Below are 48815 nucleotides of genomic sequence, written 5' to 3'. Positions count from 1 at the left end.
CCTGTGACAAACGACATGGGGCGGAAAAGTTCATCCATCACTCTTGACCACGGTCATAAGAGGGTCTGCGCGCGTCGTTTCGCGCCTTGCTCCGCCCTAGAATGACGAAGGATAGATCGCAGCTTCACGCGCAAGAACCCTCTCTATCGCCTTTGACGACATCCCAGGGGCTGGCACCGCCATATGCGATGCCGTACTCGAGCGTCTCGGGCGCCGGCGCCAGGCTGTCCTGCACCAAATCTGCAAATCTGTGCGGAAAACCTCCTCCAATCCGCCGCGCGTTCACCGTGCCCGTCGGCGACAAAGCCGGCATGCGAACACCTCACACACCAGGCTGGTCCCTACCGCGCCGGCTCCGCGACGAAGGCTGGTGGCTCATCGAGCCGCAAAGGCGGCGCGTCACGGCGACGGTGCTTCCGTTCAGATCGCGGCCGGCATGCGGCGGCGCCAACACAGCCAGGAAGGCCCAGCGATGACGACGATGACCATGACGGCGCCGCCGAGCAAGACATCGCCTGTCCCGAGCTACTGCCGCCGTGTCGGCGCCGCCGCGCTGCTGGTGGCGCTGGCCGATTTTCTTTTCTACGGCCAGCCGGTCGGGATCACCGTCTTCATCTTCGCGACCGTGCTTGCCGCCACGGTCGTCGCCATGCATCCGGCGGCGCTCAGCGACGGCCGGGTTTGGCTGAAGCCGGCCGCGCTGTTCGCCGCGCTGCTGCCTCTCGTCGAAAATGTCAGTCCGCTTTCGCTGCTGGTCGCTGTCGCGGCACTTGCGGTCTTCGCGCTGTCGTTGGCCGGGCGGCTGCGCAGCGAACCTGCCCGAATAGCCCGCCAGCTCAGCCTGTTCCTGATCGCAGCACCCTTCCGCTTCGCCCGCGACTTCTTCCGCTGGCGCAAGGCAGCGCGGGAACTCGGTCAGCGGCGGCTTCAGCTTACGGCGATTGTCGTCTGGATCATGCCCTTGACGCTTGGCGTCGTCTTCCTGGCGCTGTTCGGCGCCGCCAATCCGATCATCGAACACTGGCTGTCGCTGATCGACCTCTACGCGCTCCTCGAAGAAATCGAGTTCGCGCGGCTGATCTTCTGGCTGGTCGTGCTGGCCGGCGTCTGGGCGGTCCTGCGGCCGCGCCTGCCGCGCTTCGCTTTCCGTGTCAGGCGCGTTTTGCCTGCCACGCCCGCAGCGAGACCGGCGAAGGCCGAGGATATCCTCTTCGGCAAAGCGGCCATCCTGCGCGCGCTGATTGTCTTCAATGGCTTGTTCGCGGTGCAGAGCGCGCTCGACGCCACCTATCTCTGGGGCGGGGTCGCCCTGCCCGACGGGATGACCTATGCCGCCTATGCGCATCGCGGCGCCTATCCGCTGGTCGCCACCGCGCTGCTCGCCGCCGGCTTCGTGCTGGCGGCGCTGCGCTCGGGCAGCGAGACGTCCCGGGATCCGCTGATCCGCGGGCTGGTCTATCTCTGGGTGGCGCAGAACATCGCGCTGGTGATCTCCTCGATGCTGCGGCTCGATCTCTATATCGACGTCTATGCGCTCACCTATCTGCGCATCGCCGCCTTCATCTGGATGGGACTGGTGGCGGCGGGGCTGGCCCTCATCGTCGCCCGCATCGCGCTTCAAAAATCTGGCGAATGGCTGCTCTCCGCCAATCTTGTGACACTATCGGCGACGCTTTATGCCTGCTGCTTCGTCAACTTCGCAGCAACGATCGCCAACTTCAATGTCGACCATTCCCTGGAAATGACCGGATCCGGCACTCCGCTCGACACGCCGTATCTGCACTCGCTCGGCGCTGTCGCCATGCCGGCGCTGGACCGCTACCACACACACAAGATCGGAATGCCGACCACTTATCTGGCCGACCAGGTGATGATCGACGATTATCTTGCCGAACAAAAGAAGTGGCGCGCCTGGAGCTTTCGCGACTGGCGGCTGGTACGGGTTCTCGACAACAGAGGCCCGCTCGTGCTTCCTCCATCTGCGCAACCGTCCGCACCGGGCCGCTGATTTCATGCCTCACAATATCCTCGTCGCCGACGACGACCCGCATATCCGCGAGATCATCTGCTTCGCGCTGGAAAAGGCCGGCATGAAGACGGCCGCCGTCGCCGATGGCGCCGCAGCACTCCAGGCGGTCGAGCGCCGCGCGCCCGACCTCATCGTGCTCGACATCGGCATGCCGGAGATGGACGGGCTCGAGGTCTGCCGCAGGCTCAGGCAAAAATCCGACGTGCCGGTGCTGTTCCTGTCCGCGCGGGATGAAGAGATCGACCGCATCCTCGGCCTCGAGATGGGTGGCGACGACTATGTGACCAAGCCGTTCAGCCCGCGCGAGCTGGTCGCCCGCGTCAACGTCATCCTGCGGCGCGCGCGGCCGGCTGCCGTGGAGGAAGAGACGGACGACCGTGAATTCTCGCATGGCAAGCTCATGCTTGTCCCGGCAAGCCATGCGGCGAGCTTCGACGGCAAGCCGCTCACCTTGACGGCGATCGAGTTCGCGATCCTGAAAGGCTTCCTCACCCGGCCGCAGCACGTGCTTGGCCGCGACGCGGTGATGGCCAATGCCTATGCCTCCAACATCCATGTCTCGGAGCGCACGGTCGACAGCCACATCCGCAACGTGCGGGCCAAGCTGGCCGCGGTCGGCTGTATCGATGCGATCGCGACGGTGCATGGCGTCGGCTTCCGGCTCGGCCGATGCGGTGGTTGAGCAAGGAAAGGTGGCGGCCCAGGCTTGCCACCGTCGTCGTCGTCATCCTGATCCTGGTCATGGCGCTGCCGCTGGTCGGGCTGTTCTTCTTCCGGCTCTACGAGAACCAGCTGATCCGCCAGACCGAGGGCGAGCTGATCGCGCAAGGGGCGGTCGTCGCCGCCGTCTATGCCAGCGAGGTGCGCGCGGCCGGCATTGCCCCGGAAAGACTGGGGGCGCCGGTCTCGGCCGATCCGGCAAGGGACAACAACTATCCCTATGATCCGATCGAGCCGCGCCTCGACCTTGCCTCGGACGATGTCATGCCATCGAGGCCGGCGGCGCTTCCCGCCACGCCCGATCCCGCCTTCGCGGCAATAGGCGCGCGGCTCGACGGCATTCTCGACGAGACGCAGAAAACGACGCTTGCCGGCTTCCGGCTGCTCGATCCGCGCGGCGTGGTGATCGCCGGCGGCGACGAGCTCGGCCAGTCGCTCCGCGAGATCGAGGAGGTGCGGTCCGCGCTTTCCGGCGCCTATGCCAGCGAGCTCAGGCTGCGCATCCCCGACCAGCCGACCCCGCCGCTCTACTCGGTCAGCCGCGGCACCAAGGTGCGCGTCTTCGTCGCCATGCCGGTCGAGCTCGATGGCCGGGTAGCCGGCGTCGTGTACCTGTCGCGAACGCCGAACAACATCGTCAAGCACCTCTATGGCGAGCGCGGCAAGGTGACGTTGGCGGCCATCGCCATCCTGGGCGGCACGCTGTTGATCGCGCTGGTGTTCATCCGCACCGTCAGCCGGCCGATCTACGCGCTGATCGACCGCACGAAGCGCATCGCCGCCGGCGATCGCGACGCGATCAGGCCGCTCGACCATCACGGCACGCGCGAGATGGCGGCGCTGTCGACCGCCTTCCTCGACATGGCGCAAAAGCTGCAGGCGCGTTCCGACAGCATCCAGACCTTCGCCACCCATGTCTCGCATGAATTGAAATCGCCGCTGACGGCGATCCAGGGCGCGGCTGAGCTGCTCAGGGATTCCGGCGGCGCGATGGACGAGGCCGAGCGCAGGCGCTTCTCCAACAACATCGTCACCGACGCCGGGCGGCTCAATCTCCTGGTGCGCCGGCTGCTCGACCTGGCGCGCGCCGAGAACCTGGAACCGAGCGGCGACAGCACGACGCTTCATGCGGCCCTGGCATCGTTGCCGGTCGACACCAGGCTGGAAGCGCGGCTTGAAGGCGGCGGCGACATCAGGCTCGGCATCTCGGCCGAGAATCTCGGCATCGTGCTCGCCAACCTCATCGACAATTCTGCAAGGCACGGCGCCCGACAGGCGGCGATCCATGCCTCAGCCGATGGCGAGCGCGCGTCGGTCCAGATCGGCGACGACGGCGACGGCATCTCGGCCGCCAACCGCGCCAGGATCTTCGAGCCGTTCTTCACCACGCGGCGCGAGTCCGGCGGCACCGGCATGGGGCTGGGCATCGTGCTGGCCCTCCTGAAAGCGCATGATGGCACGATCAGGCTGGTTGACTCCGAGCGCGGCACGCGCTTCGAGATCGACTTGCCGGTTGCGTGAAGACGCGACCGTCCAGAGGATTGTTCCACGCAATTCCGGACGGGCCGCCACGACGAAGTCGTCGAGCGTGACCGCTACACACTTTTCCTGGAATTGCGCCAGGCCGGAGAAAAAATGCGCTACGACATCGTCATCATCGGCGGAGCCATCGTCGGGTCCTCGGTCGCCTACTACCTGCGCGAGGAGGGCTTTACCGGCTCGATCGCGCTGATCGAGCGCGATCCGCAATTCTCCCATGCGGCGACAACCTTGTCGCTCGCCTCGATCCGCCAGCAATTCTCGATACCCGAAAATATCCGCCTGTCGCAGTTCACCCTGAAACTGTTCCGGCGGCTGAAAGAGGTTTTTGGCGCCGACGCCGATATCGGCTTTCGCGAGGGCGGCTACCTCATCCTCGCCGGCGAGGCCGGCCTGCCGATCCTCAAGGCCAATCACGAGACGCAGATCGCCGAGGGCTCCGATATCCTGCTCGAGGACGCCGGGCAGCTGGCGCGCCGCTTCCCGTGGCTGTCGGTCGAAGGCATCACCGCCGGCGCCTTTGGCTGCAGCGGCGAGGGCTGGTTCGACGCGCATGCGCTGCTGACGCTGTTCCGCAAGGCGCTGCGCGACAAGAAGATCGATTTCATCGCGGCCTCCGCCACCGGCATTGCGCGCGAGGGCAATCGCGTCACCGGCGTCAGCCTCGACAATGGCGAGACGCTTGCAGCCGGCATTGTCGTCAACGCCGCCGGACCGAACGCCGGCAAGGTGGCGGGTTTTGCCGGGCTCGCGCTGCCGGTCGAGCCGCGCAAGCGCAACGTCTTCGTCTTCGAGGCGCGCGAGAAATATGCCGACATGCCGCTCTTGGTCGATCCGTCGGGCATCTATGTGCGGCCGGAAGGCTCGGTCTACCTCACCGGCGGCGCCGAGCCGGAGGAGGGCGATGTCGCGCCCGATCCGAAGGACTTCGACGTCAACTGGCCGCTGTTCGAAGAGGTGATCTGGCCGACCTTAGCCGCCCGCATCCCGGCTTTCGAGGCGATCAAGCCGACGCGCGCCTGGGTCGGGCATTACGACTACAACACGCTCGACCAGAACGCGGTGATCGGGCCGCATCCGGAGGTCGAAAACTTCCTCTTCGTCAACGGCTTCTCCGGCCACGGCCTGCAGCAGGCGCCGGCCGTGGGGAAGTCGCTCGCCGAGTTGATCGTGCATGGCGGGTACAGGACGGTGGACTGCAGGGCGTTCGGATATGAAAGGGTGGCGGAGGGAAGGGCGTTCAGGGAATTGAATGTGATCTGAGGGCTCCCCCTTCTCCCACAAGGGTGTTTGGACCGGGGACATCGCGAACAGGTGTGCGAGGACATCGCGAACAGTTTTGCGCGTTTTGCGCGAGGGGGTTCGGGATGCCATTCGAGGCCAGAAGCGTGATGAGCCAGAAAGAAGAGTTCGTGAGATTGGCGCTGGCGCCTGGCGCCAATGTGAGCGCGTTGTGCCGGCGCTTCGGCATTGGCCGGACCTGTGGCCACAAGTTGCTTTCGCGCTATCGACTGGAAGGGACGGCGGGCCTTGCGGAGCAGTCTCGGCGACCACTGTCGAGCCCGGCACGCAGTGCGCCGGAGGTGGAAGCAGCAGCCGTTTCGGTGCGTGTGGCGCATCCAGCCTGGGGTGGACGCAAGATCGCGCGGGTGCTTGCCCGCGAAGGCATCGGCACGCCGGCGGCCTCGACGGTCACCGGGATCCTGCGCCGCAACGGTATCGAGCTGGGGGCTTTGGGCGGCGGAGCCCAGCCTTTCATTCGCTTCGAGCATGCCGCCCCCAACCACCTGTGGCAGATGGACTTCAAGGGCCACGTTGCCTTGCGCGCCGGCCGGCTGCATCCGCTTACCGTGCTCGACGATCATTCGCGCTTCTCGATCGTGCTGTCGGCTTGCGCTGATCAGACCACCGAAACCGTAAAAGCCCGGCTGATCGCCGCCTTCCGCCGCTATGGACTGCCGTGGCGCATCGCCACCGACAATGGTCCGCCTTGGGGCGATGGCGGCCGCAACGACTTCACCTTGCTCACCGTCTGGCTGATCGAGACTGGCATCGCCGTCAGCCACTCCAGGCCTTGCCATCCGCAGACGCTCGGCAAGGACGAGCGCTTCCATCGTTCGCTCAAGGCCGAGGCATTGCAGGGGCCGCCCTTCGCCAATCTCGTCGAGGCTCAGGACGCATTCGACCAGTGGCGCCACGTCTACAACGCCCAGCGTCCCCACGACGCGCTGGACGGCGGCGTGCCGCTCGATCGCTACCAGGCCTCGCCACGCCAGTATCGCGAAACTGTCGAGCCGTTCGAATATGCCAAGGACGATCTCGTCCGCCGCGTTCAGCAGCACGGCTTCGTCTCAATCCTTGGCCGCTCAATGCGCTTGTGCCGGGCCTTCGCGGGAAGGTCAGTCGCTTTCCGCCCCACCGCCACCGACGGCGTCTTCGACGCCTGGTTCAGACATCAGAAAATAGAAACCATCGACCTCAATGCCCTTGCTCGATAGCATGCAAAACTGTTCGCGATGTCCTCGCACACCTGTTCGCGATGTCCCCGGTCCAAACAAAGGGGAGAAGGGGGAGGCCGCGCGGCCAAAATATCCCTGCAGCCGCCCAAGCACCCGCGCCCAGCCTTCGGCATGTTCCGCCGCCGCGTCCGGGAAACCCGCGAAGCCGCCATGGCCTTCCCCCACTCCGTCGCTGCTTCGCAGCGCCACCTCTCCCCCTCCGGAGGAGAGGAAGGGAGCTAGGGTCGGCGAACTCGCACGGTTCCTCTCGCCCGTCGATCGGGGGAGAGGTGTCGAGCGAAGCTCGACGGAGTGGGGGTCGATCCGGCTCGCCGGTTCCAAGGCAGGAGTCGGCTCCGATATCGGTGGCGGTTCAGGTCAGCGCTTGCGGGAGAACCAGAAAGCGTCGGTCATGCGCGTCATGCCGATGCGTTCGTAGAAGCCGACGGCGTTGGGTATCGAGACCAGGCCTATGGCGACCGATGGCCCGAGCTGGCGGCGGGCCTCGTCCATCAAGCCCTTGCCGACGCCGAGACCCTGTGCCGAGGCGGATACGGCGAGCTCGGAGATGTAGCAGACCCAGGAAAAATCGGTGATGCCGCGCGCGACGCCGATCAGCGGTTTGCCCTCGATGTCGAGCCGCGCTGTCAGCACCAGATTGGCATTGCCGAGCATTGTCTTCAGGCGCGCTTCGTCGTCGACGGGCCGTGTTTCACCGAGGCCGGATTCGACCAGCACACGGCGGAATTCGGCGACGTCGAGCGTGGACTCGCTGGCATAAAGGATTTCGGTGGGCTCAACCATCCTCGCCAAATTGCCTCAGCCACCCGCGTTTTGAAAGCCATTGGTCCCGATCTTGTGTTCAATGGCCCGAACCCAACTGCCAATACCTGACTTTCATTTGCCCAGCGCTTTGTGTAAACCGTGCCCCTGCCACCAAGGAAAGACGGGCAAGCACCATGGACAAGTTCACCAAGCTCACCGGCGTCGCCGCGCCCATGCCGATCGTCAATGTCGACACCGACATGATCATTCCGAAGGATTATCTGAAGACGATCAAGCGCACCGGGCTCGGCACCGGCCTGTTCGCCGAGATGCGCTACAATGAGGACGGTTCGGAGAACCCGGATTTCGTGCTCAACAAGCCGGCCTACCGCAAGGCGCAGATCCTGGTCGCCGGCGACAATTTCGGCTGCGGCTCGAGCCGCGAGCATGCGCCATGGGCGCTTCTCGATTTCGGCATCCGCTGCGTGATCTCGACCTCTTTCGCCGACATCTTCTACAACAACTGCTTCAAGAACGGCATCCTGCCGATCACCGTCAGCCCGGAAGACCTCGACAAGCTGATGGACGACGCCTCGCGCGGCTCCAACGCGACGCTGTCGATCGACCTCGAGGCCAAGGAGATCCGCGGGCCGGACGGCGGCGTGGTCACGTTCGACCTCGACGACTTCAAGCGCCATTGCCTCTTGAACGGCCTCGACGACATCGGGCTGACCATGGAGAAGGCCGGCGCCATCGCGTCCTTCGAGAAGAAGAATGCCGAGCAGCGTCCCTGGGCCTGAGCGTCCTGAAGCACAGGGATAGATAGACCCGGCCGCAAGCGATCGGGTTCGTGGCGGCTGAATGGAGGGACAGTCATGACACGCTTGTTTTTAGCCGGTGCCTACGCGTCGGCGGCAATCCTTCTCGCCACAATCGGCGCCAATGCGCAGACCGCCGCGCCGGCCACGCAGCCGGCGCCCGCCGCGTCCGAGCAGCCGGCGACCGATCAAGGCACGGCCGACCAGGGATCGGGCAACGACCAGGCCGCGTCGGATGACGACAAGCAGGCGCCGATCCCGTTCGAGGGCGGCCAGCTCACCATCACGCAGCCGGAGCAGGATGGCGAGAAGGTGCTGTCTTATGACGGCAAGCAACTGGCCAGCAATTACGACGTCTTCTTCGACAAGATCGTCAAGATCGGCGATGTCAACGTGGCGCTGGTCGATGTCGGCGACGGCGGCAACCAGTGCGGGCCGGCCAAGGTCATCGTCTGGAAGCCGAAGGACGGCGAGATCCAGACCACCACGGTCGAGCAGGACGAATGCGGTGCGCCGCCGGCGGCAGTCTCCGACAGCGCCATCTATTTCGTGCCCTATCTGCTGCCCGGCGATTCCAAGCCGGCGCTGCAATGGTCGCCCACGGAAGGGCTGACGACCTCCGGCAACCTGACCTACACGCCCGAACCCGGCACCGACTGGAAGGACGTCGACCCGTCGAAATACGACAACATCATCGACGCCTTCCACAACGAGGCCGTCTACAAAGCCGGACAGGCGCTGCTGGGCAACGACATGCCCGACATGGCGACCAGCCTTTTGGTCGGCGGCGGCACCGAAAAGACGGCGTCGGGCGCCTTCTACGCCACCGGCTGCGTGCCGCATGACTGCGGCGGCAATGACGGCTTCATGGCGGTCGACCCGGCCAAGCAGAAAGTCTATTTCGCCCGCCGCGGCGACAATGGCGAGGCGCAGGCCTGGCCGCCGGTCAAGGACTGGCCGGAGGACATCAAGAAGGCCTATGACGACGCGCAGGGAAATTAGGGCGTATTGCGACGACTTTCCTTGCCTTCGTCATTCTAGGGCGGAGCGAGGCGAAGCGGAGCGTAGACCCTAGAATCCATGCCGTGACCGTTGTCGTGGGGCGCAAGCGGTGCAGAATTCTGAAACGCTGCGGCGCCTCGACGTCTCGGCATGAATTCCAGGGTCTGCGCGCGTCGCTTCGCTCCTTGCTCCGCCCTGGAATGACGATGGGAGGGACGGCTGCCGCTAATCTCCGGGGCTCGCCTTCGTGACAATGCTCAGCATTGCTTGGCCCACGACCTGGCCGCCCCCTCCTGCTATATGCAGGCCTACCAGATGCGACGAGGCCCCCATGCGCAAGCTCATCTCCACAGGCTCCCCCTTCGAGAAAACCGCCGGCTATTCGCGCGCGGTGGTGCAGGACGACTGGTGCTTCGTCTCCGGCACGACCGGCTACGACTATGCCACCATGACCATGCCGGACACGGTCGAGGCGCAGACGCGCAATTGCCTCGCCACCATCGCCAAGGCGCTGGCCGAGGGCGGCTTCGACATGGCCGACGTGGTGCGGGCGCATTACTACATCACCGACCAGGCCTATGTTGACGTGGTCTTCCCGATCCTCGGCGAGGCGTTCGGCGACATCCGCCCGGCGGCGACGATGATCGTGTGCCAGCTCAACAAGCCGGAGATGAAGATCGAGGTCGAGGTGACAGCGCTCAGGCGCACGGCATAGGAGCCGGAGCGATGACTGTCCGACGCATCGTAGCCAACATCGCCACAAGGGACATCGCGGCGGCGAAGCGCTTTTATCATGACGTGCTTGGCCTCGACATCCTCATGGATCAAGGCTGGATCGCCACCTACGGGTCCGAGGAACGGATGCAGGCGCAGGTGAGCTTCATGGCGCAAGGCGGATCCGGCACGCCGGTGCCGGACCTGTCGATCGAGGTCGATGACGTGGATGCGGCGCTTACGGGTATGAAGAAGGCCGGCTTTGCTATCGAATACGGCCCGGCCGACGAGCCCTGGGGCGTGCGGCGCTTCTATGTCCGCGACCCGTCCGGCAGGTTGGTGAATATTCTGTCGCATCGGTGAGGGTTGAGTACGGATTTCACTGATATGTCGGCGGGACAGCACCCCCCTCTGCCCTGCCGGGCATCTCCCCCACAAGGGGGGAGATCGGCAGCTTTGGCGGCCCGCCCTTCTTTCAACGTCGGAGATTGGCGAAGGCCGGCGTCACATCCAATCTCCCCCCTTGTGGGGGAGATGTCCGGCAGGACAGAGGGGGGCGCGAAGGATCACCGGGCAATGGGCTTGTTCTTACCATCGCTGTTCCGGCTTGCGCCGCAACCACTTGGCGTTTAGCAAGGCCGCGGTTCAAAAACTTTCCCGGGACGGTTCTCCATGGCTTCGAAAAATCTCTTCCTGCTCGCCGGCGACGGCATCGGCCCCGAGGCCATGGCCGAGGTGAAGAAGCTGATCAAGGCCATGAACGACAAGCATGGCAGCGGCTTTGCCACCGACGAGGGGCTGGTCGGCGGCTGCGCTTACGACGCGCATGGGGCGGCGATCTCTGAAGCCGACATGGCAAAGGCTGTTGCCGCGGATGCCGTGCTGTTCGGCGCCGTCGGCGGCCCGAAATGGGATGCTGTGCCTTACGAGGTGCGCCCCGAAGCAGGGCTCTTGCGCCTGCGCAAGGACATGGAGCTGTTCGCCAATCTCAGGCCCGCGATCTGCTACCCGGCTTTGGCCGCGTCCTCCTCGCTCAAGCAGGAGGTGGTCGAGGGCCTCGACATATTGATCGTGCGCGAACTCACCGGCGGCGTCTATTTCGGCGAGCCGAAGCAGATCATCGATCTCGGCAACGGCCAGAAGCGCGGCATCGACACCCAGGTCTACGATACGTTCGAGATCGAGCGCATCTCCGGCGTCGCCTTCGAGCTGGCGCGGACGCGCAAGAACCACGTCACCTCGATGGAAAAGCGCAACGTCATGAAGTCGGGCGTGTTGTGGAACGAGGTGGTCAGCCAGACGCACAAGGCCAGATACAGCGACGTCAAGCTCGACAATATGCTGGCCGATGCCGGCGGCATGCAGTTGGTGCGCTGGCCCAAGCAGTTCGACGTCATCGTCACCGACAATCTGTTCGGCGACATGCTCTCCGACATCGCCGCCATGCTGACCGGCTCGATCGGCATGCTGCCGTCGGCCTCGCTCGGCGCGCCGGATGTAAAGACCAAGAAGCGCAAGGCGCTCTACGAGCCGGTGCACGGCTCGGCGCCCGACATCGCCGGCAAGGGCATCGCCAACCCGATCGCCATGATCGCCTCCTTCGCCATGTGCCTGCGCTATTCCTTCGGCATGGTGGCGGAAGCCGACAAGCTCGAGGCGGCGATCGCCGCCGTGCTCGACGACGGCCTGCGCACCAAGGACATATTCTCGGCCGGCATGAGGGAAGTCGGCACCGCCGAAATGGGCGACGCCATCATCGCCAAGTTCCTGGGGTGAAACCAGCCGGTCAGCCCGACGTGCGCAAGCCGGCAGCCACCACGCCTTCGTCATTCTATGGCGGAGCAAGGAGCGAAGCGACGCAGCGCAGACCATAGAATCCATTCCGTGACCTGTGAGCGTCGCAGCGGTGCAGAAGAAGCCTTCGCTCCGCACCGTCGCAACTCTTCGCGCGAGGTAACGGAATGGATCCTCGGGTCTACGCGTCCGCTTCGCTCCCGCTCCGCCCGTGGATGACGAAGATCGGACGCTTCGGCGGCTCGCCGCGGGTCGGCTTCCAACTTCCGTCGCGATCCTACGCTGGCCGCTTCTTCGGCTTCTTGCGCTTTGCCGGCTGGTCGGATTTCGGCCCGTCGAACTTTGGCTTGTCGAACTTCGCCTTTGCCGGCTTCTTCGCCCAGGGTTTCGCCTCGCCACCAGGCTGTCGCTCGCCCGGCTCCCGCTTCTCGAATCTGGAGCTCTTCTGGTCGAAAGCACCCTTGCCGCGATGCGGCTTTTTCTCCGGCCTCTGTGGCTGGTAGCCTGCGCGCGACAGGTCCGGCGTGCCGTCGATCCGCCTGACCGCGATGTTGCCCTGCAGCTTGCGGTCGGGGCCGATCGCGGCGAGGAACCGGTCGGCCCAGTCGGCGGCGATCTGCACGAAGGTTTCTTCCGGCTGCATCTTGATGGCGCCGATCTCGCGCTTGGACATGCCGGCGGTGCGGCACAGCATCGGGATCAGCCAGCGCGGCTCGGCATTCTGCCGCCGGCCGACCGAAAGCGAGAACCAGACGCTGTCGCCGAAATCGTCGCGGCGGCTGGGTGTCTCCTCCCGGCGCGCGAATTTCTCGCCCGCCAATCTTTCATGCGACGGCGTGAACGGCGCGACGTCGAGCAGGTCCTCAGGTGCCGAGCGGCTGCTGCGGCAAAGCCGCACGAAGGCCGCCGCCACTTGTTCGGCGCCGTGCTGGTTGAGCAGTGTCCCGATGAAGGAGCGCTCCTCCTCGTTGATCGGCTCGGCAAGCGCGGGATCGGCCAGAATGCGCTCGTCGTCGCGGCGCAGCACATCGTCGGCCGAGGGCGGGCTCGCCCATGTCGCCTTGATGCCGGCATTGGCGAGCAGCCGCTCGGTGCGCCTGCGGGCACTTCCGGGAACGATCAGGGCGCTGACGCCCTTGCGCCCGGCGCGGCCCGTGCGGCCACTGCGATGCAGCAGCGTCTCGGGGTTGGTCGGCAGATCGGCATGCACCACCAGCTCGAGATTGGGCAGGTCGATGCCGCGCGCGGCGACATCCGTCGCGATGCAGACTTTTGCGCGGCCGTCGCGCATCGCCTGCAGCGCGTGGCTGCGCTCGTTCTGGCTGAGCTCGCCCGACAGCGCCACGACGGAGAAATTGCGGTTGTTGAAGCGCGCCGTCAGGTGGTTGACCGCCGCGCGCGTGTTGCAGAACACCAGCGCGTTTTGCGCCTCGTAGTAGCGCAGCACGTTGATGATGGCATTTTCCCGGTCAGCCTGGGCAACGCTGAGCGCTCGGTATTCGATGTCGAGATGCTGCTTTTCCTCGCCCGCGGCCGAGATCCGCACCGCGTCGCGCTGGTAGCCCTGGGCGAGCGTGGCGATGGAGCGCGGCACGGTGGCGGAAAACATCAGCGTGCGGCGCTCGGCGGGCGCCGCGTCGAGGATGAATTCGAGATCCTCGCGGAAGCCGAGATCGAGCATCTCGTCGGCCTCGTCGAGCACCACGGCCTTCAGCGCGGACATGTCGAGCGCGCCGCGCGTGATGTGGTCGCGCAGCCGCCCCGGCGTGCCGACGACGATATGCGCGCCGCGCTCCAGCGCGCGCCGCTCGGTGCGCATATCCATGCCGCCGACGCAGGAGGCGATCTCAGCGCCCGTCAGCTCGTAAAGCCATTCGAGCTCGCGCCGCACCTGCAGCGCCAGCTCGCGCGTCGGCGCCACGACCAGCCCCAGCGGCGCGCCGGCGCCGGCGAAACGCTGAGCGCCGCCAAGCAGGGTCGGCGCGACGGCAAGGCCGAAGGCGACGGTCTTGCCGGAGCCGGTCTGCGCCGAAACCAGCGCGTCGGCCTCGCCGAGTTCAGGCCCCAGCACCGCCTTCTGCACCGGCGTCAGCGCTGAATAACCGCGCTTTTCCAGCGCCTGCGCCAGCGCAGGAACGATCGTTTCGAAACTGGACATTTTCTTCTTTCGGAATTCGGGGTTCTGTGCCTGTCGTGGAGCACAAGGGGCCGGCACTGCGCCAGCCAACGGTATTTGCGGCGTTCGTACTTCTTGCGGCCGCCATTGTACAGGGCGGGCGGCGCTGCCTCTCCCTTCTCCCGCAAGGGGAGAAGGAGAGCGTTGCGCCAATTGACTCTTCTACCAAACCGCGTAAAAGCCCGCGTCGAACGGGATCGTTTTTCGATGCGCGGCCTTTTGATGGCTCTTCTTGCATTCGACTCCCCCAGCCACAATGTAACGCATTGGGCTGGGCGCTTCGGCGCGTCCGTCCGTTCCAGCAAAACTATGGCCAAAACCACCACCAAAACGGTGTGATTCCCTTGGCCTAACCACCCTCTCCCGGGTCCGGCCCGGGGGCGGAACCCGCACGAGGCCGGCGGGTTTCTCCAACAACCAAGCGGAGAGGGACAGGAGATATCAGATGAGTTTCAAGGTTGCGGTAGTCGGCGCCACGGGCAATGTGGGCCGCGAAATGCTCAACATTCTGGACGAGCGCGGCTTCCCGGTGAGCGAAGTGGTGGCGTTGGCGTCGCGGCGCAGCCAGGGCACCGAAGTGTCCTTCGGCGACCGCACGCTGAAGGTCAAGGCGCTCGACCAGCACGATTTTTCCGACACCGACATCTGCGTCATGTCGGCGGGCGGCAATGTGTCGAAGGAATGGTCGCCGAAGATCGGCAAGCAGGGCTGCGTCGTCATCGATAATTCGTCGGCCTTCCGCTACGATCCGGACGTGCCGCTGATCGTGCCGGAGGTTAACCCGGACGCGATCTCGCTGTTCACGCGCAAGAACATCATCGCCAACCCGAACTGCTCGACCGCGCAGCTCGTCGTGGCGCTGAAGCCGCTGCATGACGTCGCCACCATCAAGCGCGTCGTCGTCGCCACCTACCAGTCGGTCTCCGGCGCGGGCAAGGAAGGCATGGACGAGCTGTTCACCCAGACCCGCGCGGTGTTTGTTGCCGACCAGGTCGACGTCAAGAAGTTCACCAAGCGCATCGCCTTCAACGTCATCCCGCATATCGACGTCTTCCTCGACGACGGCTTCACCAAGGAAGAGTGGAAGATGGTCGCCGAGACCAAGAAGATGCTCGACCCCAAGATCAAGCTGACGGCTACCTGCGTGCGCGTGCCGGTGTTCATCGGCCATTCGGAAGCCGTCAACATCGAGTTCGAGAAGCCGATCACGGCGGATGAAGCGCGCGAGATCCTGCGCGAGGCGCCCGGCTGCCAGGTGCTCGATAAGCGCGAGGACGGCGGCTACATCACGCCGCTCGAATCGGCCGGCGAGGACGCCACCTTCATCTCGCGCATCCGCGAGGATTCGACCATCGACAACGGCCTGTCGATGTGGGTGGTCTCCGACAATCTGCGCAAGGGCGCGGCGCTGAACGCCGTGCAGATCGCTGAGCTGCTGGTCGAGCGCGGCCTGATCCAGCCGAAGAAGAAGGCGGCCTGATCTCGCTCACGGGCCGCACCGCCGCTGCCGCGGCTGGCCCTGCGCGGGCGCGCCGGACGACCGGCGGCCCGCAGTCGCGGGCTCGGCCTTCGGCCGTTTGGTTTTTCGCTCACGGGCCGCACCGCCGCTGCCGCGGCTGGCCCTGCGCGGGCGCGCCGGACGACCGGCGGCCCGCGGTCGCGGGCTCGGCCTTCGGCCGTTTGGTTTTTCGCTCACGGGCCGTATCGCCGCTGCCGCGGCTGGCCCTCCGCGAGGGCGCCGGACGACCGGCGGCCCGCGGTCGCGGGCTCGGCCTTCGGCCGTTTGGTTTTTCGCTCACGGACGGCGCGGCTATGCCGACGCTAGCGGAAGCGAGTGACTTCGGTGAAGGCTTTGCGTCTGACGATGAACTCCCGCAGCAGCGGCAGGAAGAAGGCCTTGCTGAAGCGTCCGATCGGCAGCTCGGGTTCGAGATAGAAGGACTTGCCGACGAGATCGGAGTTGAACTCGTCGAGGATGACCCACAGCCGCCGGTCGGCATCGAGCTCTGCGCGGCGCTTCTCGATGGCGGGGATCTCCGCCGCGAACCGCGCCTTCTCCGGCTCCTTGCTGGTGATCGGGAAGAACAGGACAAGATCGCCATCCGCTCGTACAATCCGCACGCCGACGGCGACTGGCCGTTCCTTCCGGCCCTCCGTCTCGCCGGCGCGGGCTTCGCGTGCCCAGAGGTAAGGGTAACGGATGACCGTTGCCGTACGGATGTCGTCGTAGCTCATGGCCGCCCCGTTTCATCCTCCTGCGCATAGGCTTCGACGGCGCTCTCGAAATCGGCGAACAGGCTGTCGGACATGGTCTCGATTGTATCGGCAGAGCGACCATCCGACTGGCGCATCAGCCGCTTGTAATCCTCGATGTTGAGAAGCACGAGACGCGGTTTGTTGCGCTGGGTGATCGTCACCGGGCGGCGCAGCGCCTCGGCGATAATGTCGCCGGACTTCCGGGAAAGCTCGCTCGTCGAATAGGAACCACCTGGGCGGGGCATAGCGATCTCCTGTAATTGCTGGCAATGTTGTAATATACAGCAATAACAGCATTTGCGCAAAGGCAATGAAAGACGCGCCGACTCTTCGATCTTCTCGCGGCTCAGGCGCCACTCTCCATTGCCAGTTGCCGCAATATCGCCATCGCTTCCTCCGCCCGCTCCGCCGGCACGAACAGATGGTCGTGATAAAAGGCCGAGACCGGATTGACGCCCATGCCGGCCGCCGCGAGCCGTCTCGTGATGGCGGCGAGGAAGCCGACGGCTTCCAGCGAGGAGTGGATGTCGAGCGTGATCATCCGGCAGCGGAACGTTCCGGCAAGGCCGGCGGCCTTCGCCTCGTCTTCGGTTGTGATCAGGGTCACGCCTTCCCGCTCGCGAAATTGCATGACGGGATCGAGCCCCGCGGGGACCGGCGTGTCCGGCGCCAGCGTCGTGAAGACATAGACGTCGGCAAGCAGTCGCGGCGTCATCGACGCGAGCAGTTCTTGCAGGTCGGTCTCACCAGTCATCTTGCCTCCTCCGTTCCCTTCACTGAACAACCCTTTTGAAAAAAAGCACCCGACCCGTAGGATCGCCGCGTGGTTCTCCGTCCTTGGTTCGAAGCTGGCAGAAAGCCGGCCCTTGAATCAACAGGAGGAAACATCCATGAGCATTTCCGAAGCCGCGCCTGCTTCAAAAGGCGCTTTGTGGGCCGGGCGGGCGCTCAGCGCCGTCGTCGTCCTGTTCATGATCTTCGACGGCGTCATCAAGCTGCCGCCGCTGGATGTGGTCACCCAGACGATGGCGCAACTGGGTTGGCCGGACGATGTCGGCACGGCGCGGCTGCTCGGCATCATCGGGCTGATCTCGACCGCGCTCTATGCGCTGCCGCGCAGCTCGGTGCTCGGCGCCATCCTGCTCACCGCCTATATGGGCGGCGCGATTTCGACGCATGTGCGGATTGGCAATCCGCTTTTCTCGCACACGCTGTTCGGCGTCTATCTCGGCATCATCCTGTGGGGCGGGCTTTATCTGCGCGACGCCAGGGTGCGCGCGCTGATCCCGTTCTCGCGATAGGGGGAGAAAAATGCTCACCACCATCCTCATCATCCTGGTCGTCGTCATCGCCGCCGTGCTGGTCTATGCCGCGACCCGGCCGAACGATTTCGTCGTCACCCGCTCGGCCAGCATCAAGGCGCCTGCCGAGGCGATCTTCCCGCTGATCGACGATTTTCGGCGCTGGCCCGAATGGTCGCCCTTCGAAAAACTCGACCCGAACATGAAACGCACGCTTTCCGGCGCCGAAAGCGGCAAGGGCGCGGCCTATGCCTGGGAAGGCAATTCCAAGGCCGGCAAGGGCCGCATGGAGATCGTAAATTCGGTGCCGTCGTCGCAGGTCGCGCTGAAGCTCGATTTCGAAAAGCCGTTCAGGGCCAACAACACTGTCGATTTCTCGCTTTCGCCGGCCGGCGAGGGCACGACCGTCACCTGGGCGATGCGCGGCGCGAGGCCCTTCATCGCCAAGCTGATGGGCCTGTTCATGAATTTCGACACGCTGATCGGCAAGGATTTCGAGGCCGGCCTCGGCAATCTGAAGCGCCTCGCGGAGCGGTGAAAACCACGAAGTTTCAATGCGTTGACGCTCGGCGCCACAAATCCGGCCGGCGCGTAGCCGGCCAATCTTCATCATCTGCGGGATCAATTCAGCCGTTCGTGAGTTTAGGGCATGGCGGCGAGGACGGCGCTTGAGAGAGGAACAGCAATGAAGAAAGCAATTACCATCCTGGTGCTGACGGTGGCCCTCGGCGCCTGCTCGCAAACGGAAAAGGGTGCTGCGATCGGCGGCCTGGGCGGTGCGGCGGTCGGTGCCGCGGTGGCGGGCGATCCGGTGCAAGGCGCGGTGGTCGGCGGCGCCGTCGGCGCAGTAGCAGGCGCGCTGATCGGCCATGCCAGCGAGGCCGGCCAGTGCCGCTATCGCGACCGTTACGGGCGTGTCTATGTGGCGCGCTGCCCGTCCGGCTATTGAGGCATCGGACCGGACAAATCGAACATAGAAAAAACGGCGGGCATGGGCCCGCCGTTTTCGTAAACGAAAAAAGCCGTGATTACTCGGCGGTGGCGGCTTCAGCCTCGGCCGGCGCGGCGGTCGCCGCGGCGGCGGCAGCGGCCGCGTCTTCCTGGGCCTTCTTCAACAGGGCGGAACGTTCCTGCGCCTTCTTGCCGGGCAGGGCCTTGTTCGGGTTCGAGCGGGTTTCGCGCTTGGCAAGGCCGGCCTCGTCGAGGAAGCGCAGCACGCGGTCGGTCGGCTGGGCGCCATGCGAGAGCCAATGCTTGACGCGATCGGCGTCGACCTTGACGCGCTCGCCGTCCTTCGGCAGCAGCGGGTTCCACGAGCCGAGCGACTCGATGAACCGGCCGTCGCGCGGCGAACGGGCGTCGGCGACGACGACGTGGTAGTAGGGACGCTTCTTCGAGCCCGCACGGGCCAGTCTGATCTTCAGTGCCATTGTTTTCTCCTAAAAGCTCTGATTCGTTGGATAGATCGGGGTTTCTTCAACCCGTTTTCGTCACACCGTTGGAAGCGGCGATCTGTTCGTGATGCCGGATGACCTCGCGGACGACGAAGTTCAGGAACTTCTCCGCGAAATCCGGGTCGAGGTTCGCATCCTTCGCCAGCTGGCGAAGGCGGGCGATCTGCTGCTGCTCGCGCGCGGGGTCGGCGGGCGGCAGGCCATGCTCGGCCTTCAGGACGCCGACCGCCTTGGTGCAGCGGAAGCGTTCGGCCAGCATATGGATGAGGGCGGCGTCGATGTTGTCGATCGAAGCGCGGTAGCCAGCCAGGATGGCGCGTGCGTCGGCCATGTCTTTCTCCTCGTTCATCGCCCCCTCACTTCTTTTTTCCAAGGCCGGGCAGCCCGCCGCCGCCGAGGCCCGGAAGACCCGGAAGCTTCATGCCGCCGGGCAGGCCCGGCAGTCCGCCGCCACCGGGAAGTCCGCCCGGCATGCCTTTGCCGAGACCGGCGGCCTGCGCCTGCTTCTGCAGGGCCTCGAGCTGCTTGGGATCCATCTTGGAGAGGTCGGGCATGCCCCCCATACCACCCATACCCCCCGGCATCATGCCGCCAAGGCCCATTTTCGAGGCGAGGCCGCCCATCATGCCGCGCATGAGGCCGCCGCCTTTTCCCTTGCCGCCCATCGCCTTCATCATGTCGGCCATGCCGCGGTGCATCTTCAACAGCTTGTTGATCTCGGCCGCGTCGGTGCCGGAGCCGGCCGCGATGCGCTTCTTGCGCGAGTGCTTCAGGATATCGGGGTTGGCGCGCTCGGCCTTGGTCATCGAGGAGATGATGGCGAGCTGGCGGCCGAACATCTTGTCGTCGAGGCCGGCGGCGGCCAGCTGGTCCTTCATCTTGCCCATGCCGGGCATCATGCCCATGATGCCGCCCATGCCGCCCATTTTCGACATCTGCTGAAGCTGCTGGGCGAGGTCGTTCAGGTCGAACTTGCCCGACTGCATCTTCTTGGCCATCGCCGCCGCCTGCTCGGCGTCGATGGTCTCGGCGGCCTTCTCGACGAGGCTGACGATGTCGCCCATGCCGAGGATGCGGTCGGCGATGCGCTTGGGATGGAATTCCTCCAGCCCGTCCATCTTCTCGCCGGTGCCGATGAGCTTGATCGGCTTGCCGGTGACGGCGCGCATGGAAAGCGCTGCGCCGCCACGGCCATCGCCGTCCATGCGGGTCAGCACAAGGCCGGTGATGCCGACGCGCTCGTCGAAGCTCTTTGCCAGGTTCACGGCGTCCTGGCCGGTCAGCGAATCGGCGACCAGCAGGATCTCGTGCGGGCTCGACACCTTCTTGATGTCGGCCATCTCGACCATCAGCGGCTCGTCGATATGGGTGCGGCCGGCGGTGTCGAGGATGACGACGTCATGGCCGCCAAGCCTGGCGGCCTGCACGGCGCGCTTGGCGATATCGACCGGGCTCTGGCCGGCGATGATCGGCAGGGTAGCGACCTTGGTCTGCTCGCCGAGCTGGCGCAGCTGCTCCTGCGCGGCGGGCCGCCGCGTGTCGAGCGAGGCCATCAGGACCTTCTTGTTCTGCCGCTCGGTCAGGCGCTTGGCGATCTTGGCCGAGGTGGTGGTCTTGCCGGAGCCCTGCAGGCCGACCATCATGACGACGACGGGCGCCGGCGCATTGAGGTCGATGGCGACGCCCTCGGCGCCGAGCATCTCGACCAGCTCGTCATGGACGATCTTGACGACCATCTGTCCGGGCTTGATCGATTTCAGCACGGCGGCGCCGACCGCCTTCTCGCGCACCTTGTCGGTGAAGGAGCGAACCACTTCCAGCGCGACGTCGGCCTCGAGCAGCGCCCGGCGCACCTCGCGCAGCGCCGCCGAGACATCCGCCTCGGACAGCGCGCCGCGGCCGGTCAGGCCGTTCAGGATGGAGCCAAGACGCTCCTGGAGGGATTCAAACATCTGCGGTCCTTGATCTCGGTGGGGTTCGACCGAGAGGTAGTGCGTTCGCGCCGGGTCGCCAAGCAAAAGCGCAAAGCCAAAAAGCACCCGGGGGCGCAACGCGCTGCCGGGTGTTGGCCTCCAGGATCTCTTTACAGCACCCGCCTCAAAGAGGCTTCGGCGTCCTGGTCGGCTTTCGCGAAAGAAGACTCGTCGCGGAATTCAGCGGCTCTAGACAGGAAATCGGCCGCGGAGTCAAGGCTCGGGCCAAAACGCCGCCATTTGGGGCGCCTCACAGGGGACTTTGCTGGGTCACCCCGACCCGCAGCGGCGAGCGCCGGTGCAACAGCAGCAACATCGTCAGAAGCGTGCTGACGATGCCGATCGCCGCGATCAGCACGGCGTCCCAACTGGTCCAGCCGGGGCCTTCGAGCGGCTTGGCGTTGAGCAGGGCAAAGCCATTGTAGCCTTCCTGGTGCGAGATCAGCAGGAAACCGGTCAGGTTGTTGCCGAGATGGGCGCCGAGACCGGCGCCGAGATTGCCAGTGACATAGACCAGGAGCGTGAGCAGCAGGGCAAAGGCGCCGATCGAGACCAGGACGCAGGCATTGATGGCAAGCGTCGAGGCCGAATTCCAGTGCAGCGACGTGAACAGCAGCCCGGGCAACAGCGCCCAGATCAGCGGGCTCTTGAAGCGATAGGCGAGGCCGCGCAGCAGATAGCCGCGAAACAGCATCTCCTCCGACGAGGTCTGCAGGAAGGCGAGCAGCACGATCGGCACCAGGAAGAGCAGCCAGGACGAAAAGGCGATCGGTCCGCGCGCGATCTCCGGCTGCAGCCAATAGAGCAGGACCTCGGAAAAGAGCGAGGTGATCAGCACCGCGACCAGGCCCTTGAGGAAATCCCCGCCCGCGACGCGGCGGCCGACGCCGAACAGGGCCGACAGCGGCTCGCCATGCACGAAGCGCATTGCCACCCACAGGCCGATCCAGATGCCGGCAAACGAGGTCAGGGCGCTCAGGATGCCGGTGGGCGATGCCAGGAAGTCCTGCATGTAGCGCCCGGTCGAGGGGCCGGGGAGACGCCAGACGATGTAGGCATAGGTGCCGGCAAACAGCACCAGAGCCGTCATCGCCATCCACAAGGCGATGACGATCGCCGTGCCGAAGAACAGCCGCAGCAAATTGGTCTTTTCGTTCGGCGAGCGGCGATAGCGCTCGAAGGCGGCATTTTCGATCGTCACGCGGCTCCCCTGCCGAAGGCTTACAGGTCGCATGATCTATGGGATCGGCGTTTTCCACGCAATCGTCTTCCCGGAACTCGCGGGGAGATCGGTTTAGAAATCGTATCATAGGGCGATACGTCCTTATCGACAATTGCTGCGTATCGCATTATGATACGATATGCGAAGGCACCGTTGATACGCTCGTTCCAGAACAAAACAACGGAGTCGGTTTCGCAGGGACGATCTCCGAAGGGCTTTCCCGCGGATCTCGTTCGCGTGGCTCAACGCAAGCTGTTCATGTTGGACAACGCTGACGAGCTCATCGACCTGAGGACGCCGCCCGGTAACCGGTTGGAGGCGCTGAAGGGCGATCGTGCCGGACAGCACTCTATTCGCATCAACGACCAATTCAGAATCTGCTTCCGATGGGTGGACGGTGGCGCCGAAGATGTAGAGATCGCCGATTACCATTAGGGCTTGCGCCCGCAACCAGAAAGGAAATGAAGATGGCTGCCAGCATCTTCCCGCCGATCCATCCGGGTGAAATCCTTCGCGAGGAGTATCTTGTCCCGCTTGGACTGAAACCATATACGCTTGCCAAGAAGCTGCATGTTCCCCGCACGCGTATCGAGCGTCTCGTGGGCGAAACCACGCCCGTAACACCAGATACAGCGCTCCGCCTTGCCAAGTTCTTCGGCACCACACCACGGTTCTGGATGAACATGCAGGCCAGTTACGACCTTGCCGTGGAAGGCGAGGCAAAGAAGGCCGAAATCGCCTCGATTGAACAGATGCAAGCGGCTTGAGTTTCGATCAGCGGAGCAGAAACGGCCGCCATCGCCGGCGGCCGCTCGTCTGACAGCGATCCGGCTCGATCAGCGCATCACGTAGACGATGCGCCGCGTGCCCGGATCGACCAGCGCCGGCTGGTTGTTCACATAGACATAGCGATACCGGTAGTCGGGGATTTCGCGCAGCTCGACCGTGTCGGGCAGCGTGGCGCCGGTCACCACCTCGCCGTCGAGATAGACCGGATCGACCCGGTGCGTGGCGACATAGGTGCCGACCTCGGCAGGCGGTCTGCCGATCGACTCGATGGCGTCGTCGCTGGGAACGATGGCGCCGGTGTAGCTGTCCGTGGTGTAGACATCGTCGGTCGGCGGCGCCACGACGGCGATGCCGGCATCGGCCGGCCGGCGGGTCAGCACGACGCGGCTGCCGCCGAAATCGCCCGTCACATAGTCGGAATAGACCCAGCCATTGCCGCCCGCTTCGGCGATCGTGCACCATTTGCTGTTTTCGATGCAGCCGGTGAGCGTGGCCGACTGACCGGCGGCCAGCACGCCAATGACGGGATATTGCGGGCCGGGGCCGGCGCGCACATTGAGATCGGCCACCGCCGAGACGGCAGTGTCGGCCAAGGCCGTGCCCGACATGGCGAGCAGCGCGCCGGCAAGCGCCGGAAACAGTACGCGTTTCATGGTTTCACTCCGTTTTTCAACGCTCCCTCGCGGTCGGAAACGAAACCAGGCCTTATGCGTTCCGGCTAAAATGCCGGTGCCTGCTCACGAATTGTTCCATCTATTTTCGGCGAGCCGGTCAAAAGCGCGTGAACGAAAGTCAGTTTTTGCGCCGTTATCCCGGAAATGACGAATGGGTACAGATCCGGCAGGCCCATGCAGCGGTTGATCGAGTTGGAGGCCTCCGACAGCACCAGCCAGCGGGCGAGGATCTTTTCGAATGGCTCCGGCGTCCGATCGGGATCGGCAGGCGCAGGCTGCAGGTGGCCGCCGGTGTCGCCACGCGGGATGGCGTCGGCATCCACGGTCTCCAGCCGGCCAAGCGGAAAATTCAGCGCGTGAACCATCTCCAGCGTGTCGGTGATGTGGAGATGGTGCGCCCAGGTCTCGGCCCAGTCTTCCCAGGGATGGGATGTGGCATAGGCCGAGATGTGGCGCTGCTGCCAGTCCGGTGGAGCGCCATTGGCGTAGTAAGCTTTCAGGGCCTGTTCGTAATCGGCCTGCTCGTCGCCGAAGAGCGAGCGAAAGGCCGAAAGTCGCGCGGGATCGTCACGGATCAGCCGGTCCCAATAATAGTGGCCGAGCTCGTGGCGGAAATGGCCGAGCAGGGTGCGGTAATTCTCGCCCATTTCGACGCGTCGTCGCTCGCGCTCGGCGGAATCGGCTTCGGCAACGTTGAGCGTGATCAGGCCGTTGTCATGGCCGGTCAGGATGCGCTCTCCGCCCGGACCGGCGCCGATCGGATCGGCGAGGAAGTCGAAGGCAAGCCCAATCTCGTCGCCCGGGCCGGTCTTGGGCACCACCGGCAGGCCAAAGGCAAGCAGTGAATAGATGGCGCGTTTCTTCGCTGCTTCGACGCGGATCCAGCGCTGGCGGTTGCCGTCGACCGACAGGTCCGGGATCAGCTGGTTGAGCGTGCAGGCATGGCAGAAGGCGTGATCCGGCTCGGCGCGCCAGTTGCAGGCGCACTCGTCGGCATTGCCGCATGCGGCAACGCCGCTCGCACCCGCCAGCAGGAAGCGTGCTTCATACGGGTCGTAGAGCACCAGGCTGGAACAGTTCAGACACCGGGCGTTCTCGAAATAAAGGCGGTGGCCGCAGTTTGGACAGTCGAACAGCTTCATCTTGTTTCCAACATGCGGAAGAGGCGGAAGCCTCGGTCGCTAGTCCAGGCGCGGCCGCCGATCGGTCCATTGCCTCGAGAAGATGGAAGGAAAGTCCGGCCGCTCGAAGCGCTTTCGCCGCGGCAAGCCCTGCCGAGCCGGCGCCAATGCCTACGACATCAACGTCTTTCATGAGGCAAGCCCGCCACACCTGATGGCTGATCGTAGGCAAATTGCCCTTCTTTCGCCAGTGTCGGATGTCACGTCCCCCGCGAGGGCGGTGACAACCGGGCGTTTCGCTGGCAAATTCGCAACCGGGACGTGATTCAAGGCAACCAGGAGAAGGATAATGGCATTTTTTGCCAAAGGACGGATTTTCGTAGCCGCCGCGGCGGTGGTGGCGGTGCTTGGGCTGGCGACAGGGGCTGAAGCCGCGGCCAGCTGCGGCAAGAACGGCGCCGGCTTCGACGCCTGGAAGCAGGACTTTGCCGCCGAGGCCAAGGCCAACGGCGTCGGCCAAAGGGGCCTTTCGGCGCTGGCCGGGGCGACCTACGCGACAAGGACGATTTCGGCCGATCGCGCCATCCACAAGGCTTTCAGCGGCTCGGTGGAGGCCTTCATGAAGCGCCGCGGCGCTTCCGCCATCATCTCGAGAGGCCGTGCGCTGAAGAAGGCGAACGCGGCGATGTTCGCCAATATCGAGCGGACCTATGGCGTACCGCCGGGCGTGCTGCTCGCCATCTGGGGCATGGAGACCGGCTTCGGCGCCTCGATGGGCAACCAGAACACGGTGTCGGCCATCCTGACGCTCGCCTATGACTGCCGCCGCCCGGACTATTTCGCGCCGCACGCCATCGCCGCGCTGAAGCTTGTCGATAGCGGGGCATTGAGCGCCTCGTCCGTCGGCGCCATGCATGGCGAGATCGGACACACTCAGTTCCTGCCCGGAAACGTCATGAAATACGGCGTCGGCAGCAGAAACCTGCGCGACAGGAATACAGCGCTCGCTTCCACCGCCAACTACCTCAAGGGCCATGGCTGGCATGCCGGCGCAAGCTACGAGGCCAATATGGGCGCCATCGCCGGCTGGAATTCGGCAAGCGTCTATCAGCAGGCCATTGCCCGCATCGGCGAGGCGATCGACGCGGATTGATCTTTGAATCTCTGTTGAGCAGAACAGCCCGGCCATGCGCCGGGCTTTTTTGTTGGACTTGGAGATTGGCGAAAGCCGGGAAGCAGGTATCTCCCCTCTCGGGTGCCTCGGCGGAGATGTCGCCAGAAGCGACGGAGGGGGTCCTTGCGCGTGAAACGGCGACCTATCCTTCGTCATTCTAGGGCGGAGCAAGGAGCGAAGCGACGCGCGCAGACCCTAGAATCCATGCCGTGACATTGACCGTAAGATGCAGCGGTCCAGAATGGTCACCTGCAACAAGGCCAGCTAACATCAATCGATGACAGGCTATGTCTACGTGACAGCAAGCAAGGAAGGCGGCACGACCTATGTCGGCGTCACCAACGCCCTTGCTCGTCGGACGCCCGAGCATAAGTCCGGCCGAGGCTCCAGCTTCACTTTCGCGGGATTGGCTGGTGAAACGTTCTGCACCGTGGCGGTTCTCAACCGTCACGGAATGGATTCTAGGGTCTGCGCGCGTCGCTTCGCTCCTTGCTCCGCCCTAGAATGACGAAGGACAGGTTGGCGGGACAGCACCCTCTGCCCTTGCGGGGAAGCAGCTTCAGCGACGGTTCCTTGCCGCCAGCGTCCGCAGCCGCAGGCCATTCAGCCGGATGAACCCCTCGGCGTCCTTCTGGTCGTAGGCGCCGCGGTCGTCCTCGAAGGTGACCAGCGCATCGGAATAAAGCGTCTTCTTCGACTTGCGGCCGGTGACCATGACATTGCCCTTGTAGAGCTTCAGCCGCACCGTGCCTTCGACGTCTTCCTGGCTCTTGTCGATCATCGCCTGCAGCATGACGCGCTCGGGCGCGAACCAGAAGCCGTTGTAGATGAGCTCGGCGTAGCGCGGCATGAACTCGTCCTTGAGGTGGGCGGCGCCCCGGTCAAGCGTGATCGATTCGATGGCGCGGTGCGCGGCGATCAGGATGGTGCCGCCGGGGGTCTCGTAGACGCCGCGCGACTTCATGCCGACGAAGCGGTTCTCGACCAGGTCGAGGCGGCCGATGCCGTTGTCGCGGCCGAGGTCGTTCAGCGCCGCCAGCATGGTGGCCGGCGACAGCTTCTTGCCGTTGAGCGCGACCGGGTCGCCCTTGAGGAATTCGATCTCGATCTCGGTGACGGCATCGGGCGCGTCCATCGGCGAAACGGTGCGCTGATGCACGAATTCCGGCGGTTCGCTCCACGGATCCTCCAGAACCTTGCCCTCGGAGGAGGAGTGCAGGAGGTTGGCGTCGACCGAGAAGGGCGCGTCGCCGCGCTTGTCCTTCGGCACCGGGATCTGGTGCTGCTCGGCGAAGTTGAGCAGGTCGGTGCGCGACTTGAACGACCAGTCGCGCCACGGCGCGATGACCTTGATGTCGGGGTTCAGCGCATAGGCCGACAGCTCGAAGCGGACTTGGTCGTTGCCCTTGCCGGTGGCGCCATGGGCGATGGCGTCGGCGCCGGTCTCCTTGGCGATCTCGACCAGATGCTTGGAGATCAGCGGCCGGGCGATCGAGGTGCCGAGCAGATAGGTGCCTTCATAGACGGTGTTGGCGCGGAACATCGGGAAGACGAAGTCGGCGACGAATTCCTCGCGCACGTCGACGATGCGGATGTCCTTGATGCCCATCATCTCGGCCTTGCGCCGCGCCGGCTCCAGCTCCTCGCCCTGGCCGAGATCCGCGGTGAAGGTGATGACCTCGGCGCCGAGCTCGGTCTGCAGCCATTTCAGGATGATGGAGGTGTCGAGGCCGCCGGAATAGGAGAGCACGACTTTCTTGACGTTCTTGAACTTGGACATTTTGGTGGTTCCGCGGGAAAAGAGCTTCGCGGGGCGAGGTATCACGGCCTTTCAGGGCGGCGCAAGAGACGAACGGATGCCTGCCGATGGCACAGGCTGGGCCAGATGCTTGCCTGGGCAGATGCTGGCGTCGCCAAAATAGCCGCGTTATAGGGCTCGCGATCCACCCCCGAGGCGACCCATGTCCTTCATCCCCGACACTTCGACGCTGATCCAGTTCGCCATCGCCACCGTCATCCTGGCGATCACGCCGGGGCCGGACATGACGCTGTTCGTGTCGCGCACGCTGAGCCAGGGCCGCGCCACCGGCTTCGCCTCCATGGCCGGCGCGCTCTGCGGCACGCTGATCCACACCACGCTGGTGGTGGTCGGCATCTCGGCGCTGATCGTCGCCTCGCCGATGGCCTTCTTCATCCTGAAGATTTTTGGCGCCGGCTATCTGGTGTTCCTGGCTTTTCAAGCGGTGACGAAAGGCTCGGCCTTCTCGCCGGAAAAGAGGACGGGACCGCAGGTCTCGCTGTTCCGCAGCTGGGCGGCCGGGCTCGGCGTCAACCTGCTCAACCCCAAGATCATCCTGTTCTTCATGACCTTCCTGCCGCAATTCGTCTCCGCGCACGATCCGAACGCGTCCGGAAAGCTGTTCTTCCTCGGCGTGATGTTCGTCGTGCTGTCGACCCCGGTGACGGTGCCGATGGTGCTGGCGGCGGAAAAGTTCTCGGCGGCGATGAAGGCCAGCCCGCGCGTCACACGCGTGGTCGATTATCTGTTTGCCGGCGTGTTCTCGGCCTTCGCGCTCAAGATCCTGACGGCGCAGGCGAAGTAGGGTTCACGGCTCCAGGTCTGGCAACGGCGCGCGGCGCCAGCTTCCGGCCCAGCGACCGGCGGAGAGCCAGTAGAAGATGCCGCCGACCATGCCGGAGCCGATCACGGCCAGCCTGGCGTTGGTTTCGGTGACATCGAAATTGGCATCGCCCACATTGTGCACGAAGCCGAGGAAGACGAGGGCGATGACGGCGCCGCCGAGCGCGTAGAACAGCCAGTCGCGGCGGCCGAGCAGCTCGGCGATCAAAATGACGACAGCCGCAGGCATGAAGGCGAAATAGGCGACGAACAGCGCCACGAAAGGCACCGAGAAATAGAGCGAGGCGGTGGCCGTCGGCTGCGGATCGGCCGGCGTGTAGCCCAGATGCGCCAGGACCAGAATGTTGAGGAAGGCGCTCGCCGCCAGCGAGGCGACGATATAGCCGACCAGGATGGCGGCGAAGCGAATGAGGTAGGCGACGATGCGCCTCACGCCTCGCCGTGTCCCGCGATCATCATGGCCTCGAGCGCCAAGCGGTCGACCTTGCGCATGCGCTCGGATTCCGACTTGAGCTGGCCGCAGGCGGCGAGGATGTCGCGGCCGCGCGGGGTGCGGATCGGCGAGGCGTAGCCGGCATTGTTGATGTAGTCGGCGAACTTCTCGATCGTCTCCCAGTCCGAGCACTGATAGTTGGTGCCGGGCCACGGGTTGAACGGGATCAGGTTGATCTTGGCCGGAATGCCCCTGAGCAGCTTGATCAGCGCCTTGGCGTCGTCGAGGGAATCGTTGACGTCCTTCAACATCACATATTCGAAGGTAATGCGCTTGGCGTTGGAAAGGCCCGGATAGGCCTTGCAGGCGGCGATCAGGTCTTTCAGCGGGAACTTCTTATTGATCGGCACGAGCAGGTCGCGCAGGTCGTCATTGGTGGCGTGCAGCGAGATCGCCAACATGACGCCGATCTCCTCGCCGGTGCGGGCGATCTCCGGCACCACGCCGGAGGTCGACAGCGTGATGCGTCTTTTTGACAAGGAAAGCCCGTCGCCGTCGGAGGCGATCAGCAGCGCCTTCTTCACCGCCTCGAAATTATAGAGCGGCTCGCCCATGCCCATCATGACGATGTTGGAAACTTTTCTGCCCTCGGCCGGCACGATGGCGCCGTCCGGCGTGTCGCGGTCGGGGAAGTCGCCGAGGCGGTCGCGCGCGGTGAGCAGCTGCGCCAGGATCTCCTCGGCGGTGAGGTTGCGCACCAGCTTCTGCGTGCCGGTGTGGCAGAAGGAGCAGGTGAGCGTGCAGCCGACCTGCGAGGAAATGCAGAGCGTGCCGCGGCCTTCCTCGGGAATGTAGACGGTCTCGATCTCGACGGGACGGCCGGCGCCGCGCGGCGGAAAGCGGAACAGCCATTTGCGCGTGCCGTCGGAAGAGATCTGCTCCTCGACGATTTCCGGCCGCGCGACGGTGAAATGCTTGTCGAGCTCGGCGCGCAGGTCCTTGGAGATGTTGAACATATGCGCGAAGTCGGAAACGCCGCGAACATACATCCAGTGCCATAGCTGCTGGGCGCGCATCTTGGCCTGGCGCTCCGGCACAATGCCGGCACTGATGAGAGCTTCACCGAGCTCGGCGCGGGTCAAGCCGATCAGCGACGGCTTCTCGGCCGGTGTTGCGCGGCGCAATGCGTCACGAGCGCCTTCGGCGGTAAGATCAAGCGAAACGGTCATGGTGGCGCCAATATAAGCGATTTGCGGCCGATTTCAGCATCCGCCGCAGATGGAAGCGCGGCGCATAGCACAGCTCGGCGGCAGAGTCATGCGCCGGCCTTTCCTTCCCCCTTGTGGGGAAAGGTGTCGCCGAAGGCGACGGATGAGGGGTGCTCCAGCTTGGCGATGCCGGAGAAGACGGCAAGTTTGCCAGCGTCTCACTCCGCTGGAACACCCCTCATCCGTCTCGGCGCTAGCGCGCCGATCCACCTTCTCCCACAAGGGGAAAAGGAAGAGACTGCGTCAGGCTTACTCTTGAGCATCCGCCTTGCGGCGATGGCCGCTGACCTGCTGGCCGTCTTCCGGATGCAGGAAGAAGAACCCCGGAATGGAAAGCAGCGGGATCGCCGCCGTCAGCAGGAACGCCCAATGGAACTGGTCCGCCGTCGGCGCATGCGCCTGGCCGGAGACGAGGCCGAGCACCATGGCGGCGATCGAGACGCCGAGCGAGACGCTGAGCTGCTGCAGGACGCCGCCGAGGCTGGTGGCGCGGCTGAGCTTCTCGCCCGGCAGGTCGGCATAGGACAGCGTGTTGGACGACATGAACTGCGCCGAGCGGACGATGCCGAAGAAAAAGACATAGAGGCCGATCAGCCAATGCGGGGTGTCGGCGCTGAGCAGGGCAAAGCCCGCCACGGCAACAGAGCCGACCACAGCGCTGCCGCTCAGCACGGCCTTGAAGCCGAAGCGCCGCAGGAAGAACGACAGCAGCGGCCGCATCAGCAAGGCGCCGAAGCTGCCGACGAAGGTCAGCGAGCCGGACGTGACCGGGCTCATGCCGAAGCCGACCTGCAGCATCAGCGGCAACAGGAACGGCGCGCCGTTGAGGCCGATGCGGCACAGCCCTCCGGCCAGCGTGCCGACCCAGAAGGAGCGGAAGCGAAACAGCGTGAGATCGACCGCGGGCGCCGCGACACGGCGCGCATAGCGGCCGAAGGCGAGCAGCAGCAGGACCGATGCGGCCAGCACCAGCGTGGTCGCCAGCGAGGAAATGATCGGCCTGCCGATACTCTCCAGGCCGAACTGCAGCAGTGCTGCGCCGGCCCCCACCATCAGGAAGCCTGCGAAGTCGAAAGGCTGCGCCTCCTCGCCGTGGAAATCGTCGACGAAGCGCAAGGCGGCGAAGATGCCGATGAGGCCGAACGGCACGTTGACGTAGAAGATCCAGCGCCAGGAAGCATAGGTGGTCAAGAGGCCGCCGAGCAGCGGCCCGATGACGGGACCGACGATCGCCGGCAAGGTCATGTAGGTCATGGCGGTGATCAGCCCGCTGCGCGGAAAGGAGCGCAACAGGATCAGCCGCCCGACCGGCGTCATCATGGCGCCGCCCAGTCCCTGCAGCGCGCGCATGGCCAGAAGGATGCCGACGCTGTCGGCCACGCCGCACAGGACCGAGCCGAGGGTGAAGGTGAAGAGCGCCAGGGCAAAGATTTTTCGCGCGCCGAACCGGTCGGCGAACCAGCCGCTGACGGGAATGAACACAGCCAGGGTCAGGATGTAAGTGGTGATCGCCAAATTGAGCCGGACCGGCGTGGTGTCGAGGCTCCGCGCGATAGCGGGGATGGCGGTGGTGAGGATGGTGGAATCGAGCTGTTCCATCAGGAAGGCGATGGCGACGATCGAAGGGATGATCAGCTTGAGACGCGGGTCGCGCTCGGTCGCAAAGAGATGCTGTTCCAATTGTCCGCCAGTTCCGTCGTGCAGGAAGCGGTGGCCCGCCTGTGGGCCATCCACGATCAAGCCGGGCGTCGATGTCGTGCGGCCCAGCCGGCCTGGACCCCCACCGCACCGGACTGCTTTATGTCCCGATCGATGCGAAGCGATAGCGATTTCGACTGGCACAGAGGTCAACAAATTTTGAGCCCTGCCGCCTGTGCCAGGGCGGAGCGGGGCTCGCTCCCGCCATGGTCGGCTGAAAATCGATCACATATTCGTGTTGACGTAACCAATCGAAGCGCATCCGCGAACCTGAAAGGGGCGACCATGCCCCTCAACAATGGGAGTTGTCAGATGCACTCGATCAAGTTCGCACTTATCGCCGGCCTCGCCGGTCTTTGCGCCTCGCAGGCCTTTGCCGAGGACACGATGGGCGCCATGACCATGATGAAGGGCGGGCAGGTCACCGCGATCATGCCGGACGGCCACATGGGCACCATGATGCCGGACGCCAAGATGAGCGCCGATATGATGAAGATGGCCAAGCCGATCAAGCATTGCATGATGATGATCACCGACGCCAAGGGCAAAGCCTACATGATCGACACGTCGACCAAGAAGGCCCAGGCCGAATGTGAAAAAATGGCGATGTGACCTCGCCGGTCCTGCATGCCGACCTCCCCGCCGGCCGGTATGCCGGCGGGTAATCCGCCATCCGGCGATCTGTTCGCCGAGCCTTCCAACCGTGATCCTCGAGCACCGTTCCTCGACCTTGCCGGCATAGCGTCGGCATGCCCTCGCGGGTTGATCCCCCCGGCCAGTGTGCTAGGGCGGGTGACCCTCAAGAGGACTGTCATGGCGGGCATATCGCGAAAATACCGCATGCTGCGGCGTTCACACGCCATGTGGATGTCGCGGCGCGTCTGGCAGCCGCGCCTCGTCTTCTGGGCCGGCGCCATCTCGATCGGCCTGATCAGCGTTCTGTTCGCCCTGCTCGCCGACCGGGCGCAGGCCCTGTTCCATCTCGTGACGGGCAATGACGGCGGCTGGCGCTTCTATCTGCCGCTCGTCTTGACGCCGCTCGGTTTCGTCCTTTGCGCCTGGCTTGCGCATTCCTTCTTCCCGGGATCGCAAGGCAGCGGCATTCCGCAGGCGATCGCTGCGCGGCATCTGCGCGACGAGGACGACCGCAGCCACATCCTGTCGCTCAGGCTGGTGGTGGGCAAGATCGCGCTCACCATCGTCGGCCTCGCCTGCGGCGCCTCGATCGGCCGCGAAGGCCCGACGGTGCAGGTCGGCGCTTCGCTGATGCTGCAGGCGGCGCGCTGGGGCGGCATGGCGCAGGCGCGCGGCCTGATCCTGGCGGGCTCCGCCGCCGGCATCGCAGCCGCCTTCAACACGCCGCTTGCCGGCATCGTCTTCGCCATCGAGGAAATGGGCCGGGCCTATGAGGCGCGCACCAACGGGCTGGTGCTGACGGCGGTGATCCTGGCCGGCCTCGCCTCGCTCGGGCTGCTTGGCAACTACACCTATTTCGGCGTCGCCAAGGACACGGTCGCCTTCGCCGCCGACTGGCCGCTGGTGCTGGCCTGCGGCATCATCGGCGGCGGCGTCGGCGCGCTGTTCTCGCTCTCGGCGCTGAAGGTCATGCGCCGCATCCGGCGCTGGAACGCGCTGCAGCCGCTGCCGCGCACGCTGGTCGTGGCGGCTGTCTGCGGCCTGGCCGTGGCCGCCATCGGCATCGCCTCGGGCGGTTTGACCTTCGGCACCGGTTACACGCAGGCGCGCGGCGCGATCGAAGGCACGCCGCTGCCGGCCTTCTTCTTCGTCGAGAAATTCGCGGCCGGCCTCTTGTCGATGGTGTCGGGGATACCGGGCGGCATCTTCGCACCGTCGCTGGCGGTGGGCGCGGGGCTGGGCAGCACGCTCGGCCTGGTCTTCGGCGCTGCCACGGGAACCGCGGCGCTGCTCGGCATGGCCGGTTATTTCGCAGGCGTCGTGCAGGCGCCGATGACGGCCTTCGTCATCATCCTCGAAATGACCGGCAACCACGACAATGTGATCGCGCTGATGTGCGCGGCGGTGCTGGGCTACGGTACGGCCAGGCTCGTCTCCAACGAACCGCTCTACCACGCGCTGTCGCGCGTCTTCATCGCCGAGGCGATCCGGCGGCGGCGCGCGGAGACGAGCGAAGCGGTGAAAGTCTAGCAGCTTCGAAGGGTGGTCGTCACAAGACCCAACGGAACGCGCGCCTGAGTTCGGCGGCGCCGTCTCTGTCATACCACCGGCCATGGGCGATTATGACGCGTTCCGGCTGCCAGGCGAGCATCTGGTGAACGGCCGCCCGCAAAGCCCGGCGACGGCGAAAGAAGCTCAGCCGCATGTCGATGGGCGCCTTGCCGTCCGGATCGGCCGCACCGGCGAGCCTGACGAGGAGCCTCAGAAACCAACTGCGAATCCGGCCTGGCTCGAAGTTCTCGATCAGGTCGGTGAGGACCAGCGTTTGCGAGGCGCGGTGAAACAGCACCGCCTCGGTGAGGACGTCGCCGCGCACGACCAACAGGTCGACCTCGGCCGGCCAGGGTGAGCCGCGTCCCACCAGCAGCCGGTCCACCGATATTGGACGCTTCGCCCGCTCCTGCAGGCCGCGCACGGCGAGAACTTCCGCGCTGGGAAAAACGGCCTTCCAGTCGGGGAGCCACCAGTAGTGGAGGGAGTTCGGAGCGACCAGGAAGCGGACTGGCCCGAGAAGCTCGACCGCGGACCGGAGCGCGGGCGTCAGCGCCACGGGCGAATGCAGGATCAGGTCGCCATTGCGAAGCCGTATGACCGTCATGCGGGTGGTGAAGGGAAATTCAAACGGTCCGACGCCGAAGCCAATCCGTGGGCCGTCCACGATCCACAAATCGGAAGCGACGGGTTTCAGGACATCGATCGGCTCGTACAGTTCCAGACTGGAGCGATCAGCGGAGTGTTCCTGGGGCATGGTTGCTCGCCGATAACTCGAAGCGCGATCCGGTCAGCCGAAACGGTCCGGCGTCACGAGTCATATGGCGCGCTCTTACCGATTTGACGATGACCATGGCGGTCTTCCGCCAACACGTTACCGCGCAGCCGAGTATCGCAGTAGCGATAGCTTCAACCGACAAATCGGTAAGCCCTGCTCCGCCAGCCTATTTGCACTTGGCGATGGAGGCCAGCGCGGCCGAGATGCCCTTGAGCGAAAAGACGTAGGAGGTCGGGTTGCCGCGGCCGGACTTGGCCTGCACCTTCATGTCGGAGCCGGTCTTCATGGCGGCGATCAGCACCGGCTCTTCCGCGGCGTTCTCGACCCAGGCCGACTTGCCGCGGGTGAACATCGAGAAGCTCTTCTTGTCGATGGTGACGGTGGCCTTGGAGCCTTCCTGGAAATTATAGCCGGCGATGAACTGCGGCTCGTAGGAGACCTGCTGTCCGGGCCGCTGGCTGACGAAGAAGAACATGTCGCCGTGGTCGAGGGACGGCGGCTGCTTGTCGGTCGGCACGGTCAACACATAGCAGACCTTGCCGGCGGCCGACTGATAGCTGTAGGTGCCCCAGGCGTTGTGCTGGCCGATCTTGGTCGCCTGCTGCGCCAACACCGGCACTGCCGAGCCCACCAGGACCAGGCTGGAAACTATAGCAATCAATCCGCGCATCGTTCTTCCCGTATTCCAAATTGTGCGGAGGCGGGCCGCGTGGCGTCCTGCCGTCGCTTCATTTTGATTTAATCAGGGTTACCAAACGGTGAATTGTCCTCGAAGAAAAGGAACTCACCCCAGGAAACCGCCACCATCCGCGCCGCCACTGTGGATTGAGGCCGACGCGACGTCCCGGCGCGGAGTTGGATGCCACGAAAACGGCAAGAGTTTGTCTTTTCGCACGCGCTGATTTGCGGGCCTGAAGCGAGGCGGGATCAGTTCTTATCCGCCATCGCGTCCCTGGCGGCCTGCCTGTGGGCAGGTGTGATATGGGCGCTGACGGCGGTGATCGCGGCGGTCAGCACGGCAAGGTCGTCGGTGTAGCCGAGGCCGACGACGAAATCGGGAATGAAGTCGAACGGCAGGACGAAATAGCCCAGCGCGCCGAGCAGGATTGCCTTTGCCCGCATCGGCGTGTCCTTGTCCATCGCGCAATAATAGGCGGCGACCACCTCGTCCATGAACGGAATCTGCCGCGCCGCCTTCTTGGCGGTGCGCCAGAATTTCTCGCGGACCTCGCCCTCGCCGGCAAGCTTGTCGCCGAAGCCGAAGAAATCGAAACCGGTACCTTGCGTCATCAGTCGCTCCTTGGCGGCGCTCGCATCGTTGCGCCGGCCCGCCGCGGGAAAATGTGGTGAAAGCGGGGGGCTGCTACAAGAGTTCGGGCGGTTGCGCGGCCGGAAAATCGAACTCGGCAGCACTGACGCTTGTATGCCGAGTTGGCAATCGCCAACGTTGGAGATTGGCCGGAACGTCCCTCTCATCGTCATTCTATGGCGGAGCAAGGAGCGAAGCGACGCGGCGCAGACCATAGAATCCATGCCGTGACGTCGAGGCGCTGCCACGGTGCAGAATTCTGCTCCGCTGCACTCCACGTCGAAGGTCACGGAATGGATTCTCGGGTCTACGCTCCGCTTCGCGTCGCTCCGCCCGTGAATGACGAAGTTCACAGGCTTTGGCCAATCGTGAATGTTCGCCGTTATCTGCATCGCCCCGACGCTCGTAGGTCACGGCATGATTCCAGGGTCTGCGCGCGTCGCTTCGCTCCTTGCTCCGCCCTGGAATGACGAAGTTGAGCTAGCGCCCTCGAAGCGAAACCCCTCGGCCATCAGCCAAAATACCGGTTCATCCGCTTTGCCAACTCGATATCCAGCGCCGTGACGCCGCCGGCGTCATGCGTGTTCAGCGTCACGTCGACGGTCTTGTAGACATTCGACCAGTCCGGGTGATGGTCCATCTTTTCGGCCGCCAGCGCCACGCGCGTCATGAACGCGAAGGCTTCGGAGAAATTCTTGAAGACGAAGCTGCGCTTGATGGAAGCGCCGTCGGCGGCGAGCGACCAGCCGTCAAGTTCCGCAAGCACGGCGATGATCGCTTCCTTGCTGAGTTTTTCCCTGTTCATGTCCGGTCCCTGTGCTATTCGAAGGTGATCCAACCATAGCGCCGGATCGATGAGCGCAAAGCCCATAAATTCCGTTCTGTTCGTCTGCCTCGGCAACATCTGCCGGTCACCGCTTGCCGAGGGCGTTTTCCACAGCGTGCTGGCCGAGCGCGGGCTGGCCAGGCGCATCGTGCTCGATTCGGCCGCGACCAGCGGCTGGGAGGTCGGCTCCGCGCCCGATCCACGCTCGATCGCGGTGGCCGCGCAGCATGATGTCGACATTTCCGGGCAGCGGGCGCGCAAGGTGCTGCCGGAGGATTTTTCGCGTTTCGACCTGATCCTCGGCATGGACAGGGCGAATGTGCGCGACCTCAAGGCGCTGGCTCCAGCGGCCGCGCGCGACCGCATCCATCTCTACCTGGATTTTGCGACGGGAAAGACCGCGGACGTGCCGGATCCCTATTACGACGGCGCGGAGGCCTTCGCTTCGGTCTACCGCATGATCCGCGAGGCGTCGGAGGCGCTGGCGAAGCGGCTCGGGGCCAGCGTTTCGCCGACCAGCGGCCAGGCTTCCTCGACGATGTAGGGGCCGCCGCCGACCGAATCGCGCGACGACATCAGGACGAAGCGGCCGACGCGGAAGGGCAGCGCGGCGAAATTGCCGCGGGCCGAAAGATATTGCGCGACATCGAGCGGGTTCCCATTGCGCAGGCGCGCCAGCGTCACATGCGGCGAGAATTTGCGCGGGTCGGCCGGCAGGCCGAGCCGCTGGCAGATGCGGTCGATCTCGCCCTGCAGCGCCGTCAGGTCGGGCGAGGCCGACACGCCGGCCCACACCGCATGCGGCTTCTTGCCGCCGAAGGCGCCGACGCCGGAGAGCGTCATCTGGAAAGAGGGGCGGTCGACCCGGTCGAGGGCGTTGGCGATCTCGTCGGCGACATGGCCTTCGACATCGCCGATGAAGCGCAGCGTCAGATGATAGTTTTCGACGTCGATCCAGCGCGCTCCTGGCAACCCGCCCCGGAGCAAGGACAAGGAGAGAGCGGCATCACGCGGAATTTCGAGGGCGGTGAAAAGACGTGGCATGTGAAGCCTCCTGTCCTCGAATCGAAACTCTCGTCCCTAGCGAATCATCGATATAAGCGCGGGGCAAGAGCTTTGTTGTCCACAAAGTTTCCCCAGCGGAAACCGTGGCGTTTTGGACTCACGACGGGCCGCCATTGTCGGCGATCGCCTTCTCGACGGTGGGCAGGATGCGCTCGACGATCACGTCGACGCCCTTCGGATTGGGGTGCAGGCCGTCCTCCAGCTGCAGGTCGGGGTGGCCGGCGACGCCGTCGAGAAAGAACGGATAGAGCGGAACGGCATATTTGGCGGCAAGCTTCGGGTAGATGGCGTCGAAGGTCTTCTGGTAGTCGGCGCCGAGATTGGGCGCGGCGCGCATGCCGGCGAGCAGCACCGGGATGTTGCGCTGCTTCAGCTTGCTCAGCATGGCGTCGAGGTTCTTCTCGGCGATGTCGGGAGCGACGCCGCGCAGCATGTCGTTGGCGCCGAGCTCGAGGATGACGAGCCTCGTGCCGTCCGGCACCGACCAGTCGAGCCGCGCCAGCCCGCCGCTCGATGTGTCGCCAGAGACGCCGGCATTGGCGACGGTGACGTCGAGGCCCTTAGCCTTCAGCGCCGCCTGCAGCCTGTCGGTGAAACCCTGGCCCGGGCCGAGGCTGAAGCCCGCCATCAGGCTGTCGCCGAAGCCGACGATGGTGAAGGTGGCGGCGCGCGCCGACGAAATGGCGCCGCAAAGGGCGAGGAAAAGGATGAGGGCTGCGGCAAGACGGTGTTTGAAAGCCATGCGGCGAGCCCCATATGACCGAAACAATCCAAGGGAGGAGACACGAACCGTCCTCCTTTTTCCACATATAGGACGCTTTCATTGTGACAGAAGCCGTCATCGCGCTGAGGGACGTATCGCTGACGCTGGGAGAGGGCGCGTCCTCCGTGCATGTGCTGAAGGGCGTGAGCCTCGACGTCGCGGCCGGGCAAGCCACCGGCATCGTCGGGCCGTCGGGCTCGGGCAAGTCAACCTTGCTCATGGTTCTTGCCGGCCTGGAACGGGTCGATTCGGGAACGGTCCGGATCGCCGGTGAGCTGCTTAACGGCAAAAGCGAGGACCGGATCGCATCGTTTCGTGGGCGAAACATTGGCATCGTCTTCCAGTCCTTCCATCTCATTCCGAACATGACGGCGCTCGAGAACGTCGCGGTGCCGCTCGAGCTTGCCGGCCATGCCGATCCGTTCGGCGTGGCTGCGCGCGAGCTCGCGGCCGTCGGCCTGAGCGACCGTGTGACGCATTATCCGGGCGAGCTTTCCGGCGGCGAGCAGCAGCGCGTGGCGATCGCCCGGGCGCTGGCGCCGTCGCCGCGCATTCTCATCGCCGACGAGCCGACCGGCAATCTCGACCAGGCGACGGGAAAGCAGATCGCCGACCTTCTGTTCGCCAAGGCAGCGGAGCGCGGCATGACGCTGGTGCTGGTGACGCACGACCCGGCGCTTGCCGCGCGTTGCGCGCGGCAGGTCTCGATGCGCTCAGGGCGGATCGAGGACGCGCCTTTGCTTAAAGTGACGGCATAATCGCATGGCGGAGACCCCCTCATCCGGCCCTCCGGGCCACCTTCTCCCGGAGGGGAGAAGAGGTAGTCAGCGCCGGCACCAATCTCTTCTCCCCGCTGGGGAGAAGGTGGCCGCGCAGCGGCCGGATGAGGGGACCTGGCTCCGCACGTTGAAGCTCGCCATCCGCTTCTCGCTGCGCGAGATGCGCGGCGGCCTGTCCGGTTTCATGATCTTCCTTGCCTGCATCGCGCTCGGCGTCGCGGCGATCGGCGGCGTCAATTCGGTAGCGCAGGCGATTTCCGCGGGCGTCGCCAACCAAGGCCAGACGCTGCTCGGCGGCGATTTGCGCTTCCAGGTCAACCAGCGCAGCGCTTCGGACGCCGAGCTCGGCTTCATAAAGGGCCTCGGCACGGTTTCGCAGACTTCAGGCATGCGCTCGATGGCGCGGCTGGAGGACGGCTCCGACCAGGCGCTGGTCGAAGCCAAGGCCGTCGACGACGCCTATCCGCTCTACGGCGCGCTGGAGACGGATCCGGCGCTGCCGAAGGACCAATTGTTCGGCGAAAGGTCCGGCGTGTTCGGCGCCGCCGCGCCCGACCTGTTGTTCGACCGGCTCAATGTGCATATCGGCGACAGGCTGAAGCTCGGCAGCGCCATCTTCGAGTTGCAAGCCAGGCTGGTCAGCGAGCCGGATGCGGTGTCGGACGGTTTCGGCTTCGCGCCGCGGCTGATGATCTCGCGCGAGGGCCTTGCCGCATCCGGCCTGGTGCAGCCCGGCAGCCTGGTCGAGAACGCCTATAAGGTGCGGCTGCCCGACGGCGCGTCCGAGGCGCGGATCAAGGACATCCAGGCTCAGGCCGCAAAGGATTTCCCGCAGGCCGGCTGGTCGATCCGCACACGCAGCAACGCGGCACCCGCGCTCTCCGCCAACATCGAGCGCTTCTCGCAGTTCCTGACCCTGGTCGGGCTGACGGCGCTGGTGGTCGGCGGCGTCGGCGTCGCCAACGCGGTGCGCGCCTATCTCGACGGCAAGCGCGGCGTCATCGCCACCTTCAAGAGCCTCGGCGCCTCGGGCGGCTTCGTCTTCACCGTCTATCTGGTGCAGATCCTGCTGATCGCGGGCCTTGGCATCGTGCTCGGGCTGATCGTGGGTGCCGCGATGCCGTTCGTGGCGAGCGCGCTCCTGCAGTCGGTCATCCCGGTGCCCGCGCAAGGCGGCTTTTATCCCGGCGCGCTCGCCATGGCCGCACTCTTCGGCCTGCTGGTGACGCTGGCCTTCGCGCTGCTGCCGCTCGGCCGCGCCCGCGACGTGCCGGCGACGGCGCTGTTTCGCGAAATGGGGTTCGAGAGCCGCGGCCTGCCGCGCCTGCCCTATACGGGCGCTGCGCTCGCGATCGTCGTCGCGCTGGCGGCGCTGGCGATCCTTTCGGCCAACGACTACCGCATCGCCTCGATCTTCGTCGGCGCCACGGTCTTTGCCTTCTTGGTGCTGCGGCTGGTGGCGGGGCTGGTGCAGTGGGCGGCAAAAAAGAGCCCGCGCGTGCGGTTCGTTTCGCTGCGACTGGCGCTCGGCAACATCCACCGTCCGGGCGCGCTGACGCCCTCGGTGGTGTTGTCGCTCGGCCTGGGGCTGACGCTGCTGGCGACGCTTGCGCTGATCGACGGGAATCTCAGGCGGCAGATCTCCGGCAGCCTGCCGGAGCGGGCGCCGAACTTCTTCTTCGTCGACATCCAGAGCGGCGAAGTCGACGCCTTTGCCGGCCTCGTCGGCAAGGAGTCGCCTCGGGGAACGCTGGTCAAGGTGCCGATGCTGCGCGGCCGCATCATGGCGCTCAACGGCGTTGACGTCGACAAGGTGAAGATCCCGGCCGACGGCGCCTGGGTGCTGCGCGGCGACCGCGGCCTGACCTATGACGCGAAGCAGCCGGAGAACGCGACGCTGACCGAAGGCGCGTGGTGGCCGCAGGACTATTCCGGCGAGCCGCTGGTGTCGTTCTCGGCCGAGGAAGGCAAGGCGATCGGGCTGAAGCTCGGCGACACCGTCACCGTCAATGTGCTGGGACGTAACGTCACCGCGAGAATAGCCAATTTCCGCCAGGTGCAATGGGAGACAATGGGCATCAACTTCGTCATGGATTTCTCGCCCAACACCTTCGCCGGGGCTCCGCATGGCTGGCTGGCGACGCTGACCGACAAACAAGCCACCGCGGCCGACGACGCAAGGCTGCTCAACGCTGTTACCCGCGCCTTTCCGGCGGTGACGACGGTGCGCGTCAAGGACGCGCTCGACATCGTCAACCGGCTGGTCGCGCAATTGGGCACGGCGATCCGCGCCGCCGCCGGCGTGGCGCTGGTCGCCTCGGTGCTGGTGCTCTCCGGGGCGCTTGCCGCCGGCAACCGGGCGCGCATCCACGACGCGGTGGTGCTGAAGACGCTCGGCGCGACGCGGCGGACGCTGATTGCGGCCTTCTCCCTGGAATATGTGCTGATCGGCCTCGCGACGGCGCTGTTCGCGCTGGCCGCAGGCGGCATCGCCGCCTGGTTCGTGGTCGCGCATATCATGACGCTGCCGTCGCATTTCATGCCACAGGTCGCGGTGGCGACGATCCTGGTTTCGCTGGCGGTCACCGTCGGCATCGGCCTTGCCGGAACCTGGCGGGTGCTCGGCCACAAGGCGGCGCCGGTGCTGCGCAACCTTTGACGGAGGGCCGAGAGCCGCCCGCCCGGTTAAATCTTTGTAAGAATGCCGCCCGGAAGACCCGAAAACCGGCCTTTTGCCTTCTCACAAAGCGTTACGGCCCGTTACCGTCTTGTTCTTGACGTCAAGAACCATCATATTTCGCGCTAGGCATGCTGGAGCCCCGCCAGCGGCGCCTGGTCCCGGGGACCGCTCCGAGCGGACCTGTCACCGGACGGGGCAGAAGCAACAGAGGATTCCAATGGCTGATCCCATTCGCAACTACCAGACGTCCGCCGCCCCCGGCGCGCGCGTCGATATCGATCAGGGCCTGCGCGCCTATATGATCAAGGTCTACAACCTCATGGGGCTTGGCCTGCTCATTACCGGCCTTGCCGCCTGGGGCGCCTTTCAGCTCGCCGTCACCGGCGACGGCCAGTTGACCGCCTTCGGCCAGCTCATCTATGCAAGCGCGTTCCGCTGGGTCGTCATCCTGGCGCCGCTCGCCGCCGTGATGTTCCTGTCGTTCCGTATCCAGTCGATGAGCGTCGGCGGGGCGCAGGCCACATTCTGGGTCTATGCCGGCCTTGTCGGCTTGTCGCTGTCGACGATCTTCCTCGTCTACACCGGCACCAGCATCACCCAGACCTTCTTCGCCACGGCCGCGGCCTTCGGCGGCCTGTCGCTCTACGGCTACACGACCAGGCGCGACCTGTCGGCGTTCGGCTCGTTCCTGATCATGGGCGTGATCGGCCTGCTGATCGCGATGCTGATCAACATCTTCCTGCAGTCGTCGGCGCTTGGCTTCGCGATCTCGGCGATCGGCGTGCTGGTGTTCGCGGGCCTCACCGCCTACGACACGCAGAAGATCAAGGAGATGTATTTCGAGGGTGACGTCGCCGACGTCGCCGGCCGCAAGGCGATCATGGGCGCGCTGCGCCTCTATCTCGACTTCATCAACCTGTTCATGTTCCTGCTGCAGTTCATGGGCGACCGCCGGTAGAGCAGTTCGCCGTTTCACGGAAACGGCGAACCACTCTATCTCCTTGTTTGACGCAATTCCGGATGGAAAACCGCGCACACTTTTCCTGGAATTGCTCTTAAGGGCAGTCACCCGGTCTCAGTGGACCATAGACTTTGCGAAGGGCGGCCCAACGGCCGCCCTTTCTTTTTGCGCAGCCCTTTGCTGTTATCGAGGCAGGAAAGAGAGCTGCATAAATTATGAGCAATATTGCGATCAGAGCCGCCACCGCGGCCGACCTCGACCGAATCACCGAAATCTATGCCGATGCGGTCGCGCACGGCACGGCGAGCTACGAGCTGGAGCCGCCGAGCCGCGCCGAAATGGGCAACCGATTCGACAGCCTGGCGGCCGGCGGCTTTCCCTATCTGGTGGCCGAGAAGGACGGCGTCGTGCTCGGCTATGCCTATGCCGGGCCGTTCCGGCCGCGCCCCGCCTACCGATTCGTCATCGAGGATTCGGTCTATGTCGCGCCGGAGGCCAAGGGGCAGGGCGTGGGTTTCCTGCTGATGCAGGCGCTGATCGAGACGGCGCGCGCGGCGGGCTTCCGTCAGATCATCGCGGTGATCGGCGACGGCCACGCGGACAGCGCCTCGGTGCGGCTGCACGAGAAGCTCGGCTTCCGCCATTCCGGGCGCCTGGAGGGATCCGGCTACAAGCACGGACGCTGGCTGGACACGGTGTTCATGCAGCTTTCGCTGAATGGCGGCGCGGAACTGCCGCCCGATCCGAATTCGCTGCCGGAACGAAGGTTTCGGGCGGTAAGAGGGGAACTGAGGAACTGAGGAATTGAAGAACTGAAGAACTGAAGAACAAGGAAGGCAGCCACAGCGTCAGGCGCCTCCTTTCCTCAGTTCTTCAATTCTTCAGTTCCTCAATTCCTCAATTCCTCTTCCCGGCTCACGCCTCGACAACCTTGAGCTTGGCATCGAAGACGCCAAGCACGCGGCCGAGTTCCTGGCCGCGTTTCAGGATGCGGCCGCCGGCGGCGATGACGGCGAAAGCGCCTTGCCGGCGCGCCAGCCTGGGGTCCTTGACGATCTGGAACAGCGGCACTTCGCTGGTCCGGCGGAAGACGGAAAAGACAGCGCGATCAGTGAGATGGTCGATCGCGTAGTCGCGCCATTCATTGGCCGCCACCATGCGTCCGTAAAGCCTCAGGATCTGGTCGAGCTCGCGCCGGTCGAATCGCACCGGCTGGTCGAGGCGGGCGTTGCGCGCCTCGTGCAACGGGATCAATATTCCGGATGCTTCCCCATCCTCCGTCCCGCTGCTGTGATCGGTCATGCCTCGATCCTTCGATTGAATCATGCGCCGGGCAAGGTTCGCGCTTTCATGATGGAATTGCAAGGGCGCGGTCGAATTGCAAGGGCCGGCTAAGCACGCGCGCGGTCGCGCGGTTTCCCAAACGTCCAGTCACATTTGCGAAACACATGTTGGAATTGGTGATGCTCCGCCACAATCTCGCCACAAATAATCCGCGCTCATGCCCCAATGTCCGACGAATTTACCGGCGTTGCCTGAGACGGTTCGGTCCGGCACCGGCTCGTAAACCCCAAGCCCCCCGCCCACGGGTCAGCGTCGGATCGAACCAACCTCGGTTTTTCCTTGGAAAAATCAGGTGCGACGATCCCAAAACCTGAATGACCGGCGTCAGAAGCAAGCTGACGCCGGTTTTTTATTTTCCCTTCTCCCCTTGTGGGAGAAGGTGGAGCTAAAGCCGATCCGGTTTGCGGATGAAGGCGGCGCCGAGGATCGGGCCGGGCATGCCGTCCTGACCGACCGACTGCAGCAGCACCGCGCAGCCGCCCTTCTTGGCGATCTCGGTCATCGGCAATTCGTAACGCTGCGCCTTGCCGTGCCACATGCCGGCGGTCTGGATGTCGGAAACGGCGTTCCAGTAGGTCAGGCTGCGGCCGCTGTTCTCGCCCTGGCCGATCTTCACCATGTGCGGCGGATCGAAATAGACGATCACCACATGGGCGTCGGTCGGGCCGTTGCCGGCATCGCCCGCGTCGATCATGACACGGTCGCTGGTGCGGCTAACCTTGATGGCGACCCGCATGCCCTCGCCGGTCCTGTCCATCCGCGCCAAGGCGCCGTCGACATCCTTGCGGCTGGCGCCGTTGACGTGGCTGCGGCCATTGATGACGGCTTGCGGCGTGTAGACCGAGCGGCTGCCGAAGGCGCGCATATAGTCATACTGACGGTCGGTGTTCTCCTTGGTGCTCAGCGTATCCTGCCAGCCGAGATAGTCCCAGTAATTGACGTGGTAGGCGAGCGCGACGATGTCGTCCTTGCCGGCGAGCTCGGCAAACAACTCGTCGGCCGGGGGACAGGAACTGCAGCCCTGGCTGGTGAACAATTCGACCACGCCCAAAGGCTTGTCGGCTTGAGGTTTGCCGGTCGCGGCCTTCTCAGGCTCGGCTGCCAGGGCCATGCCGCTCAACGCCGCAAGGGCCAGCGCTACTGCCGCAAGCCGCAATCGTCCTCGAAATGCCATGACTTTTCCAATTCCCGCCGGTGACGCCGGCCTTGTTCTGATTGCTAAAATATGTGGCAGAAGCGCCAGTCAACGGGAAGTCACGTTGCGGTGAAATTTTTGCCGTTGCAGCCGCAGGTAAGGGCGCAATAGGAGAGGCGGTTGCATTTCAAGGCGCGGTTCGATTCGGGAGCAGCACCCTCACCACGTGCCAAACTCTCCTGACCCCTGTCGATCTCTATTGCGAACGGACAGGGCCTGGACTTTGGGCCGAGCCGGCTAATGCTTTGACCAACCCGGCTTTCATTGCCGCGGGACTATGGGGCGTCCAGCAGGCGCGGCGATACAAGACCGGCACCCTGTGCTGCTGGCGGCGACGGCGAGGTTTGGGAAAGGTAAGGCAGTAGGCAGTAGGCGTCCTGTTTCCCTACTGCCTAAGCCCTACTGCCTGGCCGCTACGCGGCCAGGTCGCGCAGCACGTACTGCAGGATGCCGCCGTTCTTGAAGTAGTCGAGCTCATCCAGCGTATCGATGCGGCAGACGATCGGCACGTTCTTCACCGTGCCGTCGCCATAGGTGACCTTGGCCACCATCTTCTGGCGCGGCTTGATCGCCTCCAGGCCGTCGATCTCGACCAGCTCGTCGCCCTTCAGGTTGAGCGAGGCCCATGAGGTACCGTCCTCGAAGACGAAGGGGATGACGCCCATGCCGACCAGGTTGGAGCGGTGGATGCGCTCGAAGGACTGGGCGACGACCGCGCGCACACCAAGCAGGTTGGTGCCCTTGGCCGCCCAGTCGCGCGACGAGCCGTTGCCGTATTCGACACCGGCGAAGATGACCAGCGGCACGCCTTCCTGCTTGTATTCCATCGCCGCGTCGTAGATCGACATCTCCTCCTTCGAGGGATAGTGGATCGTGTAGCCGCCCTCGCGGCCGTTCTCGCCCAGCATATGGTTGCGGATGCGGATGTTGGCGAAGGTGCCGCGCATCATCACCTCATGGTTGCCGCGCCGCGTGCCGTACTGGTTGAAGTCGGCGACGCCGACGCCATGCTCGGTGAGGTACTTGCCGGCCGGCGAGGCGGCCTTGATCGAACCGGCCGGCGAGATGTGGTCGGTGGTGATCTTGTCGCCGAACAGACCCAGCACGCGCGCGCCCTTGATGTCGCCGACCTTGCCGAAGGAGCGGCCCATGCCGGCGAAATAAGGCGGATTCTGCACATAGGTCGAGTGGTCGTCCCAGGCATAGGTCTGGCCCTCCGGCGCCTTGACCTTCTGCCAGTAGGCGTCGCCCTTGAAGACGTCGGCATATTTGCGGGCGAACAGCTCGCGGGTGACGTTCTTCTCGATGAACTCCTGGATCTCGGCCGAGGTCGGCCAGATGTCCTTGAGATAGACCGGCTTGCCGTCGCTGCCCTCGCCGAGCGGCTCGGTGGTCAGGTCCCTGGTCACCGTGCCGGCTAGCGCATGCGCCACCACCAGCGGCGGCGAGGCGAGGTAGTTCGCCTGCACATCCGGCGAGACGCGGCCTTCGAAGTTGCGGTTGCCGGAAAGCACCGCGGCGGCGATCAGGCCTTTATCGTTGATGGTCTTGGAGATCGGCGCCGGCAGCGGGCCGGAATTGCCGATGCAGGTGGTGCAGCCGAAGCCGACCAGGTTGAAGCCGATCTGGTCGAGTTCCTTCTGCAGGCCCGACTTTTCGAGATATTCGGCCACCACCTGGCTGCCGGGAGCGAGCGAGGTTTTCACCCACGGCTTCTGCTTCAGGCCGCGGCGGTTGGCGTTGCGGGCAAGCAGGCCGGCGCCGATCAGCACGCTCGGGTTCGAGGTGTTGGTGCAGGATGTGATGGCGGCGATGACGACGTCGCCATGGCCGAGATCGTAGCCGGCGCCTTCGACGGCGTAGCGCTTGGAAATTTCGGCCGCCTTCTTGTATTCGGTCTCCATCGCCTTGGCGAAGCCGGCGGGGATGTCCTGCAGGGCGACGCGGCCCTCGGGGCGCTTCGGGCCGGCCATCGACGGCACGACGTCGCCGAGGTCGAGCTCGAGCAGGTCGGTGAACACCGGGTCGGCCGAGCCGGCGTCCCGCCACATGCCTTGCGCCTTGGAATAGGCCTCGACTAGGGCGATGCGGTTCTCCTCGCGGCCGGACATGGTCAGGTAGCGGATGGTTTCCGAGTCGACCGGGAAGAAGCCGCAAGTCGCGCCATATTCCGGCGCCATGTTGCCGATGGTGGCGCGGTCGGCCAGCGTCATGTTGGAGAGGCCGGGGCCGAAGAACTCGACGAATTTGCCGACGACGCCCTTCTTGCGCAGCATCTGGGTGACGGTGAGCACCAGGTCGGTGGCGGTGACGCCTTCCTTGAGCTTGCCAGTGAGGCGGAAGCCGATGACTTCGGGCAGCAGCATGGACACCGGCTGGCCGAGCATCGCGGCCTCGGCCTCGATGCCGCCGACGCCCCAGCCCAAAACGCCGAGGCCGTTGATCATGGTGGTGTGCGAATCGGTGCCGACGCAGGTATCGGGATAGGCGGCGTTTTCGCCGTCCTCAGCGTTGGTCCACACCACCTGTCCCAGATATTCGAGGTTGACCTGGTGGCAGATGCCGGTGCCGGGCGGCACGACGCGGAAGTTGCGGAAGGCCTGCTGGCCCCATTTCAGGAATTTGTAGCGCTCCTCGTTGCGCTCATATTCGAGCTCGACATTGCGGGCGAAGGCCATCGGCGTGCCGAACTCGTCGACGATGACGGAGTGGTCGATGACGAGGTCGACCGGCACCAGCGGATTGATCTTCTCCGGGTCGCCGCCGAGCGCCTTGATGCCGTCGCGCATCGCCGCCAGGTCGACCACCGCCGGAACGCCGGTGAAATCCTGCATCAGCACGCGGGCCGGGCGGTAGGCGATCTCGACGC

At 64.9% G+C, this 48815-nt stretch carries 49 protein-coding genes and 1 pseudogene; 26 read left to right on the top strand and 24 right to left on the bottom strand.

What is annotated here, in order from left to right:
* Positions 1-472: 472 nt before the first annotated feature.
* From FJ956_RS26840 to FJ956_RS26820, 5 genes are all read left to right on the top strand, one after another.
* The gene (locus FJ956_RS26840) at positions 473-2008 is read left to right on the top strand and encodes a DUF4173 domain-containing protein (protein ID WP_246672223.1); all 1536 of its coding nucleotides are present in this window, start codon (positions 473-475) and stop codon (positions 2006-2008) included.
* Positions 2009-2012: 4 nt separating this feature from the next.
* Entirely contained in the window at positions 2013-2711 is a 699-nt protein-coding gene (locus FJ956_RS26835) for a response regulator transcription factor (protein WP_140683820.1), read from the top strand.
* Positions 2699-4270, top strand: a complete 1572-nt coding sequence (locus FJ956_RS26830) for a HAMP domain-containing sensor histidine kinase (RefSeq protein ID WP_140683822.1) — start codon at positions 2699-2701, stop codon at positions 4268-4270. Before FJ956_RS26835 ends, FJ956_RS26830 begins: the two co-directional genes overlap by 13 nt.
* A 114-nt stretch (positions 4271-4384) precedes the next feature.
* Entirely contained in the window at positions 4385-5551 is a 1167-nt protein-coding gene (locus FJ956_RS26825) for an FAD-binding oxidoreductase (RefSeq protein WP_140683824.1), read from the top strand.
* A gap of 104 nt (positions 5552-5655) precedes the next feature.
* Entirely contained in the window at positions 5656-6786 is a 1131-nt protein-coding gene (locus tag FJ956_RS26820; protein WP_140683828.1) for an IS481 family transposase, read from the top strand.
* 378 nt (positions 6787-7164) lie between these two features.
* Here the strand turns inward: FJ956_RS26820 and FJ956_RS26810 are convergent, their stop codons facing one another.
* Positions 7165-7590, bottom strand: a complete 426-nt coding sequence (locus FJ956_RS26810) for a GNAT family N-acetyltransferase (RefSeq protein ID WP_140683832.1) — start codon at positions 7588-7590, stop codon at positions 7165-7167.
* A gap of 155 nt (positions 7591-7745) precedes the next feature.
* Here FJ956_RS26810 and leuD point away from each other — a divergent pair, with 155 nt between their 5' ends.
* The 5 genes from leuD to leuB all read left to right on the top strand — a co-directional run bounded on the left by leuD (position 7746) and on the right by leuB (position 11861).
* On the top strand, positions 7746-8351 hold the full coding sequence (gene leuD / locus FJ956_RS26805) for a 3-isopropylmalate dehydratase small subunit (protein WP_140647189.1): 606 nt from the start codon (positions 7746-7748) through the stop codon (positions 8349-8351).
* 75 nt (positions 8352-8426) lie between these two features.
* A complete protein-coding gene (locus FJ956_RS26800) occupies positions 8427-9371 on the top strand; it encodes a hypothetical protein (RefSeq protein ID WP_140683835.1) in 945 nt (314 codons plus the stop codon).
* A 331-nt stretch (positions 9372-9702) separates the two neighbouring features.
* Positions 9703-10086 carry a RidA family protein gene (locus tag FJ956_RS26795; protein WP_140683838.1) on the top strand — a complete coding sequence of 128 codons (384 nt, stop codon included), beginning with the start codon at positions 9703-9705 and terminating at the stop codon, positions 10084-10086.
* Positions 10087-10097: 11 nt separating this feature from the next.
* Positions 10098-10448 (top strand): VOC family protein, encoded by a 351-nt coding sequence (locus FJ956_RS26790; protein WP_140683840.1) that lies wholly within the window; start codon positions 10098-10100, stop codon positions 10446-10448.
* Positions 10449-10757: 309 nt separating this feature from the next.
* Complete coding sequence (gene leuB / locus FJ956_RS26780; protein ID WP_140683843.1) at positions 10758-11861, top strand: 3-isopropylmalate dehydrogenase; 1104 nt, start codon at positions 10758-10760, stop codon at positions 11859-11861.
* Positions 11862-12156: 295 nt separating this feature from the next.
* Here leuB and FJ956_RS26775 read toward each other — a convergent pair whose 3' ends face one another.
* Positions 12157-14037 carry a DEAD/DEAH box helicase gene (locus FJ956_RS26775; RefSeq protein ID WP_140683845.1) on the bottom strand — a complete coding sequence of 627 codons (1881 nt, stop codon included), beginning with the start codon at positions 14035-14037 and terminating at the stop codon, positions 12157-12159.
* A 463-nt stretch (positions 14038-14500) separates the two neighbouring features.
* Here FJ956_RS26775 and FJ956_RS26765 point away from each other — a divergent pair, with 463 nt between their 5' ends.
* On the top strand, positions 14501-15535 hold the full coding sequence (locus tag FJ956_RS26765; protein WP_140683849.1) for an aspartate-semialdehyde dehydrogenase: 1035 nt from the start codon (positions 14501-14503) through the stop codon (positions 15533-15535).
* 341 nt (positions 15536-15876) lie between these two features.
* Here the strand turns inward: FJ956_RS26765 and FJ956_RS26760 are convergent, their stop codons facing one another.
* From FJ956_RS26760 to FJ956_RS26750, 3 genes are all read right to left on the bottom strand, one after another.
* Entirely contained in the window at positions 15877-16290 is a 414-nt protein-coding gene (locus FJ956_RS26760; protein WP_140683851.1) for a hypothetical protein, read from the bottom strand.
* Positions 16287-16556: a type II toxin-antitoxin system prevent-host-death family antitoxin gene (locus FJ956_RS26755; RefSeq protein ID WP_140683853.1), complete on the bottom strand. Its 270-nt coding sequence runs from the start codon at positions 16554-16556 to the stop codon at positions 16287-16289. Before FJ956_RS26755 ends, FJ956_RS26760 begins: the two co-directional genes overlap by 4 nt.
* 101 nt (positions 16557-16657) lie before the next feature.
* Positions 16658-17065 (bottom strand): ACT domain-containing protein, encoded by a 408-nt coding sequence (locus FJ956_RS26750; RefSeq protein WP_140683855.1) that lies wholly within the window; start codon positions 17063-17065, stop codon positions 16658-16660.
* Between the two features lie 136 nt (positions 17066-17201).
* On the opposite strand from FJ956_RS26750, the gene FJ956_RS26745 reads away from it, so the two are divergent.
* From FJ956_RS26745 to FJ956_RS26735, 3 genes are all read left to right on the top strand, one after another.
* Positions 17202-17612, top strand: a complete 411-nt coding sequence (locus FJ956_RS26745) for a DoxX family protein (RefSeq protein ID WP_140683857.1) — start codon at positions 17202-17204, stop codon at positions 17610-17612.
* A gap of 10 nt (positions 17613-17622) precedes the next feature.
* Entirely contained in the window at positions 17623-18150 is a 528-nt protein-coding gene (locus tag FJ956_RS26740; RefSeq protein WP_140683859.1) for an SRPBCC family protein, read from the top strand.
* A 147-nt stretch (positions 18151-18297) separates the two neighbouring features.
* The gene (locus tag FJ956_RS26735; RefSeq protein ID WP_095770014.1) at positions 18298-18561 is read left to right on the top strand and encodes a YMGG-like glycine zipper-containing protein; all 264 of its coding nucleotides are present in this window, start codon (positions 18298-18300) and stop codon (positions 18559-18561) included.
* A 79-nt stretch (positions 18562-18640) separates the two neighbouring features.
* Here the strand turns inward: FJ956_RS26735 and rpsP are convergent, their stop codons facing one another.
* The 4 genes from rpsP to FJ956_RS26715 form a co-directional block, all read right to left on the bottom strand.
* Positions 18641-19042: a 30S ribosomal protein S16 gene (gene rpsP, locus FJ956_RS26730; protein WP_140683861.1), complete on the bottom strand. Its 402-nt coding sequence runs from the start codon at positions 19040-19042 to the stop codon at positions 18641-18643.
* 46 nt (positions 19043-19088) lie between these two features.
* Positions 19089-19415, bottom strand: a complete 327-nt coding sequence (locus FJ956_RS26725) for a chorismate mutase (RefSeq protein ID WP_140683863.1) — start codon at positions 19413-19415, stop codon at positions 19089-19091.
* A gap of 7 nt (positions 19416-19422) precedes the next feature.
* Positions 19423-21018, bottom strand: a complete 1596-nt coding sequence (gene ffh / locus FJ956_RS26720; protein WP_140683865.1) for a signal recognition particle protein — start codon at positions 21016-21018, stop codon at positions 19423-19425.
* A gap of 271 nt (positions 21019-21289) precedes the next feature.
* Entirely contained in the window at positions 21290-22240 is a 951-nt protein-coding gene (locus tag FJ956_RS26715) for a CPBP family intramembrane glutamic endopeptidase (protein ID WP_140683867.1), read from the bottom strand.
* A 174-nt stretch (positions 22241-22414) separates the two neighbouring features.
* Here FJ956_RS26715 and FJ956_RS26710 point away from each other — a divergent pair, with 174 nt between their 5' ends.
* A complete protein-coding gene (locus FJ956_RS26710; protein ID WP_140683869.1) occupies positions 22415-22696 on the top strand; it encodes a type II toxin-antitoxin system RelE/ParE family toxin in 282 nt (93 codons plus the stop codon).
* A gap of 32 nt (positions 22697-22728) precedes the next feature.
* Positions 22729-23028 (top strand): HigA family addiction module antitoxin, encoded by a 300-nt coding sequence (locus tag FJ956_RS26705; protein ID WP_140683871.1) that lies wholly within the window; start codon positions 22729-22731, stop codon positions 23026-23028.
* 69 nt (positions 23029-23097) lie between these two features.
* On the opposite strand, the gene FJ956_RS26700 is transcribed toward FJ956_RS26705, so the two are convergent.
* Together FJ956_RS26700 and FJ956_RS26695 are read right to left on the bottom strand one after the other, a co-directional pair.
* Positions 23098-23703 (bottom strand): DUF1236 domain-containing protein, encoded by a 606-nt coding sequence (locus tag FJ956_RS26700; RefSeq protein WP_140683873.1) that lies wholly within the window; start codon positions 23701-23703, stop codon positions 23098-23100.
* A 65-nt stretch (positions 23704-23768) separates the two neighbouring features.
* Entirely contained in the window at positions 23769-24866 is a 1098-nt protein-coding gene (locus FJ956_RS26695; protein WP_140683875.1) for a putative zinc-binding metallopeptidase, read from the bottom strand.
* A 328-nt stretch (positions 24867-25194) separates the two neighbouring features.
* Here FJ956_RS26695 and FJ956_RS26685 point away from each other — a divergent pair, with 328 nt between their 5' ends.
* Positions 25195-25998 carry a lytic transglycosylase domain-containing protein gene (locus FJ956_RS26685; protein ID WP_140683877.1) on the top strand — a complete coding sequence of 268 codons (804 nt, stop codon included), beginning with the start codon at positions 25195-25197 and terminating at the stop codon, positions 25996-25998.
* A 298-nt stretch (positions 25999-26296) separates the two neighbouring features.
* Positions 26297-26416, top strand: a pseudogene (locus FJ956_RS30925) (GIY-YIG nuclease family protein); the annotation flags it as partial.
* 162 nt (positions 26417-26578) lie between these two features.
* Here FJ956_RS30925 and FJ956_RS26675 read toward each other — a convergent pair.
* Positions 26579-27799 (bottom strand): argininosuccinate synthase, encoded by a 1221-nt coding sequence (locus tag FJ956_RS26675; RefSeq protein WP_140683881.1) that lies wholly within the window; start codon positions 27797-27799, stop codon positions 26579-26581.
* A gap of 181 nt (positions 27800-27980) precedes the next feature.
* On the opposite strand from FJ956_RS26675, the gene FJ956_RS26670 reads away from it, so the two are divergent.
* Positions 27981-28622 carry a LysE family translocator gene (locus FJ956_RS26670; RefSeq protein ID WP_140683883.1) on the top strand — a complete coding sequence of 214 codons (642 nt, stop codon included), beginning with the start codon at positions 27981-27983 and terminating at the stop codon, positions 28620-28622.
* Positions 28623-28625: 3 nt separating this feature from the next.
* Here the strand turns inward: FJ956_RS26670 and FJ956_RS26665 are convergent, their stop codons facing one another.
* The 3 genes from FJ956_RS26665 to FJ956_RS26655 form a co-directional block, all read right to left on the bottom strand.
* A complete protein-coding gene (locus FJ956_RS26665) occupies positions 28626-29093 on the bottom strand; it encodes a hypothetical protein (protein ID WP_140683885.1) in 468 nt (155 codons plus the stop codon).
* On the bottom strand, positions 29090-30322 hold the full coding sequence (gene rlmN, locus FJ956_RS26660) for a 23S rRNA (adenine(2503)-C(2))-methyltransferase RlmN (RefSeq protein WP_140683887.1): 1233 nt from the start codon (positions 30320-30322) through the stop codon (positions 29090-29092). The genes FJ956_RS26665 and rlmN overlap by 4 nt, the downstream gene beginning before the upstream one ends.
* A gap of 288 nt (positions 30323-30610) precedes the next feature.
* Positions 30611-32041, bottom strand: a complete 1431-nt coding sequence (locus tag FJ956_RS26655) for a DHA2 family efflux MFS transporter permease subunit (RefSeq protein WP_140683889.1) — start codon at positions 32039-32041, stop codon at positions 30611-30613.
* 330 nt (positions 32042-32371) lie between these two features.
* Here FJ956_RS26655 and FJ956_RS26650 point away from each other — a divergent pair, with 330 nt between their 5' ends.
* Entirely contained in the window at positions 32372-32671 is a 300-nt protein-coding gene (locus tag FJ956_RS26650; protein WP_140683891.1) for a hypothetical protein, read from the top strand.
* Positions 32672-32872: 201 nt separating this feature from the next.
* Positions 32873-34225 carry a chloride channel protein gene (locus FJ956_RS26645; protein ID WP_140683893.1) on the top strand — a complete coding sequence of 451 codons (1353 nt, stop codon included), beginning with the start codon at positions 32873-32875 and terminating at the stop codon, positions 34223-34225.
* A gap of 19 nt (positions 34226-34244) precedes the next feature.
* Here FJ956_RS26645 and FJ956_RS26640 read toward each other — a convergent pair whose 3' ends face one another.
* From FJ956_RS26640 to FJ956_RS26625, 4 genes are all read right to left on the bottom strand, one after another.
* Positions 34245-35003 carry a DUF4336 domain-containing protein gene (locus tag FJ956_RS26640; protein WP_140683895.1) on the bottom strand — a complete coding sequence of 253 codons (759 nt, stop codon included), beginning with the start codon at positions 35001-35003 and terminating at the stop codon, positions 34245-34247.
* A 187-nt stretch (positions 35004-35190) separates the two neighbouring features.
* Positions 35191-35694 carry an invasion associated locus B family protein gene (locus FJ956_RS26635; protein ID WP_140683897.1) on the bottom strand — a complete coding sequence of 168 codons (504 nt, stop codon included), beginning with the start codon at positions 35692-35694 and terminating at the stop codon, positions 35191-35193.
* Between the two features lie 257 nt (positions 35695-35951).
* The gene (locus tag FJ956_RS26630; protein WP_140683899.1) at positions 35952-36314 is read right to left on the bottom strand and encodes a YkvA family protein; all 363 of its coding nucleotides are present in this window, start codon (positions 36312-36314) and stop codon (positions 35952-35954) included.
* Between the two features lie 530 nt (positions 36315-36844).
* Positions 36845-37138, bottom strand: a complete 294-nt coding sequence (locus FJ956_RS26625) for a 4a-hydroxytetrahydrobiopterin dehydratase (RefSeq protein WP_140684880.1) — start codon at positions 37136-37138, stop codon at positions 36845-36847.
* A 49-nt stretch (positions 37139-37187) separates the two neighbouring features.
* Between FJ956_RS26625 and FJ956_RS26620 the strand changes: the two genes are divergently transcribed.
* Complete coding sequence (locus FJ956_RS26620; RefSeq protein WP_140684879.1) at positions 37188-37703, top strand: low molecular weight protein-tyrosine-phosphatase; 516 nt, start codon at positions 37188-37190, stop codon at positions 37701-37703.
* On the opposite strand, the gene thpR is transcribed toward FJ956_RS26620, so the two are convergent.
* Together thpR and FJ956_RS26610 are read right to left on the bottom strand one after the other, a co-directional pair.
* Positions 37610-38203, bottom strand: coding sequence for an RNA 2',3'-cyclic phosphodiesterase (gene thpR, locus FJ956_RS26615; RefSeq protein ID WP_140684878.1), 594 nt, complete (start codon positions 38201-38203; stop codon positions 37610-37612). The genes FJ956_RS26620 and thpR overlap by 94 nt on opposite strands.
* A 118-nt stretch (positions 38204-38321) precedes the next feature.
* A complete protein-coding gene (locus FJ956_RS26610) occupies positions 38322-38966 on the bottom strand; it encodes an arylesterase (protein ID WP_140684877.1) in 645 nt (214 codons plus the stop codon).
* An 83-nt stretch (positions 38967-39049) separates the two neighbouring features.
* Between FJ956_RS26610 and FJ956_RS26605 the strand changes: the two genes are divergently transcribed.
* The 4 genes from FJ956_RS26605 to FJ956_RS26590 all read left to right on the top strand — a co-directional run bounded on the left by FJ956_RS26605 (position 39050) and on the right by FJ956_RS26590 (position 44207).
* Positions 39050-39745 carry an ABC transporter ATP-binding protein gene (locus FJ956_RS26605; protein ID WP_140684876.1) on the top strand — a complete coding sequence of 232 codons (696 nt, stop codon included), beginning with the start codon at positions 39050-39052 and terminating at the stop codon, positions 39743-39745.
* Positions 39746-39926: 181 nt separating this feature from the next.
* Positions 39927-42425 (top strand): ABC transporter permease, encoded by a 2499-nt coding sequence (locus tag FJ956_RS26600; protein WP_181170418.1) that lies wholly within the window; start codon positions 39927-39929, stop codon positions 42423-42425.
* Between the two features lie 238 nt (positions 42426-42663).
* A complete protein-coding gene (locus FJ956_RS26595; protein ID WP_140684874.1) occupies positions 42664-43404 on the top strand; it encodes a Bax inhibitor-1/YccA family protein in 741 nt (246 codons plus the stop codon).
* Between the two features lie 218 nt (positions 43405-43622).
* Positions 43623-44207, top strand: a complete 585-nt coding sequence (locus tag FJ956_RS26590) for a GNAT family N-acetyltransferase (RefSeq protein WP_140684873.1) — start codon at positions 43623-43625, stop codon at positions 44205-44207.
* Between the two features lie 115 nt (positions 44208-44322).
* Here the strand turns inward: FJ956_RS26590 and FJ956_RS26585 are convergent, their stop codons facing one another.
* The 3 genes from FJ956_RS26585 to acnA form a co-directional block, all read right to left on the bottom strand.
* Positions 44323-44709 carry a DUF2794 domain-containing protein gene (locus FJ956_RS26585; RefSeq protein ID WP_140684872.1) on the bottom strand — a complete coding sequence of 129 codons (387 nt, stop codon included), beginning with the start codon at positions 44707-44709 and terminating at the stop codon, positions 44323-44325.
* Between the two features lie 427 nt (positions 44710-45136).
* The gene (locus tag FJ956_RS26580) at positions 45137-45925 is read right to left on the bottom strand and encodes a thioredoxin family protein (protein WP_140684871.1); all 789 of its coding nucleotides are present in this window, start codon (positions 45923-45925) and stop codon (positions 45137-45139) included.
* Between the two features lie 434 nt (positions 45926-46359).
* Positions 46360-48815 (bottom strand): aconitate hydratase AcnA (gene acnA, locus FJ956_RS26570; protein WP_140782001.1); only part of this gene is annotated, 2456 nt, incomplete at its 5' end.

Origin of the sequence: Mesorhizobium sp. B2-4-3, from assembly GCF_006442815.1 — a bacterium.
Classification (GTDB): Bacteria; Pseudomonadota; Alphaproteobacteria; order Rhizobiales; family Rhizobiaceae; genus Mesorhizobium.
This window is presented reverse-complemented; position numbering and strand designations above follow the sequence as displayed.

Coding starts and splice junctions, on each gene's coding strand:
- FJ956_RS26840 (WP_246672223.1), top strand. CDS start 473: ATGACGACGATGACCATGACGGCGCCGCCGAGCAAGACATCGCCTGTC.
- FJ956_RS26835 (WP_140683820.1), top strand. CDS start 2,013: ATGCCTCACAATATCCTCGTCGCCGACGACGACCCGCATATCCGCGAG.
- FJ956_RS26830 (WP_140683822.1), top strand. CDS start 2,699: ATGCGGTGGTTGAGCAAGGAAAGGTGGCGGCCCAGGCTTGCCACCGTC.
- FJ956_RS26825 (WP_140683824.1), top strand. CDS start 4,385: ATGCGCTACGACATCGTCATCATCGGCGGAGCCATCGTCGGGTCCTCG.
- FJ956_RS26820 (WP_140683828.1), top strand. CDS start 5,656: ATGCCATTCGAGGCCAGAAGCGTGATGAGCCAGAAAGAAGAGTTCGTG.
- FJ956_RS26810 (WP_140683832.1), bottom strand. CDS start 7,590: ATGGTTGAGCCCACCGAAATCCTTTATGCCAGCGAGTCCACGCTCGAC.
- leuD (WP_140647189.1), top strand. CDS start 7,746: ATGGACAAGTTCACCAAGCTCACCGGCGTCGCCGCGCCCATGCCGATC.
- FJ956_RS26800 (WP_140683835.1), top strand. CDS start 8,427: ATGACACGCTTGTTTTTAGCCGGTGCCTACGCGTCGGCGGCAATCCTT.
- FJ956_RS26795 (WP_140683838.1), top strand. CDS start 9,703: ATGCGCAAGCTCATCTCCACAGGCTCCCCCTTCGAGAAAACCGCCGGC.
- FJ956_RS26790 (WP_140683840.1), top strand. CDS start 10,098: ATGACTGTCCGACGCATCGTAGCCAACATCGCCACAAGGGACATCGCG.
- leuB (WP_140683843.1), top strand. CDS start 10,758: ATGGCTTCGAAAAATCTCTTCCTGCTCGCCGGCGACGGCATCGGCCCC.
- FJ956_RS26775 (WP_140683845.1), bottom strand. CDS start 14,037: ATGTCCAGTTTCGAAACGATCGTTCCTGCGCTGGCGCAGGCGCTGGAA.
- FJ956_RS26765 (WP_140683849.1), top strand. CDS start 14,501: ATGAGTTTCAAGGTTGCGGTAGTCGGCGCCACGGGCAATGTGGGCCGC.
- FJ956_RS26760 (WP_140683851.1), bottom strand. CDS start 16,290: ATGAGCTACGACGACATCCGTACGGCAACGGTCATCCGTTACCCTTAC.
- FJ956_RS26755 (WP_140683853.1), bottom strand. CDS start 16,556: ATGCCCCGCCCAGGTGGTTCCTATTCGACGAGCGAGCTTTCCCGGAAG.
- FJ956_RS26750 (WP_140683855.1), bottom strand. CDS start 17,065: ATGACTGGTGAGACCGACCTGCAAGAACTGCTCGCGTCGATGACGCCG.
- FJ956_RS26745 (WP_140683857.1), top strand. CDS start 17,202: ATGAGCATTTCCGAAGCCGCGCCTGCTTCAAAAGGCGCTTTGTGGGCC.
- FJ956_RS26740 (WP_140683859.1), top strand. CDS start 17,623: ATGCTCACCACCATCCTCATCATCCTGGTCGTCGTCATCGCCGCCGTG.
- FJ956_RS26735 (WP_095770014.1), top strand. CDS start 18,298: ATGAAGAAAGCAATTACCATCCTGGTGCTGACGGTGGCCCTCGGCGCC.
- rpsP (WP_140683861.1), bottom strand. CDS start 19,042: ATGGCACTGAAGATCAGACTGGCCCGTGCGGGCTCGAAGAAGCGTCCC.
- FJ956_RS26725 (WP_140683863.1), bottom strand. CDS start 19,415: ATGAACGAGGAGAAAGACATGGCCGACGCACGCGCCATCCTGGCTGGC.
- ffh (WP_140683865.1), bottom strand. CDS start 21,018: ATGTTTGAATCCCTCCAGGAGCGTCTTGGCTCCATCCTGAACGGCCTG.
- FJ956_RS26705 (WP_140683871.1), top strand. CDS start 22,729: ATGGCTGCCAGCATCTTCCCGCCGATCCATCCGGGTGAAATCCTTCGC.
- FJ956_RS26700 (WP_140683873.1), bottom strand. CDS start 23,703: ATGAAACGCGTACTGTTTCCGGCGCTTGCCGGCGCGCTGCTCGCCATG.
- FJ956_RS26695 (WP_140683875.1), bottom strand. CDS start 24,866: ATGAAGCTGTTCGACTGTCCAAACTGCGGCCACCGCCTTTATTTCGAG.
- FJ956_RS26685 (WP_140683877.1), top strand. CDS start 25,195: ATGGCATTTTTTGCCAAAGGACGGATTTTCGTAGCCGCCGCGGCGGTG.
- FJ956_RS26675 (WP_140683881.1), bottom strand. CDS start 27,799: ATGTCCAAGTTCAAGAACGTCAAGAAAGTCGTGCTCTCCTATTCCGGC.
- FJ956_RS26670 (WP_140683883.1), top strand. CDS start 27,981: ATGTCCTTCATCCCCGACACTTCGACGCTGATCCAGTTCGCCATCGCC.
- rlmN (WP_140683887.1), bottom strand. CDS start 30,322: ATGACCGTTTCGCTTGATCTTACCGCCGAAGGCGCTCGTGACGCATTG.
- FJ956_RS26650 (WP_140683891.1), top strand. CDS start 32,372: ATGCACTCGATCAAGTTCGCACTTATCGCCGGCCTCGCCGGTCTTTGC.
- FJ956_RS26645 (WP_140683893.1), top strand. CDS start 32,873: ATGGCGGGCATATCGCGAAAATACCGCATGCTGCGGCGTTCACACGCC.
- FJ956_RS26640 (WP_140683895.1), bottom strand. CDS start 35,003: ATGCCCCAGGAACACTCCGCTGATCGCTCCAGTCTGGAACTGTACGAG.
- FJ956_RS26635 (WP_140683897.1), bottom strand. CDS start 35,694: ATGCGCGGATTGATTGCTATAGTTTCCAGCCTGGTCCTGGTGGGCTCG.
- FJ956_RS26630 (WP_140683899.1), bottom strand. CDS start 36,314: ATGACGCAAGGTACCGGTTTCGATTTCTTCGGCTTCGGCGACAAGCTT.
- FJ956_RS26625 (WP_140684880.1), bottom strand. CDS start 37,138: ATGAACAGGGAAAAACTCAGCAAGGAAGCGATCATCGCCGTGCTTGCG.
- FJ956_RS26620 (WP_140684879.1), top strand. CDS start 37,188: ATGAGCGCAAAGCCCATAAATTCCGTTCTGTTCGTCTGCCTCGGCAAC.
- thpR (WP_140684878.1), bottom strand. CDS start 38,203: ATGCCACGTCTTTTCACCGCCCTCGAAATTCCGCGTGATGCCGCTCTC.
- FJ956_RS26610 (WP_140684877.1), bottom strand. CDS start 38,966: ATGGCTTTCAAACACCGTCTTGCCGCAGCCCTCATCCTTTTCCTCGCC.
- FJ956_RS26600 (WP_181170418.1), top strand. CDS start 39,927: ATGCGCGGCGGCCTGTCCGGTTTCATGATCTTCCTTGCCTGCATCGCG.
- FJ956_RS26595 (WP_140684874.1), top strand. CDS start 42,664: ATGGCTGATCCCATTCGCAACTACCAGACGTCCGCCGCCCCCGGCGCG.
- FJ956_RS26590 (WP_140684873.1), top strand. CDS start 43,623: ATGAGCAATATTGCGATCAGAGCCGCCACCGCGGCCGACCTCGACCGA.
- FJ956_RS26585 (WP_140684872.1), bottom strand. CDS start 44,709: ATGACCGATCACAGCAGCGGGACGGAGGATGGGGAAGCATCCGGAATA.
- FJ956_RS26580 (WP_140684871.1), bottom strand. CDS start 45,925: ATGGCATTTCGAGGACGATTGCGGCTTGCGGCAGTAGCGCTGGCCCTT.